Raw genomic sequence first — 57671 nt, 5'->3', positions numbered from 1 at the left:
TTTTTGGCGCATAAGCGTAAGGCCGGTAACAGGATTTTCCGAATTTGCTCCCATCTGAACAAACAACCGGACGGTTACGGAGGATGTAGCGGTGCAGTAACTTCAGGAAGTTTTTTCTGAGCCTTCTGCCGGCTTTCGGGTGGCGGTTGGTCTTTTTTTTGCAGCTGATGCCGTATCGCTTTAATGCTTTGTGTATGGCGGTATGGGAACAGCCAAAGCGTTGCGCTCTTTCACAGCAATAGGCATCAGGATAACGTCCGACATCTTCGAGCAGTGCCTGGGCGCTGGTTTTGCGGGTTTTCCGTTGCTTTGGAGGGGCTTGGGGAGCCGGAGGGCGTCTCCAAAGCGTGATGGTGGAGAATGGCGGTGCCGGATTCTTTTGCGGTTCTGCGAATCGTCCATCCTTGACGGAGTTTTTTGAGTACGGGTTGTTTGAAGTCTTCTGAATAGGCCATGGGGGAATTGTATCGGAGAATATGTTTATTTGCTATATTACCACTGTCAGCTCCGCCACCGACAGCGCACCTTCCTGATAGAAACCCTCCGTTTTCAGTGTACCGAAGAAACGCTCCATCGGCGCATTGTCCCGGCGTGCCTTTGCGCGACATACTTTGCACCATCCCTTTCTCAGCCAATTTCGTTCGATAAGCCTCGGTGCGGCAAAGCACACCTTGGCCGGAATGCAGCAGCGGCGTTTGGCCTTTCAGACGGCCGAATGCTTGGTCCAACATTTGCGCCACCATTTCACCGTTTGCTCTGCGGCCTAAAGAATAGGCCGCAATCTCCCGGTTAAACACATCGGAGACCTTTGCAAAACCGCCATCTGCAGCGCATTTCTGCGTTGTGCGCTGCCCGCTCGCCTGCCTATCGTGTGATATGTCTGCACCCGCTGCGCTGCTGCGCCTTGAACTGAATCCGCATCCGGCGGTTTTGCAAAGGCCTCATCCAATATCGGCGATAAGTACAGCTTCCCGTTTGTGCATTTGAACTCCGCCACATCGGTCAGCCATTTGCCTGCCGGTTTGCCGGCAGTAAACTCACGATTGAGAATACTGTCCGAAGCCTCTCCTATTGCTTGCGGACGGTAGGCTTTTTTACTGCGGACTTTGGCTTTCAGTCCCAACAAACCCATAATGCGCCGCACTTTCTTTTTGTTCCGCGACAATACGGCGGCAATCCGCCGATGACCGTAACGGCCTTTGTGCCGGCGACAGACTTCACCCACGGCGGTTTTGGCCGCTGCATCGGGACCGGCTTTGCCGATATGGTAATGAAAGCTGCTTTTGGGAATACCGGCACTGTGCGGCAGATATTTCAGCGGGTGTTCCGCCCCCAACGTTTGAACGGTTTCGCAGCTTTGGCGGCGTTCTTTTCGTTGAGGGCTTTCATGTGCTTTAGGTAGCCGTTCCCCGCCCTCATGTAACGCCACTCTTCAATCAGTTCCGCCCGGTTTTTTTTCGTGGCCGGGTTTCTCGGCGATAAACGGGTTTTTGCGTTTGGCCTGTCTGGTCTTCATAAACTCAGCCTGCGGGTTCTAGCCTTTAAATGGGTTAGTCATCTTACTAAAAAGAATTTACCTAATCCTTATTAAATTAAAACAACGGTTTTTTGTTACAAAAATCCTGATTTTTCGCTTACAATACGGCAATCTGTTCCAATCATTTCAAAGGGCTTTTCATTATGCAATATGCCAAAATTTTAGGCACCGGCAGCTATCTTCCCGCCAACCGCGTCAGCAACGATGACTTGGCAAAAAAAGTAGATACTTCCGACGAATGGATTACCACGCGCACCGGTATCAAATTTCGCCATATTGCAGCCGACAACGAAAAAACCAGTGATTTGGCCGTCCAAGCCGCACAACGCGCACTGGAATCAGCTAAGCTTAATGCCGACGATATTGATTTAATCGTTGTGGCCACCACCACACCCGACATGCAGTTCCCGTCGACCGCCACCATCGTGCAGCAAAAACTCGGCATCACCAATAGCTGCCCTGCTTTTGACGTACAGGCCGTGTGTGCGGGATTCATGTATGCTTTAACCACGGCCAACGCCTATATTAAAAGCGGCATGGCCAAAAACGTATTGGTGATTGGCGCCGAAATCTTCAGTCGCATTCTTGATTGGAATGACCGTACCACCTGCGTATTATTCGGCGACGGCGCCGGCGCGGTGGTATTGGGAGCCTCAGATAAACCGGGCATTATCCACAGCAAATTGAAAGCCGATGGCAACTATTTAGATTTACTCAAAGTGCCGGTGCAAATCGCTGATGGTCAAATATGCGGCACCCCCTATCTGAAAATGGATGGCCCGGGCGTATTCAAATTTGCTGTGAAGATGCTGTCGCAAGTAGCCGATGATGTCATCACCGAAGCCGGTTACGAGCAAGACCAAATAGACTGGTTGGTACCGCATCAGGCCAATAAACGCATCATCGACGCTACCGCCAAACACTTGGGGCTGAGTACTGATAAAGTCATTCTCACCGTACAAGATCACGGTAACACTTCCGCCGCCTCGATTCCGCTGGCTTTAGACCACGGTATTCGCAACGGACAAATCCAACGAGGCCAAAACCTGCTGCTCGAAGGCATCGGCGGCGGTTTCGCATGGGGCGCAGTATTGGTGAAATACTGATATTCGCTCGTTATCCCGAATAAAAATACCGCTTATTCTAATTTGCACCGCAGTGCAAGCAAATTAGAATAAGCGGTATTTTTATGCAATCAGAATACACATCATTATAATAAATCAGTATAATTAACCGCTTATTACTCTTTACATCCAATAACCAATTTTACTGATTTTAGATAATAAAAAATGACTCAAGAAAAATATTACGGGACAATTCTTCATTGGTTCAACGACATGCAACGCGGCACCATTATGGCCGAAACCGGACAACGCATCTTTGCAGACGGCCTGTCATTAGCCGCAGACTATCTCGCGCCACAAACAGGCGACCGCGTATGCTTCAATCTGGATCATAGCCAACACAAACCATCCGCCCAAAACATCACTCTCGCCGAACGCGTAGCACCAGCCGCACAAAAAACCACCATTACCATTGTCGACTGGGATTTTATGCAAAATGGCGGCTTTGGTAAGGAAGTAGGCAATCCGACACCTATTTTCATCTTAGGTCAATTTTTAGCCGACCAAAGCCGCGTTCCTGAAATCGGCGACCGATTTAAAGGAAACTTATTCCAACACGAAAATGGCCAATGGATGATGACTGATGCCACTTTTTTACCGCCACCGGAGGCAGAACCGCTGTTTCAAACAGCCTCAATCGAAACTGCAACAGATACAGCCACTTTACCCACCGAGCAACCGCGCATTATTGAAAGCATTTACAAACTTTATAAAGCGCCCGAACCCGAAACCTTGACCGAATTACCAGTGAATCAAGTATTAAGCGGTGAAGTTACTTCATGGGACGATGTTAAAGGCTACGGCTTTATCCGCTATGGCAGCGATGCCCAAACGGTGTTCTTCCACATCAGTAGCTTCCACTACGCCACCGCACGCCCGAAAATCGGCCAAAGTGTCAGCTTTTATTGCAAGCCGACGGTTAAAGAAGAACGCCAGAAAGCGGCAAAAGTGGTTTTGCGCGGAGATGAAGTTTCTCTGCATGATGACTTTCCTTCAGACTACAACCGCCCAAGACTTTCCACCGCCAATATGCCGAGATTTTTAATCAACATCCTGATTGCCACTGTATTTACCGTGTGCGTGGCCTCCGTTTCTAAGATATTGGCCGGACTGTATTTTGCCGTCAGCGTCGTGTCTTACCTGATGTATAAGTTTGACAAACAGATCGCCCGGAATCCGAAAAAGAAAAGTTACGAATACCAAGGCAGAATTCCGGAAAAAAACCTGCATATTCTTGATACTCTTGGCGGCTGGCCGGGCGCTTTGGTTTCGCGGGCGGTTTACAACCACAAAACCAGCAAAATCAGTTTTATCCGCCTTTTTTGGCTGACGGTGGCGATAAATATTGCCATAACCTATGCCCTACTGATACATTACGCAGATAATCCACTTCTCTCATTATTAAGAAATTAAAGATTAAGAAATTAAAGGAATATCATGTCTTTTGTATTTTTCTTTCCCGGTCAAGGCTCGCAAAGTTTAGGAATGATGAACGGGTTTAGCGAACAAGCCGTCGTGAAAGCCACTTTCGATGAAGCTTCTGCCGCATTGGGTCAAGACTTGTGGGCGATGATTAACGGTGAAGATGCCGAGCTGATCGGCCAAACTGTTAACACGCAACCCATTATGCTGTCTGCGGGCATGGCTACCTACCGCGCCTATTTAGAAGCCGGAGGTAAAACACCGGCCGTGGTTGCCGGCCACAGCTTGGGCGAATACACCGCATTGGTTGCCGCGGGTGCATTAGACTTTGCCGATGCCGTGAAACTGGTTCGCCTGCGTGCAGAATTAATGCAATCGGCCGTACCCCAAGGCGTGGGCGCCATGGCAGCGATTTTAGGTTTAGAAGACGAACAAGTCAAAGCCATCTGCACGGCTGCCGAACAAGGTGAAGTAGTCGAAGCAGCCAACTTCAATTCGCCCGGCCAAGTAGTCATTGCCGGCAATGCCGCTGCCATAGAACGCGCCATGACTGCCGCCAAAGAAGCCGGTGCCAAACGCGCCCTGCCGCTGCCTGTATCCGTACCTTCGCATTGCAGCCTGATGAAACCTGCCGCCGGGAAACTGGCCGAAGCCTTAAAAACAGTCGACATCAAACAACCGCAAATCCGCGTGATTCACAACGCCGACGTGGCTGCTTACGACAGTCCTGAAGCCATTAAAGATGCCTTGGTTCGCCAACTCTACAGCCCTGTACGCTGGACGGAAACCGTCAACGCCTTAGTCAGCGAAGGCATTACCGAATCCGCCGAATGCGGCCCGGGCAAAGTATTGGCAGGCTTGGCCAAACGCATCAACAAAGAAGCCGTATGCAGCGCATTGGTTTCCAGCGACAGCGTGAAGGCTTTTGTTGAAGCGCATTGATTTGATTTCATCTCATGGTATATGTTCAGACGGCCAGAAAGCAAGGCCGTCTGAAATGTCTATAAACTTTCAACATTATGACAAAAAGATGAACAATAAAACCATTATCTTAGCCATTCCACATATCTACGGATTTGATCAGTATTTGGAAAAAAATCTGCGTTTCCACGGCTTCGATGTGATTAATCTTTGTTATGATGATAGAGATTCTTATTATCCTAATCTGACCAGCCGAATTTACGGTACTTATCAAAAAGTCATCAAAAAGATCTTAACTACAAAAAACGAATGAAATACCTTCGCTACTCTGATGACATTCAAAAAAAATTATCTGCACTAAAGGGAAAAAAAGCTGATTACGCCTTGTGCATTCGTGCCAATATTTATCCTAAAGAAATTATCCACACCATCCGGCAACACAGTAACATCTGTATCAATTATCAATGGGATGGTATCGATCGTTTTCCGGATATTTTTGAATATTTGGATTATTTCGATCACTGCTGGGTTTTCGACCCCAACGACTCCGTCCGTTATCCGCAATACGGCTTTAAACCGACAACCAATTTCTTCTTTGATATGCCGGTTGAAACATGTCCACTGAATGACCGATTATATTTTTTGGGTGGCTATGAGTCACGTCGGGAAGAGCGTACCAAACTGTTCATCGAAGAAGCACGCCGTCATCACTTTCCTTTAGATTTCCATATCTATTGTAAAGATGATCGGGCCAGAACTGCTTTTGGTTCAGACGGCATCACTTATCTTAATCGTGATACTGTTCTCACGTTTGAACAAAATATGCATAATGCAGCTTGCTGTAAAGCCATTGTCGACTTTGCCCAGTTTGATTATTACGGTTTATCATTTCGGGTTTTTGATGCACTGCGTTTAGATAAAAAATTAATTACCACCAATCAAACCATCTTAAATGCCGATTTCTACCACGAAGACAATATTTTTGTTTGGGACAGCAATCATTTAAATGATTTAAATGACTTTTTAGTCCGTCCTTACCGCCCTATTCCTTCTGAAATCAAGCAGCAATATGCATTGAAAAACTGGCTTTACCGCATACTGGGAATTATGGAATCATGACCCAGAAGCCAACTATTTTACTCGGAATGCCAACCGATAATCTGATTTATCAAACCATAGAAATCGCATTAAAGCATCATGGTTTTGAGGTAATCAGCGCCATTCAGCCCGGGCAGGATTTCCATTATCCATCTGCTTTTCACCGCCTGAAAATAAAATTTCAACAAGTCATTCTGAGCGACAAATACGCTAAAGACAAATTAAAGTCTAAAATACTGCTCGACCATGTCGAAAAACAAATCGCTCAATATGGCCATGTAGATTATGCCTTATTTATTCGGGTGATATTTACACACAAGATTTTCTGCAAACCATCAAACATCACGTTCGTCATAAGATGGTTAATTACCAATGGGACGGATTGAGCCGCTTCTCAAAAATCCACCAATATATCAGATTATTTGATAAATTTTACGTTTTTGACCCCACAGATTTAAGTCATCAACCCAATCTATTACCGGCAACAAATTTCTATTTTGACCATATTCCGACAATCTCTGCTGACCTCAAGCATGATTTATATTTTGTCGGTTTACACTATCCTAACCGTGTTGAAGAAATCAGTACCTTCGCAAAGGCCGCTGAAAAATTAGGCTTAAGCTTAGATTTCCATATCGGCAGTTTGGATATTTCCTCTGACATTTTGTCTAAGCAATACCCTGATAACATTCAAACCTTTCAAGGAGTCAGAAGTTTTGCAGACAATCTTCAAGCCGCTCAAAGACAAGCTAAAGTTCTTGTCGACTTTAAAACCCCTGCCACAACGGCCTGTCCTTCCGACCATTCGAAGCTTTAGGCTACCGCAAGAAACTGATTACCACCAATACCGACATTACCCGATACGATTTTTATCATCCTGATAACATCTTCGTGTGGCGCGGCAACGATTTAGAGGGATTAAAAACATTCATGGATAAGCCTTATCATGAAATGCAGTCTGAAATTTATGAGAAATACAGCTTCGGCAACTGGATACGCTATATTTTAGATATTCATCCACATCAGCCGATTGACCTACCAAAATAAAAAATAAATGCTTTATCCTTTTAGACAGCATACAACCTTACAAAATTAGATTAAAAAGCCTATTTATGCTATAAAGGCCGTCTGAAACTTCATTTTACGCAACGAAAGGATTCTGGATGAGTAATCAAGATTTAAGTGGCAAAATCGCCTTAGTTACCGGCGCATCGCGCGGTATCGGCGCGGCGATTGCCGATACATTAGCTACTGCGGGCGCCACCGTGATTGGCACCGCCACCAGCGACAGCGGAGCAGCAGCAATCGGCGAGCGTTTGGCGCAATGGGGCGGTCAAGGCCGCGCGTTGAATTCTGCCGAACCTGAAAGCATCGAAACATTGATTGCCGAGATTAAAAAAGGATTCGGCAAACTGGACATCTTGGTCAACAATGCCGGCATTACGCGCGATAACTTATTAATGCGAATGAAGGAAGAGGAATGGGATGAGATTATGCAGGTCAACCTGAAATCGGTGTTCCGCGCTTCCAAAGCGGTGTTGCGCGGCATGATGAAACAGCGCAGCGGCCGCATCATCAACATCACTTCCGTTGTCGGTGTGATGGGCAATGCCGGTCAAACCAACTATGCTGCGGCCAAGGCGGGCTTAATCGGTTTTTCCAAATCGATGGCGCGCGAAGTAGGCAGCCGCGGGATTACCGTCAACTGCGTAGCACCGGGCTTTATCAATACCGATATGACCCGCGCTCTGCCGGAAGAAACCCGCAAAATGTTTGAAACACAAACGTCTTTAGGCAAATTCGGCGAAGCGCAAGACATTGCCGATGCGGTTTTGTTCTTGGCTTCCGACCAAGCCAAATACATTACCGGCCAAACGCTGCACGTCAACGGCGGCATGTTGATGCCTTAAGATTTATGCGAATGGAAAGGCCGTCTGAAAAATCATTTTCAGACGGCCTTTTGTCGATAAAACCCTGAATCTCCCTTATTTTTTGCTATAATTTATAGTTGTTTAAAATAGAAATAAGACAAGGCGACAGCGGCCGCCGTGTACAGGTGGTACATAAGGGAGCTGGCAGCGCTGTATTATTTCTATAATAAACGACTATCTTCCGCCGTTTGCATAAATCCCCGCCCTGTTTCGCTAAGATTTTTTCAGACGACCTTGCTTATTCTTCTGTCTATTCATAACTGGGCCGCCTTTTATGCATGAGTTTTCCCTTGCACATGTCGTCATCGTTCTGCTGGTTTCGGTCATCACCGTTATCTATTGCCGTAAGTTCAATATCCCTTCCATGCTCGGTTATCTGCTGGTCGGCTTCATCGCCGGCCCGGGCATGTTCAGCCTGATTCCCAAAAGTCATGCCACGGATTACTTGGGCGAAATCGGTATTGTGTTTTTAATGTTCAGCATTGGCTTGGAGTTTTCGCTGCCGAAACTCAAAGCGATGAGAAAATTGGTGTTCGGCCTGGGTGGCTTACAGGTGGTCATCAGTATGTTGGCGATTATGGGCATTTTGATGCTGATGGGCACACCGTTTAATTGGGCGTTTGCCGTCAGTGGCGCGTTAGCGATGTCCTCTACCGCGATTGTGAGCCGCATTTTGTCGGAGAAAACCGAATTGGGTCACCCGCACGGCCAAATGTCGATGGGTGTTTTGCTGATGCAGGATATTGCGGTGGTGCCGCTGATGATTCTGATTCCGGCGCTGGCGACCGGCAGCGAAGGTAATTTGTGGGCAGAACTGGGCTGGGCGGCACTGAAAATGGTGGTGACGCTCGGTGTATTGTTCTTTGTCGGCAATAAGCTGATGTCACCTTGGTTCCGCATGGTGGCCAAGCGCAAATCGTCTGAATTGTTCATGATAAATGTTTTACTGGTGACGCTGGGTGTGGCCTATCTGACCGAACTGGAAGGCTTGTCACTGGCTTTAGGCGCGTTTGTTGCCGGTATGCTGCTGTCGGAAACCGAATACCGCTTCCAAGTAGAAGACGACATTCGCCCATTCCGCGACATTTTGCTCGGCTTTTTCTTTATCACCGTCGGCATGAAGCTGGATATTCAAGCGCTAATTAATAATTGGCAGATGATTTTGGTGTTGCTGGCGATGTTGGTGGGGCTGAAAGCATTGATAGTATTCTTGATTACCTTCCGCATGAAACATCCTGTCGGCGACAGCATGAAGGCCGCATTGTATTTGGCGCAAGGCGGTGAGTTCGGCTTTGTCATGCTGGCAATTTCCAGCAAAATCAATATGGTTTCACCCGAATTAGAGCAAGCGGCTACCGCTGCCGTATTGTTGTCGATGATAATCGCACCGTTCCTGTTGGGTAGCAGCGATAAGCTCATCAACCGCTTTATCAAGTCTAATTGGGACATGAAAGCGCTGGATTTGCACAATATGCTGGTTGAAACCATGAGCAAATCCGATCACGTTTTGATTATCGGCTTTGGTCGCGGCGGTCAAACCGTCGGCCGTATTTTGTCGCAGGAAAACATCCCCTATTTCGCTCTGGATTTGGATGTCGAGCGCATTCAGGTTGCCCGCAGCGCAGGCGAACCGGTAGCATTTGGCGATGCCAAACGCCGCGAAGTATTGGAAGCAGCCGGCTTGGGGCGTGCCAAAATGGTGGTGCTGACGCTCAACAATATGGCTGAAGCTAAGCATGTGGTGAACAATATTATTTCCCTGCACCCGACCATGCCGATTTACGCGCGCGCAATTGACGACGATTACGTCAAAAGCCTGACTGAAATGGGAGTGGAAGAAGCCGTTTCCGATACCAAGGAAACCAGCCTGGCTCTGGCCAGCTATGCCATGTTGGCCAATGGTTCGCCCTACAACCATGTACATCAAACCATCATGAATATCCGCCGCAGCGGCTATAGCTTCTTAGAAGACTTATTCGTCGGCAGTGATGACGAAACCATTTTTTCCGAAGAACACAAACACATCTGTCGCCATGCCTTTGCGCTAACCGGTGAAGCCTACGCCATTGACCATCCTGTGCGTGATTTGCCTTTGGCCGATTTAGGCATCAAACTATTATTTGTACGCCGTAGTGCCAGCCGCATTGAAGATTTTGACTCGGATTTCACTTTATCTCCCGGTGACATCTTAGTCGTTGCGGGTCCACAAGACAAAATTATTTCTTTTGAAAACTGGAGCTTACAGGGTGAATCTTAATTATATAAAAATAAAACTTGCGCAAGATATCGTTTTTTGATTTAATAGCGGCTTCGCAGTTTTGCGTCAATGGGTGATTAGCTCAGTTGGTAGAGCGTCTGCCTTACAAGCAGAATGTCGGCGGTTCGACTCCGTCATCACCCACCAAGTTTCTGGCAGTTGTGGCAACACAATTGCTTGCGCGGTGGTAGCTCAGTTGGTTAGAGTACCGGCCTGTCACGCCGGGGGTCGCGGGTTCGAGCCCCGTCCGCCGCGCCAAACCTTTGCAAATATTGAAGTCATCAATATTATTTTTCTGGGTGATTAGCTCAGTTGGTAGAGCGTCTGCCTTACAAGCAGAATGTCGGCGGTTCGACTCCGTCATCACCCACCAAGTTTCTGGCAGTTGTGGCAACACAATTGCTTGCGCGGTGGTAGCTCAGTTGGTTAGAGTACCGGCCTGTCACGCCGGGGGTCGCGGGTTCGAGCCCCGTCCGCCGCGCCAAACCTTTGCAAATATTGAAGTCATCAATATTATTTTTCTGGGTGATTAGCTCAGTTGGTAGAGCGTCTGCCTTACAAGCAGAATGTCGGCGGTTCGACTCCGTCATCACCCACCAAATCAAAAAGCCTTATGCAATGCATAGGGCTTTTTTATCCTTATCGTTTCAGACGGCCTTTATCAGCCATTCACCGAACAAATAAAGACATTATCTTTGCTTTGTTAAAGAAACCTACCGGATAATCCCAAACATTCCACTCATCAAAAATGCCGTCTGAAACTTTTTCAGACGGCATTAAAATTTGCCTTCAAACCACCGATTTTATTCCAACACCACTTCCACACGGCGCGCTTCTGCATTGCTGCCGCTGCCTTCGGTGTCTGCCGGTTTGCGCAATTCAATTTGCTCTTCCGGCACACCAAAGCCCATCAAAGCATTTTTTACCGCCAAAGCACGATCTTTAGACAATTTCTCGTTAAACGCTTGATTACCGGTCGAATCATGAAAACCGGATACGACTGCTTTTTGACCACCTTTCACACCGGCCAATATATCTTTCAATGCCTCTTCCGCACCGGCAGCCAAATCAGATTTACCGGTCGCAAAGTAGAATTTTACAATACCGTTTTCCACAAATACCGCCGCCTCATCATCGGCAAGATTATGTGCAGCGGCAGCATGATCATGTGCGACCATTTCAGTTTGACCATAATTCGGTGAGCCTTCGATTTTACCGGTTTCCCAACCCCAAACAGAAAGAAACAGGGTTATTACCGTTGCCAACGCTGCGGCGCCGCCGGCAATCCATAAACCCAAGCGTTGTTCTTTGTGATCGTCATTATCCGACATATTCCGTTTCCTCTTTTAAGTTAAACCATTAAAAAGCCATTTAGCCGCCATTATACCTAAAAAGCCGTATTTGTAGCGCAACTTCCCTTATCTTAAATACTGCCGTCGCCGACAATCGCAATCATTATGCAAGGACGTCTGAAAAATCCGCAGATAACGACGGACAAAACTATTCAAAACCTCATCAAAACAGTAAAATAAGGCCTTTCGATTATCTGATAACAAAAGCCATGCTGACTTTCCAACAAATCATCTTCAAATTGCAAACATTCTGGGCTGATAAAGGCTGCACCTTAATCCAACCTTTCGACATGGAAGTCGGCGCAGGCACCAGCCATCCTGCCACTTGTCTGCGCGCACTCGGCCCCGAGCCTTGGTATGCCGCTTATGTGCAACCGAGCCGCCGCCCGAAAGACGGCCGCTACGGCAACAATCCCAACCGCCTGCAACACTATTACCAATTTCAGGTGGCCTTGAAGCCTGCGCCGGCCGATATTCAGGATTTATATCTGGATTCGCTGCGCGAATTGGGCATCGACCCCAAAGTGCACGACATCCGTTTTGTCGAAGACGACTGGGAAAACCCTACCCTCGGCGCATGGGGCCTGGGCTGGGAAGTATGGCTCAACGGCATGGAAGTCACCCAATTTACCTATTTCCAACAGGTCGGCGGCATTGACTGCTCACCGGTATTGGGCGAAATCACCTACGGTATTGAGCGTTTGGCCATGTATCTGCAAGGCGTGGAAAACGTGTATGACTTGGTTTGGTCACACACTCCTGATGGCCAAGCCGTCACTTATGGCGATGTGTATCACCAAAACGAAGTGGAACAATCCACTTACAACTTCGAATACAGCGATGCCGAATGGCTGCTGCGCCAGTTTAACGGCTACGAAGCCCAAGCCAAACGCCTGCTCGACATCGACGACACCAGCCTTGCCCTGCCGGCTTACGAATTGGTGTTGAAAGCCGGCCACACCTTTAACCTGCTTGATGCACGCGGAGCCATTTCCGTTACCGAGCGCGCCACCTATATCGGCCGCATCCGCACCTTAAGCCGCATTGTGGCACAAAAATTCGTGGAAAGCCGTGAACAACTAGGCTTTCCATTGATTAAAAACAAAGCAGCATAACAGTTTCAGACGGCCTTGACTCAATCACAAAGGCCGTCTGAAATTTAAATCCGGTATGTTTATTTGCCGAGCATACCAAATCAAGCCAAACCAGCTAGACTAAAGCAAGCCGCCTGAAACAATCACGCAGCCAAGCTTTACCCACTAAAAGTGCCTTATGATAGAAAAACTCACCTTCGGACTCTTCACTAAAGCCGACACGCACAATTTCATGCGTCTGCTCACCTATGTGAAGTCCTACAAAGCGCGTATTATTTGGGCATTGCTGGCCATTGTCGGCGTGGCCGCTACCGAAAGCTATCTGGCCGCCTTTATCGCACCATTGGTTAATCAAGGCTTTGCCGCGCCCAGCGCACCGCCGGAATTAAATACCGCCAGTGGCATTATGGCTACCGTGCAAAACTGGAAGGACCAGTTTAATCACATGATTTGGGGCACCGAAAACAAAGTTTGGACGGTTCCGCTGTTTTTAATTGTGATTGTATTGATTCGCGGCATCTGCCGCTTCGCCAGTACCTACCTAATGACTTGGGTGTCGGTAATGGCCGTCAGCCATATCCGCCGCGATATGTTCCAACACATGCTCACCCTTTCTTCAGATTACCATCAAAAAAACCCATCCGGCACTGTCTTGATGAGCATGGTTCAGATGGCCGAACAATCCATCAGCAACGCCAGCAACGTGTTCATCACCCTTACCCGCGATACCTTGATCGTCATTGGTTTGGTATGCGTATTGCTGTATCTCAACTGGCAGTTAAGCTTGGTAGTATTGCTGATGTTCCCGCTGTTGTCATTACTGTCACGCTATTACCGCAACCGCCTCAAAGGCATCATCTCCAGCGCGCAACTCAGTATCGGCACGCTGAATAACGTGGTTAACGAAGTACACCAAGGCCACCGCGTGGTAAAACTATTCGGCGGGCAAAAACAAGCTGCCAGCCGCTTTGCCGATGTCAACCACACCATCGTGCGCTTAGGTAAAAAAATTACCCAAGCTTCTGCCGCACGTTCACCCTTTAGCGAACTCATCGCTTCATTCGCCTTAGCCGTAGTCATTTTCATCGCCTTATGGCAAAGCCAACAGGGCTACACCACCATTGGCGAATTCATGGCCTTTATCGTCGCCATGCTGCAAATGCTCTCACCGATTAAAAATTTGGCCAACATCAGCATCCCCATGCAAACCATGTTTCTGGCTTCGGATGATGTCTGTAAGTTTTTGGATAATTTACCTGAGAATGACACTGGCACAAAAATCCTATCCAAGGTAAAAGGCCGTCTGAAATTTGATCATGTTGATGTACGCTACAATGAAGAAAGTTGCAAAGCGCTCGACAACTTCAATCTTGATATACTACCGGGCGAACGTATTGCCTTAGTTGGTCGCTCCGGCAGCGGTAAAACGACTGCTGTAAACCTGCTTCCACGCTTTATAGAGCCAAGCTCAGGTGCAATCTATCTCGACGGTACTAATATTGCCGATGTGCAATTGATCAATTTACGCAGTCAATTCGCACTCGTGTCGCAAGACGTTTTTCTATTTGACGATACATTATTGGAAAACGTCCGTTACAGCCGCCCAGAAGCCTCGGAAGCCGAAGTAATGGCTGCACTCGAAGCTGCCAATCTGAGAGATCTGGTAGAGAATTCTCCGTATGGTTTACACCAGCCGATTGGTGCCAACGGCAGCCAACTCTCCGGCGGACAACGCCAACGCGTTTCCATCGCACGCGCTATTCTCAAAGATGCTCCGATTCTGCTGCTGGACGAAGCCACCAGCGCACTGGATAACGAATCCGAACGCTTAGTTCAACAAGCCTTAGAAAATCTGATGCATGGACGTACAAGTATTATTGTTGCCCATCGTTTAAGTACAATTGAGAAGGTTGACCGTATTATCGTAATGGATGGAGGAAAAATTATTGAAGAAGGCAGCCATATAGAGCTTTTGGCAAAGCAGGGCTATTATGCTGCATTACATCACATACCGATAGCAAGTGAATAATATCTCAGTCTTCTTAATTTTACTTCAAAGATAAAAAATATCCTAAATTAGAGGGGAAAAAATGAAATTTTCGATTGTATCCATGGTAAAAAATGAATCAGATATTATTGAGTCATTCATTCGGCACAACTTGCAATTTGCAGATGAAATCTTTGTATTAGATAACGGTAGTGATGATAATACGTTGCTGATTTTACACAAACTTCAAGAAGAAGGATTGCCTATTCATTTATTTGAAGATACCGCTCTTGGCCATCAGCAACAACAAATTTCTGAAAAATTACTGTCGCTAGCAAAAAGCCAATCTGATGCCGATATTTTTATGTTGTTAGATGCAGACGAGTTTATCTGTCTACATCCTTGCTCTAATACATATGGACAAGAACAAGTCAAAGATTTCTTCCTTGACTATCTATTAAAAATAAAAAAACATGGCGTAGCCGCCTTACACTGGATAAATTTCTTACCAATAGAAATTGGCGTATCAAACGATTATATCAATCATTTTTGTGAATTTTCAGAATGTACAGATCCACCAATAGCGCATCAAAAAGCCATATACTCAAGAGAGATGTTGGAGCATGCTCAGACAGTTACCGGTAATCATCATTTAATAGATAGAGTAACAGGAAATCCCCTTGACCAAATAATACTAGAGGGTATTGCGTTAGCACATTTCCCAATTCGATCAAAAGCACAAGCAATTACTAAAATACTGACTAACGCCATCTCATTAAATAGCCGTTCGCTAGCAGAGGGAGAATCTTTTCACATTTTTGAAATTAAAAACGAAATAGTTTCCAACAACTACCAGCTTGATATAAAAAAATGTAGAGAAATTGCCTATTCTTACGGGGTTCCTCCCTTCTATACAAAAGAAATTAAACTTTCAAATGGAAAATTAAATTCTTTTTGTATTGAGCATAAGTACACAAATTTAAATAACCTAAGTGTACTCCGTAGCTTAGATACTATTGCTAATAGTTTCGCAAAAAACACTCAAGTACTTAAAGTAAAAATTGACTGTCTGGAACAGCAACAAGAAGAATCAGATAAAATTAATTATTCATTGCGAGAACAAATAATGTCTTTCGAACAACAAAATCAGGAACTTCAGACTACTCTGTCTAAAATTTTACAACAAACAGAAAAATACTCTGAGCAAGCTGATAGTTTGCAAAAGCAAATCGATTATCTTGTCCAACATCAAACAAAAATACAAGATACAGAACAGGAACTTCAGGCTGTTCAACAACAACTGAAATTGACGAGACAACATATTCAGAGTCAAGAGCAATATATACAAGATTTAAATTTAGAAATCAATAAGCTAACTGAAGACCGTGATGCACATGCTCAAAATGCGCTTACTCTTCATTCACATCAAGGATATTTAGAAGAACATTTGCAAGAAAGCCATTATCGCCTTGCAAAATACAAGAAACTATGGGTCATACGCTTAATCAAACCTTTAATTAAAATTGAACAAGCAATCAGCTCGGCTAATCGTTACCGGAAGTTATTCCGTACTTTAATTAACGAAAAAGGTAGTATCGGAAAAGCCTACCAAACTTGTCGTCGTACTTATAAAACTTCCGGCATCCGGGGAGTTAAGGCTTTGCTTCGACAGCAGAATTTAGATTTACAGATGGTTGAAGAACTATCTATTGAAACTGCAAAAGAAGGCGGCTTTGTTATTTTAACTACCAAGCACACTCACTATATTGCAAAATTATTTAGCCACGCGCTCGAAAAAGTAGGCATTAGTTCGTCAATTATTTTTGAGATGCCAAACAGCGGTTATTCAGACAAATGGCATATCGTCATTTGCCCACAAATGTTTGATTCTATGCCATCTCATTATTTAGCCTTCCAGATGGAACAATCTGTCTCTAGCAGATGGTTTAGCGAAAATTATTTTAATCGTTTACACAACGCTGCCCATATTTTTGACTATTCACTGACGAATATTGCTTTCCTTCAGGAGCATCAACTGTCATTTAAACAACTTCACTATATGCCTATAGGAATCTTACCATCTCAAGCAAAACCGAAAGATGTAGATTTTGAATATGATGTTGCTTTCTATGGAGATCCAAATTGTGAACGCAGGCAATTATTCCTTAAAAAATTAGAAGAAAAATTTAAGGTCAAAGTCATTTCCGAAGTATTTGGAGATGAGTTACATGCTTTATTGAAAAAAGCAAGAATTGTTGTAAACATTCATTATTATGAAAATGCTCTTTTAGAAACCACTAGAATTTATGAATGCCTATCATTAAATAAATTGGTTGTTTCTGAAAAAGGCAGCGACCAAAATGATCATACCGAATTAAACGGTATTGTTGACTTCATAGAAATTGATGATATTGACTCAATGGTTCAACAAATAAGTTTTTGGCTAAATTCACCAAAAGATTTTGAAAAACGTTTGCAAGATATCTATCATTTCCAGCAACAACCAGATAAATTCCAATTTTATCTCTATCGTTTCTTACTCTCTCAAGATTTGATTGATTTCGAAACCTTTTACCGTTTAAGCAGTAAATATGTTAAACCAAAAGGTAATTTTTGGTGTCTTAGCCTTCCTGAATCTGTTGCAAGAAGACGGGATTTTGACCACGACAATCACTACGGTATCTATGTTTTCCCGGGATTACGCCACAACATAGGATGGATAGGCTGCGGATTAAGTTATAAATTCATGATGCGTGTTGCAGAAGATTTTAAACTTCCTAATGTTACCATCTGCGAAGATGATGTGTTGTTTAATCCAGAATTTGAGCAACGCTATGAAGAAATAAAAAGCACTTTAGAAAATACACCTATACCTTGGGATATTTATTCAGGATTGATAGCTGATTTATCCGAAGAAACGAAAATTTCTCAATCAAACATAAAAGGGAATAAAGAAAATTTTTACAGTATTGATCGATTAGTCAGTATGGTTTTTAATATTTACAATCAATCTGCTTATTCAAAAATCCATACATGGGATGAACACGATCGTGTGTTTCATAACACCATAGACCGCTATATAGAGCAACATGGAGGGATGAAAGGTGTTATTACTTCGCCATTCCTGGTAGGACATAAAGAAGAGCTATTTTCGACTTTATGGGGTAAACAAAATACCATTTATCGTGAGATGATTGATAAAAGCCAAAATCTCCTAAATCAGAAAATTAATGCTCTTGAGATTAAGCCAAACGAGTAAAAAATGGCTAAGTACGGAGATATACTTCAGACAAAGACAGATATTATTGGCTAAGTAAAACCTATCCTCACTTATTGAAAAGCTTTCTGCTGTAAAAGCTGCCCAACTTAAAAGGGCGGCTTTTCGGCTTAATTTCCTTTTTAACTTTCTGTATAATCAAACCCATATTTTTGCTGGGTAAAACCTATTTTCAGACGGCCTGTTTGAAGAGCAGTCGTTCAATTATTGATTGAAAGCAAATAATGACCCAAACCCTCTTAATCGAACTCTTAACCGAAGAGCTGCCCCCCAAAGCCCTGAATAATCTGAGCAACCATTTTGCCGCTTCCATTGCCGAAGGCTTGGAAAAAGCGCAACTGATTGACGGTGAAACCGCCGTAACCGCTTATGCTTCGCCGCGCCGTTTGGCTGTGCAGGTGAAAAACGTGAAGCCTGTTCAGGCTGATCAGCAGATTGTGAAAAAAGGCCCTGCCGTAGCCAACGGCATGAAAGATGGCGCGCCGACCAAGGCTTTGGAAGGTTTTGCGCGCGGTGCGGGGCGAAGATTGAAGATTTGAAAGTGATTCACGACGGCAAGCAAGACGTGTTTGCCTATGAATTTACCCAAACCGGCCAGCCTTTGTCTGCCCTGCTCGACGACATCATCAATCAGGCTGTGAAAAAACTGCCGATTCCGAAAGTGATGCGTTGGGGCAGCAGCACCTTTACCTTTGTGCGTCCGGTGCACAGCCTGATCGTGCTGCACGGTGCCGATGTGGTGAACGCGAGCGTTTTGGGCTTACAAAGCGGCAACACCACTTTGGGCCACCGCTTCCTTTCAGACGGCGTGATCACCATTCAACAGGCCGACAGCTATGCCGAACAACTGCGTACCGAAGGCAAAGTGATTGCTTCGTTTGCCGAGCGTAAGGATGCAATTCAGACGGCCTTAAACCAACAGGCAGGCCGTCTGAACGCCACCGTAGCGGCCGACGACAGCTTATTGGATGAAGTCACCGCATTGGTGGAATGGCCGGTGGTATTGGAAGCCGGTTTTGAAGAACATTTCTTGTCCGTGCCGCAAGAATGTTTGATTCTCACCATGCAGCAAAACCAAAAATACTTCCCCCTGTTAGACACTTCGGGCAAGCTGATGAGCCGCTTCTTGCTGGTGTCCAACCTTGAAGCCGCTGATCCTTCGCACATTATTTCCGGTAACGAACGCGTGTTGCGTGCGCGCTTGGCCGATGCCGAGTTCTTCTATCAGCAAGACCAAAAAGCCACGCTGGAAAGCCGCCTGCCTAAGCTCTCGCAAGTGGTTTACCACAACAAACTGGGCAACCAAGCCGAGCGCATTGAGCGTTTGGCTGCCATCAGCCGTCACATCGCCGACAGTTTGGGCGCGGATGCCGCCGCTGCCGAGCGCGCAACCCGTTTGTCGAAAGCCGACTTGGTCACCGAAATGGTGGGCGAATTCCCTGAATTGCAAGGCACGATGGGCAAATACTATGCCCGCTTGGACAGCGAAAGCGAAGAAACCGCCAACGCCATCGAGCAGCATTACTGGCCGCGTTTTGCCGGCGACAAACTGCCTGAAGGCAAGATTGCCACCGCCGCGGCACTGGCAGACAAACTGGAAACGCTGGTCGGCATTTGGGGCATCGGCCTGATTCCGACCGGCGACAAAGACCCTTACGCCCTGCGCCGCTCGGCTTTGGGTATTTTGCGTATGGTGATGCAAAACGATTTGGACGTTAACGAGCTGGTTCAGACGGCCTTTGCCGCATTCCCGCAAGGTTTGCTCAATGCCAACACGCCGTCTGAAGTGGCCGGATTCATGCAGGCGCGCTTGGCGGTGTTGCTGCAAAATGATTATCCGCAAGACATCGTGGCCGCCGTATTGGCGAAAAATCCAAGCCGCCTGAACGATGTGGAAGCCAAACTTCAAGCCGTGGCCGCGTTTAAAGCATTGCCGGAAGCCGCTGCGCTGGCCGCTGCCAACAAACGTGTGCAAAATCTGCTGAAAAAAGCCGATGCCGAATTGGGCGCCGTCAACGAAAGCCTGTTGCAGCAAGACGAAGAAAAAGCCTTGTTTGCCGCCTCACGCGGTTTACAGCCTAAAATTGCCGCCGCTGTTGCCCAAGGTGATTTTCAGACGGCCTTAACCGAATTGGCCGCCATCAAACCACAAGTCGATGCCTTCTTCGACGGCGTGATGGTCATGGCCGACGATGCCGCCATCAAGCAAAACCGCTTGAATCTGCTGAACCAATTGGCCGGGCAAATGAATGCCGTGGCCGATATTGCTTTGTTGAGCGAATAAAGTTTGGATGATTTAAATTAAAGGCCGTCTGAAACCATAAGTTTCAGACGGCCTTTTCTATTATATTTCTCGCCTGAGACCTTTGCAAAACTCATCCGAATACCAGACATATACATAACCGCCGTCATTCCCGCGTAGGCGGGAATCCATCTGAGCACTTAAGAAACCTTTTTATTCAATAGGTTGCTTTGCTCGTAAATGGATTCCCGCCTACGCGGGAATGACGGCGGTTTTGACTTTTATTGGTAGCCAAGAAGTTTTGCAAAGATCCCAGCCTACACAAAATCGCCCCATAGCGTCTGCATAGCAGCAATAGCGGCCAGAGAAGCGGTTTCGGTACGCAATACGCGCGGGCCTAGAGTGACGGATTGAAAACCGGCGGCAAAGGCTTGCTGCTCTTCTTGCTCCGTCCAGCCGCCTTCGGGGCCGACCATAAAAATCAGGCCGTCTGAAGACGGTTGGATTTGGTTCAGCTTTTGCGCACGGTTTAAGCTCAATAATAATTTGGTTTTTTCAGACGGCATTTTCTGTAAAGCCTGACGATAAGACATCAGCGGCAACACATTCGGCACAATATTGCGGCCGCTTTGTTCGCAGGCGGAAATCACAATTTCCTGCCAACGCTCGACTTTCTTGTCGGCACGCCCGCCCTGCAGGCGCACGGTGGTGCGCTCGCTGATTACGGGCTGAATCTCGCTCACACCCAGTTCCACGCTTTTTTGCAGGGTAAAATCCATACGCTCGCCACTGGAAACGGATTGGATTAAGGTGATGTTCAGCGGGGATTCGTTGTCAGCAGGCTCTTCGCGCAATACTTCCGCGCGGGCGCGGCGCTTTTCCAAACCGAGCAACCGCGCAGGATAAACATGGCCGTTGCCGTTGAATAAAACAATCTCTTCTTCATGTTTCAAGCGCAATACATTCAAATGGCGCACAATATTATCAGGTAAGTCAAGGGTTTGGCCTGACTCAAGCGAATCGGTAAGATAAAAACGGGGCATAGTTTTCAGAATTATTAGCGTATATAATGTATCAGACAAACCGAAGCGGCCAAGCCGTATTCGGGCAAAGGCGATACCGGCACGAGCCATTCGGCCAACGCGGTAACGCTATTTTAAGCGACCTCTGCATGTTTAAGGACAAAAATTGTTACACCGATTGCAAAAACTGGTTCGTCACGTCGCCCAAACAGAAGTGATGCCGCGTTTTCTCAACACACCAGCCAGCCGCAAAACCGACGGCTCCATGCTCAGCGAAGCCGACTTGGCGGCGCAAACTGCGCTGGCCTCAGGTTTGCCGTTGATCATCGACAGGCCGATGATGGGGGAAGAAATGACCCTGCAAGAACAAATCCGTTTGTGGAACGCACACTCGGAAAGCGGCTTGTGGGTGGTTGACCCCATCGACGGCACCAATAATTTCGTCAACGGGCTGCCGCATTTTGCCATTTCCGTGGCCTACATTCAAAACGGTCGCACGCAATTGGGCGTGATTTACAATCCTGTCAGCGGCGAATGCTTTTATGCCGAACGCGGCAATGGCTCATTTTTAAACGGCACACGCCTTCCCTTGCGCCTGGTGGAAAAAAGCTTAAAAGAATCCATTGCCGGTGTAGAAATCAAATACCTGCGTTCAGGCAAACTCACCAGCCGCATGAGTACGCTCTCGCCGGTTGGCGCCAGCCGCAGCATGGGTGCAGCACAATGGATTGGTGCTATCTGGCTTGCGGCCGCTACGATGTATATGTACACGGCGGGCAGAAATTGTGGGATTATGCCGCCGGCGCGCTGATTTTTGAAGAAGCGGGCGGCTGTTTGGATACTTTGGAAGGCGATGCGTTTTGGAGTGGCGAACATGTCTTCAACCGCTCGGTTATCGCCGCACTTGAGCCCAATTTGTTCAACAAATGGCTTGCTTGGATACGCCAGAATCAATAAAGCCTTTTATCTGATTTTAATATTCGCTTAAAGCTGACAATTTACTAAAATTATTTCACTTCTTAACAGCATTTAATACTAAGAATAGTAGAATCGATTCTGCTGACAGACACTGCTCTTTTATCCCTTTTGGGCAGTGCAGCAAGTAAGACGTTTTCCCGCAATGTATTGGCCATTCATACTTCTCCCTTGGTATGAATGGTTTTTTTTGTCTGTTATTTCTCTATGCTGACGTGCCGCTTCTTAAAAATTTACCGACTTCAAATGATAAGTAATTGAAATCAATATAAACATGAAAATAAGTGTAAATACACTACGCTCTTATTTCTTATTACTGCTCGGCGCTATACTGAAAATGAAACAGATGATAACAATTACCCGCTGTCTGACAACAAAAAAGGAGACTGTATCATGTTACTCGAATACCGCAACGTTCTTGTCGCCGTCGATGGGTCACCTCAAGCAGAAAGAGCTTTCCACAAGGCCGTGGCCATTGCCCTGCGCAACCAATCGCGCTTGGTGATTGCGCACATTCTCGATCAATCGCTGATGCACATACCACGCTGCTGACGCAAAACATCTATAGAACAGCTCGAAACCGAAGCACAAACCATGTTAAACGATTATGCGAACACGCACATCAGCAAGGTGTCGGCGAAGTGGATTTAATTTTGCAATCCGGCAATCCGAAACAGCTTTTGTCGGAAGACATTCCGCAACGTGAAAACATCAACCTGATTGTTTTGGGCGCAACCGGTTTGAATGCTTTGGAACGTATGCTGGTTGGCTCATCATCTGAATATATTGTCCAACATGCCCAAACTGATGTATTAGTAGTGCGCAGTGGCGCATAATCGATTTCCATCACTTAAAGCCGTTTCAAACGGCCTGTCTCTCAAAATCAATTTTGCCGCAGAATCGGTCAAAATTTAGACTTAAATTAATGAAAGGCCGTCTGAATCTGAATTATGATAAAAAACAAACCCAAGAAAAACATCTTTATGACATTTTATCTTTTATATATTTACCAAAGATAACGTATGAACGAATATAAAAACATTTTGGCCGGTATCGATGGCCCCCGCAAGCAGAAGCAGCCTTGAAAAAAGCGACTGCCATCGCCCAACAAAACGGCACGCGCCTGACGATTGTGCATATTGTCGAAGAAATCAAATCATATCGTGCAGCGTCATTTCATGACGGCACACAAATCCAAATTCAGGATCAGGCACAAGAATTGATCAACGGCTGCGCCAAACGCTGTGTCGAATCGGGCTGTACCGATGTGATTTGCATCGTTGAGCAAGGCAACCCAAAAGCCTTGCTTGCCATTGATATTCCATCGCGTGAAAAAGTGGATTTAATTGTTACCGGCGCCACCGGCTTGAACGTATTCGAGCGTTTGATGATTGGCTCGTGCGCCAGCTACATTATTGAACACGCTGAAGCTGATGTGCTGGTGGTACGCAATTAATTAATAACACATCAGGCCGTCTGAACCATTTACCGAAGCAGCCCTTAGGTTAATGTATTTCAGACGGCCTTTTCTTATGCCTGAAAAACCCGCATTAATAACTTCCTGATATTTAGCAATTTACGAAATGTCACATACAATAGCTGAAATATTGATTTCACAAAAGGAGGATGTATGGCGCACGCGAACAAACAAACGGGCATTAACCGTTTTCTCAACATCGTCGAACGACTGGGCAATATTCTTCCCAATCCGGTGGTATTGTTTTTAGCCTTGATTATTGCACTGCTGATTTTGTCGGCAGTGGGGGCGTATTTTGACGTGAGCGTGATTGACCCACGCCCTGAAGGCACCAAAGGCCGCGCCGAAGACGGCATGATTCGCGTGATTAACCTGCTCAACGGCGAAGGCTTGGCCAAAATCGTCACCCATCTGGTGAGCAACTTCACCAGCTTCGCGCCTTTGGGTACGGCCTTGGTGGCCTTGCTCGGTGTGGGCATTGCTGAAAAATCCGGCTTGATTTCATCAGCCATGCGCGCCATCGTATTGAATGCACCGAAACGCTTGGTGACCTTAGCGGTGGTATTTGCGGGTGTGATGTCCAACATCGCGGCGGAACTGGGCTATGTGGTGATTATTCCTTTGGCTGCCATGGTGTTCTATTCGCTCGGCCGCCATCCTTTGGCCGGTATCGCCGCTGCGTTTTCCGGCGTTTCGGGCGGCTACAGCGCGAATTTATTAATCGGCACAGTGGATCCAATTTTGTCGGGCATTACCCAATCTTCTGCACAATTGATTGCACCGGATTATTTGGTCGGCGCACAAGCCAACTGGTATTTTATGGCGGCCAGCACCTTTTTGGTAGCCGGCCTCGGATTTTTGATTACCGATAAATTAATCGAGCCACGCTTGGGTGCATACGACAAATCCGAAGGTGACGGAAGCGCGGAAGGCATGAGCATTGAACAATTAAACGCGCAAGAGAAAAAAGGCTTGCGGGCGGCATTTGCCACAATTTTGGTGCTACTCGGCCTAATTGCCGCTGCCAGTCTGCCCGAAGGCGCGCCATTGCGCAATCCTGAAACGGGTGATTTGATGAATTCGCCGTTGATGTCGGGTATTGTGGCGTTGATTTTCGTGTTCTTCGCCCTCTCCGGCTTGGCTTACGGCAAAGTAGCGGGGACGCTGAAAACCAGTTCCGACGTAGTGGACGGCATGGTCAGTTCCATGCGCTCGATGGCGATTTACCTGACACTGATTTTCTTTGTGTCGCAATTCGTCGCCTACTTCGGCTGGAGCAACTTAGGCCCGATTCTGGCGGTGAAAGGTTCGGAATTTTTAAAAGAGATCGGCTTGAGCGGTGGCTTGTTGTTTGTATTCTTCGTCATCATCTGCGGCCTGATTAACCTGATGATTGCCTCATCTTCGGCGCAATGGGCAGTAACCGCACCGATTTTCGTGCCAATGCTGATGTTGGCCGGTTACGCACCGGAAATGATTCAGGCGGCCTACCGCATCGGCGATTCAGTCACCAATATTATCACACCGATGATGCCGTTCTTCAGCTTGACCTTGGCCATCGCCATCCGCTACAAAAAAGATGCGGGCGTAGGTACTTTGGTTTCTCTAATGCTGCCCTACTCAATTGTCTTTGCCATCGGCTGGACGATTTTGTTCTACGTGTGGGTATTCATATTGGGCTGGCCAGTCGGTCCGGGTTCGGCAACGTATTACCAGCCTTAAGGTTCGAGGTTTAATGACAAGGCCGTCTGAAAGAAAGATAAAGTGGCGCATTGGCTGCTTTAGTTTTCAGACGGCCTGAGGCCTTTGCAAAACTGCCTGAAAAGCCACTGCACAAAAAATCGACGTCCTTTCCGTGCAGGCGGGAATCCATTTTTGAACATGGCAAACTATTGAATAAAATAACTTACTTAAATGTTAAGATAGATTTCCGCCTGTGCGGGAATGACGGCCGTTTGAGCGTTTATTGATGGCTCATGAAGTTTTCAAAAGATCTCGACCTAACCTAATTAATATTCACGAAAATACAAAAAGGCCGTCTGAACCTTTTGCGTTCAGACGGCCTTTCCTTATCCCAATAATTTTTTATGTTGCCGAGATTATTTGCTGCCCCACACGTCATCAACAATACTGCGAATCAGCGCCAATTTTTTCCATTGGTCTTCTTCGGTCAATTCATTGCCTTCTTCGGTAGAAGCGAAACCGCATTGCGGGCTGAGGCACAATTGGTTGATGTCAACATATTGCGTGGCTTCTTTAATGCGCTCGATGATTTCTTCTTTGGCTTCCAACTCGCCTGATTTTGAGGTAATCAAACCCAACACGACTTGTTGGTCTTTAATGAAGCGCAACGGTTTGAAGTCGCCGGCGCGGTCGCTGTCGTATTCCAAGAAGAAGCCGTCAACGTTGCAGCCGCCGAACAAGATTTCCGCTACCGGCTCGTAACCGCCGCTGGAGAACCAAGTCGAACGGAAATTACCGCGGCAGATGTGCATGGTCACGACCATGTCTTGCGGCAAGGCGGCGCGGATGTCGTTCAGCATTTTTACATATTTACGCGCGATGTCGTCTAAATCCAAGCCTTGTGCTTGGTATTTGGCGCGTTTTTCTTCCGAACAGAATTCGCCCCAAGAGGTGTCGTCTAATTGCAAAATGCGGCAGCCCTCGGCATACAGCGCATTACCTGCGTCGATATAGGCTTGGGTGATGTCGGCAAACAACAATGCTTCGTTGTCTTGATAGCGCTCAATTAATTGCGGATTCGGTGTGCGCACGCAGGTAATCAGGTGCAGCATGCTTGGCGACGGAATAGTGAATTTCATCGGATAATCGCCCGCTTCGGCTTTCAGGGATTTGAAGTGATTGATAAACGGGTGTACTTTCGGAAATTCGATTTTGTCGGTGATTTTCAACGTAATCGGGCGCATGTGCGCTTGGAATTGGGTGCTGTATTCTTCGGCTTCCACCAATTCCACGCCCAATAATTCAAACAGGAAATCCAAGTGCCACCATGTGCGGCGGAATTCGCCGTCGGTCACGTTCGGCAGGCCGACTGCTTTTTCTTTGGCCACCAATTGGCTCACTTCAGCGTGTTCCACTTGGTGCAATTGTTCGGTCGAACACCCGCCGCACGCGCATTGGCTGCGGGCTTTTTTCAAAGCCTCAGGGCGCAAAAAACTGCCGACGATGTCGAAACGGAAAGGGGCGCGGTCGCGTAAAGTCGCGTTTGGGAAAAGTGTGCTCATGATGATCCTTTTTTCAGGTAACGGTTTTATAGTTAACGTTTGAGTATAACAGACTCTGCCGGTTTTCAGACGGCCTGCGAAATAAAGGCCATCTGAAAAATCAGCATGTTGGGATGAATCTTTTTCATACAAAATATCAAGGCCGAGATTTTTGCAAAGCTTCCGATAACACAAACAACACTAAACTGACGTCATTCCCGCGCAGGTGGAAATCCCTCTTCAAATTCGAGAAGCCTATTTTATCCAATAGTTTCTTATCATCGACAATGGATTTCCGGCTACAAGAAAATGCAGTGTTCAGCATTGATTGGCTACTGCCCGTTTTTTACAAAGGTTAAAAGGCCGTCTGAACAATAATCCTTTCAGACAGCCTTATCCCAATCCGACCTTAACCGGTATTACGCAAACCTTGCGCCACGCCGTTGATGGTCAAATGCACCATCAGCAAAGCATGACGGTTGTTCGGATCTTTACGCAAGCGCTTGAGCATGGCCACTTGCAAGCCGTTTAAGGCATTCAGATACGGAATGCGCAAGGCCAGCGAGCGCGCCAGGCTGCGGTTGTCACTCAACAGCTCGGTGGTTTGCAGGATATCCAGCAGGGCTTTACGGCTGCGCAGGTATTCGGCTTTAATCATTTGGAAAATGGCCGCGGCTTTTTCGGGCGTTTCGCTCAATCCGGCATAGTCTTCCGCCAAAGTGATGTCGGTTTTGGCCATCACCTGCTCCATGTTCGACAGCATGGCTTGGAAGAACGGATTGTTTTTCGCGTGGTCCTGCATCGCCGCCATGCTATCCGGATCTTGCCGGCACAAGGTTTCGACCGCGCTGCCGAAACCATACCAAGCCGGCAGCATCAGGCGGTTTTGCATCCATGAGAACACCCACGGAATCGCACGTAAATCCTGAATCCGCGCCAAAGTTTTACGACTGGCCGGACGGCTGCCCAAATTCAGCGTGGCGATTTCCTGAATCGGGCTGGTTTGCAGGAAGTAATCGATGAAATCTTCATGCGTAATCAGCTCGCGGTAATACTTGAAGGAAATGTCCGACAAGGCTTGCATGAGTTTCGGATCAGGATCTTTGCGGTCGGGCAGCAAAGTCGCTTCCAACGTGGCCGCCACCAAGGTTTCCAGATTGCGGCGGGCGTTGCTCGGGTCGGCATATTTGGCGGTAATCACTTCGCCCTGCTCGGTAATACGGATTTGCCCCGCTACCGAACCGGCGGGCTGCGCCAAAATCGCTTGGTAAGACGGACCGCCGCCGCGACCCACGCTGCCGCCACGGCCGTGGAACAGGCGCATGCGTACATCGTATTTCTTGAACAAATCCACCAAGCCCAACTCTGCCTGATACAGACACCATGAACTGGTCACATAGCCGCCGTCTTTGTTGGAATCGGAATAGCCCAGCATGATTTCTTGGAGGTTGTCGCGGCTCATCACCAGCTCGCGATACCATTTCAAGCTGAACATTCTGTCCATCACGGGACAGGAGTTTTCCAAGGCTTCGATGGTTTCAAACAACGGCACAATATTCATACGGCTCTTCGGTTTGCCATTTTCAATCAGCAACAGACCGCATTCCTGCAGCAGCAAGGCCAAGGCCAGCAAATCGCTCGGCTGCTCGCAGTTGGAAATGATACTTTGGGTAATCGCCTGTTCGCCGAATTCGTCTTTGATTTTGCGTGCTTCGGAAAAAATCGCCAGTTCTCGGCGGGCATGCTCACTATAAGTAATAAACGGGCTGTACAGCGGACGTTGGTGCTGCAATTCGCGCAGCAACACGGCTTGTTTTTCTTCTTCCGACAAATTGGCATAATCTTCCAAACCCGCATGCCGGAACAATTCCGCCACCACATCGCCGTGTTTTTCAGCGTGTTGGCGCAAATCCAACGGCATCATATTGAAACCGCACACCGATGCAATGCGGATTAAATCGGCCAAACGGCCTTCTGCCATCAAGGCGCTGCCGTTGTCGCGCAACGAGCGTTGCAGCTTTTGCAAGTCGGCAATAAATTCCTGCACATTGGCATACGGTTGGCCAAAACCGAAATGGCAGCCCATGCCCAAACCCAATGAACGCGCTTTGCCCATCACACGGGCCATGATGTAAGCAATGGCGCGGCGGTAAGGCTCTTCCAAACGGGCAATTTCTTCGTCAGGCGACTCATCCGACATTGCCATCACGTCGTCATTCACTTTCACTCGGCGGGTGGACAATGGCAACTCGTGATACAGCTCGTCCAATTCGCCGCGATAGCAGCGGAACACCGCATCGGCATGGCGGGTAAACGCATGGCGCAGGGTTTCGGCGGTCACAAACGGATTACCGTCGCGGTCGCCGCCGATCCAGCCGCCGATTTTCAGAATATCCGGCACTTCCACATCAGGATAGGCCGTCTGAAAATCACGTTCCATGCCACGGTAGAGTTTCGGCAGCGCCTCAAAAAAGCTCATCGGGAAAATGTTGACGCCGTTGTTGATTTCGTCGTTCACGCTCAACTTATATTGACGCGTTTCGCTGGTTTGCCACAAGCCCAGCAAAATGGTTTCGATGTCGCGGCGCAAATCGGCCAACGATTCGGCATTGGTGCAACGTTCGCGCTGCGGCAATAACGCACGGATGCGGCGGTTGAAGCGCAATACCGATTGGCGTTGTACTTCGGTCGGATGCGCGGTCAATACGGCAGTGACATTGGTTTCGTTTAATTGTTTTTGTACCGTTTTGCCGTCAACCTTATTGGCACGCAGTTTGCGCACGGTTTCGGCCAAGCTGCCGTCGGCAGTATTGTGGCCGGCATCTTCATGCACTTGACGGCGGCGCTCGTGGTGTACGTCTTCGGCAATGTTCAAAATCTGGGCGAATAAACCGCAAGCCAAGGTCAAATCATGTGCCTGCTGCTCATCAAGCTGCGGCAAAACCTTCTCAATCAGCGCACCGGTATCGTCAGATGTGGATAACTGCTTCACAATTTCCACCACCAACGGCGATGCTTCTTGGTGCAGCAGATTGAACAGGCATTGTTTCAAAAACTCGGCATCGGCGGCCAGCGCCGCGTCTTTCGGGTTATTCAGAATATGAAGCTGCATATTTTTCTCTCTTATTTCAAGCTTAGACGATTCCATTGTATAGCAGGATTGGGAAAACCGCTACAATGATAATAATGCCGTTTACAGCAAGCCATACGCCTGTTTCTTTTCACATAAGGCGGTTTTTGTTTCATTATTAATATCGCGATATGTTGCAGATTTTCAGACGGCCTGATGATTATCCAATCCGCGTAAACCCTATTCCCTAAGTCAAAAATAGCTTAAAATGCCACCATTCACGCATTGATAAACAAAACCGGCTTCGGCCGGCACATTTCAGGAAACGACGATGTTAGACTTGACCCACTTAAACGAAAACAACGAAGCCCACATGGTGGATATTTCCGGCAAGGCTTCCACCTCCCGCACCGCCCGTGCCAGCGGCGTGATCAACATGAGCCCGCAAGCCATCGGCATCTTAGCCGACAATGCCGCACAAAAAGGCGACGTATTGGGCGTGGCGCGCGTGGCCGCAATTCAGGCTACCAAGCAAACCGGCTTTTTGATTCCCTTATGCCACCCGATTTCACTCACCCACGTGCGCGTGGATTTTGATGTCGATGTCGAACTGGCGCGTGTAAAAGCCACCGTTACCGCCACCACCGAAGGCCAAACCGGCGTAGAAATGGAAGCGCTTACCGGCGTCAACATCGCGCTTCTGACCATTTACGACATGATGAAAGCCATCGACAAAAGCATGACCATCACCCAAATCCATTTGGAAGAGAAAACCGGCGGCAAAAGCGGTAATTTCCTGTTTAACAACGATTTTGAAAACATCGATTACTAAACTGCGCTAAATATCGGTTCCCCATTCTGCCAAGTCTGCACGGTTGCTTTATAATCGGTGCAGACTTTTTTCTTACTCAAAAGGCCGTCTGAAACATTTCAGACGGCCTCAAGCGATACCATGAACGATGCCCAACTCTTACGCTTCAGCCGCCATATTCTGCTAGACGAAATCGGTATTGAAGGCCAAGAAAAATTATTGCAATCCCATGCCGTGGTGGTCGGCTGCGGCGGACTCGGTGCTGCCGCGCTGCCCTATCTCGCCGCTGCCGGCATCGGCCGCCTGACCATCGCCGATTTTGACACCATCGACGACAGCAACCTGCAACGCCAAATCATGTTCACCGAAGCCGACATCGGCCGCAGCAAAGCCGAAGTGATGGCAGGCCGTCTGAACGCGATCAACAACGCGGCCGACATCACCGTCATCACCGAAGCGCTCGATGAAACACGCCTCACCGACTTGCTGCAACACGCCGACATCGTCTTGGATTGCTGCGACAATTTCGCCACCCGCCAAGCCGTCAACCGCGCCAGCGTCGCCACGCGCACGCCTTTGGTTTCCGGTGCGGCAGTGCGCTTTGAAGGCCAGCTTGCCGTATACCGCCCCGACTTGCCCGGCTCGCCCTGCTATGCCTGCCTGTTTGACGGCGATTCCGCCAGCGACGGTGCCTGCGCCTTATTCGGCGTATTCTCGCCTTTGGTCGGCATCATCGGCACCAGCCAAGCCGCCGAAGCCTTAAAAATCCTGATGGGCAGCGGCACCGCCCAACACGGCTGCCTGCGTGTGTATGACGGTTTATCGGGCGATTGGCAAAAATTCGACTTCGAGAAAAACCCTGATTGCCGTGTCTGCGGGAAACATTGATTTAAATATAAAATAGGCCGTCTGAAAAAGATTGAAACAACGCTTTTCAGACGGCCTATTTTTTTATAACAACCGACGAGAATCAATATTCCGCCGAATGCCAAAACGGCTGCCCCACGGTAGGCGTACTCGCCCTAGCCTGTTCGCGCGCTTGCACCGGTTCGGCTTCGAAAGCAGCTCGTCCGGCTTCGGTAGCCAGTGCAAACGCACGCGCCATGTTCACCGGATCGCCCGAGCGCGACACGGCGGTGTTGAGCAACACGCCGTCAAAGCCCCACTCCATCACCTGCGCCGCTTGCGACGGCAAACCCAAGCCGGCATCGATAATCAGCGGCGTATCGGGCAAGCGTTCGCGCAACACTTTCAGCGCATATTCATGCACCACGCCAAGCCCGTGCCAATCGGCGCCGCCCATGGCATCAGCACCTGGCAACCGGCATCAAGCAAACGGCGGCAGGCGATTAAATCTTCGGTGCAATACGGCAGCACTTTAAAGCCGTCATCAATCAGGATTTTGGCCGCCTCAACCAATTGGAACACATCCGGCTGCAAAGTATCGTCGTCGCCGATTAATTCCAATTTAATCCAATCGGTTTCAAACACTTCCCGCGCCATGTGCACCGTGGTCACGGCTTCTTGCACGCTTTGGCAGCCGGCGGTATTGGGCAAAACCGGCACCTTCATTTGCTGAAGCAAATCCCAAAAGCCCTGTCCGTGCGCCTCACCTGCCGATCCGGCGCGGCGCAGCGACACGGTAATCATGCCGGGTTTGGCCGCTTCGACCGATTGGCGCAATACCTCCGGCGTCGGATAAGCCGCGGTGCCGAGTAACAGGCACGAAGCAAACGATTCTTCATAAAGATTCAACATGATGTTCCTTTCCGCTTCAGCCGCCGACCACCGGCCGCACAATATCGACCGCATCGTTTTCATTTAATAGCGTTTGCCCATACACGCCTTTAGACACAAATTGCGTGTTCACCGCCACGGCAAACGGCTTCGCAGGCTCGACCGCCGCCACCAAATCGGACACGTTTTTTCCTGAAAATTCAAAATCTTCGCCGTTAAGTTTAATGTTCATGCCAACTTTCCTTCAGGCCGTCTGAAATGTTTCAGACGGCTTATTCATCCCACAAGGCCTGAAACGCTTTCACCGCTGCTTCCGGGTCTGCCGCTTCAGTGACCGCACGCACCACGGCCAACGAGGCCGCACCCGTTGCCAACACTTCGCGTGCGTTATCCAAATCAATGCCGCCAATGGCCACTACCGGCGTATCGCCTGCCTGCTGCACATATTGGCGCAGATTATCCAAGCCTTGCGGCGCAGTCGGCATTTGCTTGGTGGTGGTCGGGAAAATCGCCCCGCTGGCGGCATAGCTCGGGTTCACTGATAAGGCGCGGTCGAGCTCGCTCACCGAATGCGTGCTCAAACCTAAGCGTAATCCGGCGGCTTCGATGGCGGCCAAATCGGCGGTATCCATGTCTTCCTGCCCCAGATGCACGCCATACGCGCCCGCTTTCACCGCCATTTCCCAATGGTCGTTGATGAAAAGCTGGGTATCGCTGCCTCGGCAGGCGGCAACGCAGCGTTCGATTTCGCGGTATAAGGCATCGCCGCTCAATTCTTTATTGCGCAGCTGTACCGTATCCGCACCGGCTTTTACCATACGTCCGACCCAGTCGGCGGTCGGAACAACTGCATAAAATTTCAAAGGTTTAACTAATTTTGGGAACTGCATTTTGGGTTTCCTTATAGGGGTTTCAGACGGCCGCTAGGCGCACGTAATCCAAGCCGGTTCCGGCATCGGATTGGACAATCGCGCCGCCGCCGAACAAATTGACCGCCAAGCGCACTGCCGCGCCTGCCACCGCCGGTGAAATCATAAAACCATGGCGGAATAGGCCGTTTACTTCAATCAAACGCGATGCCTCATGATAACGGATTTCCGGATTATGGTGGTGTAAAGTCGGGCGCAGGCCGACAGCAATTTCGCGGATTTCAGCCTCGCCAAAAGCGGGGTGCACCGCATACAGTGCCGACAACAACTCCAAACCCGAACGCACGCTGGCCGGCGCATTGCTTTCGCTTTCCAACTGGGTCGCACCGATCACAAACAGATGATTTTCCTTCGGCGCAATATAGAGCGGATAACGCGGATGCAGCAGGCGTACCGGGCGGTTCAGGCTGACTTCGGGGCATAAACGCGTGCCACTTCGCCGCGCACACCGCGCAAACGGCTCGGTTCAGACGGCCTGTTCCAACGCGTTTTGGCACCATAACCGCGACAATCGATAATGCCGTCAAATCCTTGCAAATCAGCCACTTCACGCGATTCTTGCTAATGGCAATGCACACCGATGCCTTCCAGCGTATCGGCCAGCGACACCAGCACTTGGCGGTTGTCCAACTGGCCTTCTCCGGGCAAATACAGGCCGTCTGAAAAACGGCCGGCCAGTTGCGGCTCATGAGCGGCAATATCGGCGGCATACCAGCGTACAGTCGGGTTTTGCCCTTGATTGGCGCGGCTTAAGCGCTGCTGAAAATCACGCGACAAAGGCTTATCCTGCCCATGCCACACAATCAGGCTGCCGTTTTCCTGATGGAACACCGGCGTTTTCAAACGGCCTGTGATATCGCGCCACAAATCCATGCTTTGCCGCCCGAGCTCCACCACCAACGGTGTGGCTTCCACCGATTCGGCCAAAGGCGCGAGCATGGCCGCCGCCACATAAGCCGCCGCCTGCTCGCCCGTGCGCGTACCCTTATCAAACAGCGACACTTCAAAGCCTTGCTGCGCCAAACCCCATGCGGTGAAACGACCCGACAAGCCGCCGCCCAATACTGCGATGTGTTTCATCTTTTGCTCTTTTTTGATCGAAAAATGACTGTATGTCATTGTAAATAATTTAGTGATGCGGATAAAGGCCGTCTGAATGAATTTTGAAATGTATCAAGGGTTTAGTAAGATTGATTGAGCTATGATTGAAGATTGATGTTATTTTAAAGTTTGCGCTTCATGGCCGCGCTGCCACCTACTTTTCTTTGCTTCGCCAAAGAAAAGTAGGCAAAAGAAAGGCGGCCGCAGTTGCAGGTTCGCCCTTTGGGGCGAACTTCCCTCACTACGCAGGATTTTGGCAGCAGGCTCGAACTCGCTGCCTTTGGGCAGCTCAAACACCGAGCTTTTATCCTGCCAAAACCCTACTCCATTCGGCTGCGCCAGCGGATTGACTGTAGGCTCTAAAAGTTTCTGCCAGGCAAAATTTAATTATCTGAAATACTGAATTAATAACCCTAACCGCATTCTAGAAATTTCAACCTGTTAAACCCTTTCAGACGGCCTGTTTTCTTTGCTATGATAAACCTTTCCCTTCTCACTTACCCACCATCATGACCCTGCTTGACACCGCCCGCCGCTATTCTCCGTTTCTCGCCCGTAATTTGGATTCAGGCCGTCTGAACGCGGACGTTTTTCAGCCCATGCTGCACAAAGTTTTAAGCATGGAAGATTTCCAAGCCTTTGCCGATTGGGACAAAATCCGCGCCGATGAAAACGAAGAAGAGTTGGCCAAGCAATTGCGCGAGTTGCGCCGCTATGTGGTGTCGCAAATCATCGTGCGCGATGTGAATCGTTTGAGCGATTTGGACGAAGTCACGCGCACAATTACGCTGTTTGCCGATTTTGCCATCAATATGGCGCTGGATTTTTCCTATGCCTATTACCAAGACATGTACGGCACGCCCATCGGCCGCTACACGGGCGGGCCGCAGCATTTGAGCGTGGTGGCGATGGGTAAGGCCGGCGGTTACGAGTTGAACGTGTCTTCCGACATTGATTTGATTTTTGTGTATCCCGAATCGGGCTCAACCGACGGCAAGCGTGACCGCGACAATCAGGAATTTTTCACACGCGTGGGCAAGAAGCTGATTGCGCTGTTGAATGACGTCACCGCCGACGGCTGGGTATTCCGCGTCGACATGCGCTTGCGGCCTGATGGTGATTCGGGCGCATTGGTATTGAGCGAAACCGCCTTAGAACAATATTTGATTCAGCAAGGGCGCGAATGGGAGCGCTATGCGTGGTGCAAAGGCCGCGTGGTGACACCGTATCCCAATGATATTAAGGATTAATCCGTCCGTTTGTATTCCGCAAATATTTGGACTACAACGCCTACAGCGCCATGCGCAGCCTCCACCGCCAAATCCGCAACGAAGTCAGCAAAAAAGGCTTGGCGGATAATATAAAACTCGGTGCCGGCGGTATCCGCGAAGTCGAGTTTATCGCACAGATTTTCCAAATGATACGCGGCGGCCAAATGCGTGCGCTGCAATTAAAAGGCACACAGGAAACACTGCTGAAACTGGAAGAATTGGACATTATCCCGGGCGAACAAGTTGCCGTGCTGCTGGAAGCCTACCGCTTTTTGCGCGATGTGGAACACCGCCTGCAATATTGGGAAGACCAGCAAACGCAAACCCTGCCGACCACGCCCGAGCAGCAGCAATTGCTGGCCGAAAGCATGGGCTTTGCCGATTACGCCGCTTTTTCAGACGGCCTAAACGCCCACCGCAGCCGCGTGAATGCTTTGTTCAACGAAATTTTGAGCGATTCCGAAAGTGAAGTCACCGAAAGCAACCACGAATGGCTGTGGGCTTGGCAGGAAGCACCCGATGAAGATGAACGCGCCCACCGCTTAAACGAACACGGCTTCCATGCCGGCAGTGTAGCCGCACGCCTCGACCAATTGCGCGGCAGCCACAAATACCGCCATTTGTCGGCGCAAGCCCAGCCGCGCTTTGATGCGATTGTGCCCGCCTTTATGCAGGCCGCCGCCGCGCAACCCAATCCTACCGACACCTTTATACGTCTGATGGATTTTCTGGAAAACATCAGCCGCCGTTCGGCTTATCTCGCCTTTATCAACGAACACCCGCAAATCCTGCAGCAACTGGCCGAAATCATGAGCCAAAGCTCGTGGGTGGCCGCTTATCTCACACAATACCCGATTCTGCTCGATGAGCTGATCAGCACCCAACTGCTCGAAACCGATTTCGATTGGACTAAGCTGGCCGCCGAGCTTTCAGACGGCCTCAACAACTGCAAACACGACACCGAAGCGCAAATGGACATCCTGCGCCATTTCCAACACGCCCAGCTGTTCCGTTTGGCGGTGCAGGATTTGGCCGGCTTGCGGACGATTGAAGCCCTCTCCGACGAACTCTCCGCACTGGCCGACACCGTGATTGCCGCCGCGCTGCCGTTTGTGTGGGCAGATATGCCGAAAAAACACCGCGACACACCGCAATTTGCCGTCATCAGCTACGGCAAACTCGGCGGCAAAGAATTGGGCTATACCTCGGATTTAGACTTGGTTTACCTGTTTGACGACAACGATCCCGAGGCGCAAGACGTGTATATCCGCTTTGCCCGCCGCCTGACCAACTGGCTTTCCACCCCTACTGGTGCGGGTACGCTCTACGATGTCGATGTGCGCCTGCGCTCCAACGGCGACAGCGGTTTTCTCGCCCAAAGCGTGGCCGCGTTTGAAAAATACCAACGCGAAAACGCTTGGACATGGGAACACCAAGCCCTTACCCGCGCCCGCTTTATCTGCGGCATGCCCGAAATTCAGACGGCATTCGACCGCATCCGCACCGATATTCTCACCACCGAGCGCGACACTGCCAAACTGGCACGCGAAATCATCGGCATGCGCGAAAAAATGTTCCCCAGCCATCCGCCCGTCGACAGCAACGTCAAATACGCGCGCGGCGGCGTGGTCGATGTCGAATTCATCGTGCAATTCCTGATTTTGGCACACGCCCGCCAACACCCCGAATTGCTCGACAACTACGGCAACATCGCCCTTTTGAACATCGCCGCCGACTGCGGTTTGATCAACAAACAACTGGCCGGACAAAGCCGCACCGCCTACCGCTTCTACCGCCAACAGCAGCACAACACCAAGCTGCGCGATGTCGGCAAAGTGGAAGTGAATGATGTGTTGCTGGGGCATTATGACAGCGTTCGGAAGCTGTGGCTGGCGGTGTTTGGGGAAGAGGCGAAAACGTGTTACGCAGCCTGAGACCTTTGCAAAATCTCATGAACCATCAAGAAAAACCAAAACAGCCGTCATTTCCGTAAAGGCGGGAATCCATTTTAAAATTTCAGAAACTTATTTTATTCAATGGCTTGCCAGGCTCAAAAATGGATTCCCGCCTGCGCGGGAATGACGTCGATTCTTGGTGCCGTGGCTTTTCAGGGAGTTTTGCAAAGGTCTCAGCCTAAATAAAAGCCGCCGGAAAATTATTTTCAGGCGGCCTTCTTACATCATTCAGCTTAGAAAAAGGTTTTCAATGATACCCATCGACTTTAATTTAGCATTTGGTACCATAGGAAATTCTTCCTTAATCAGATTATGAACTTTATCTAACCATTGATAATTTTCACTGGTCTGACTGATTAAATACCACAACACCAACATTCTCGGGTATAAACGTTTTCTGCTTTCTTCCGATAAATTCCATTGATTAAAAAATACGTTGTCCAATATTTCAATCGGGTTACCTTTTCGGTTCCATACCCGGGAATGATGCGCAGACTGATTCCGCACAATGTTGATTTCATTTAACCAGTTAATCAATACAGCTGTATTATCCACATTAAACCGCTTAGCGGTTTCATTCTGATGCCGTCTTTTCAGCATAGAAAAATACTTGGAAAGCATGCCGAAATCCCATGTCTCCACCACTGCCCAAAATGGTAAAGGTTTGTTCTCTTTCTTATGCCATAACACAAAATCATCCCGACTGCTGTTGATTTTTTCTTTCAGCTTTTGCTGCCATTGGGCATAGCGGTCTTCAAATTTAGGATTGATTACCTGCTTATCCAGATATGCTAAAGGATTTGTCCTACTCATTTCATGAGCAAGAACTGTACGGAAATGGACTTCAAATCTTTCAATAATATCCAGCAAAAGCAAACGTAATTTTTTATCAAAAATATACAGACGATAAATTTGAATAAAATCACAATCAGACAGGAATTTCCCGGAAAGCTGCGGATTATCCTTTGATGGCTCTCTTGCAATATAGCCAGAATCCCGACAACCGGTAATAGCCTACCTGTGTCAATTTCTTTTTCGCATATCCCTCATCAGAAATCATCATTTCACGCTGTCGCAGCAATGAAATCAATTCATCATATTCTTTAAAGGGTTTTGTTGTCATGGGTAAACTCAGATAAGACAAGGGGCTAGTGTAGCCGGCCGATAAAGTTTCCTTTAACGCCGACCATTGACTAGCCCACGATTGCTGTGAATTATATAAGAATTTGTTTAACGGAACAAGGCTGTCTGAAAAATACCTTTTCAGACAGCCTCTCTCTTTCCTTCAACCCCGCTTACGCATTCAGCAAGCTTTCGTCCAAAGTCAAATCTTCATTTTTATTCACGGCCACTTTGCGCACCAACACGTTTTGGGCAATGTCTTGCGCTTCGGTGAGCGAGTGCATTTGATAAGTGCCGCATTGGTATTCGTTCAATTCGGGAATTTTGCTTTGGTCTTGCACGTTCAACACACCGTTCATCGAAGCCAGCCATGCGTCGGCCACTTGGCTTTCAGACGGCGCGCCGATGAGGCTCATGTAAAAACCGGTGCGGCAGCCCATCGGCGAAATGTCGATGATTTCCACATCGTCGCCGTTCAAATGGTCGCGCATGAAACCGGCAAACAAATGCTCCAGCGTGTGAATGCCTTTTTCCGGCAAAATTTCTTCGTTCGGAATGCAGAAGCGCAGGTCGAACACGGTAATGGTGTCGCCTTTCGGGTGGTCATGGTTTTGGCCACGCGCACGGCAGGGGCGTGCATGCGTGTGTGGTCAACTTTGAAGCTGTCTAATAAAGGCATGGTTTTTCCTTACTTAAATGTCGGTATTTGAAATGATTGGGGCACTCGGTTTATAACGCCGCCACGGCAACGTCTTCGCCCGAAGCCGCGCTCAAGGCCTCGTTTAATACGGTGAAAAATTCGCTGTTGTCGCGGGTGGACAACCATTGGCCGTTTTTTTCGGTGAAGTGATAACCGCCGCTTTTGGCTGCAATCCACAATTCCTGATTGGGCGTATGGCGGTTGACGATAATCTGCGTACCGTCGCCGGCTTCGATGGTCAATACGTTTCCGGCAAATTGGCAGTCGAAATCCCAGCCGTTTTCATCGATTTGGTCTTCGATGTGGCTGAACAATTCTTCCGTGTGGCGGATAAATTCACTCTCGGTCATCATGGCTTTTTGTGTGTTTTTTGTTTAAGATACTCAATCTTGCCACATTCACGCTCAACACGAAAGTTTTCCCATGAAATCCTGCGTATTTTTATCGGTTGCGGCGGCGGTTTTACTGTCGGGCTGCGGTTACAAAGGCGATTTGTATCTGCCCAAAGAAGGCGACAAAGCGCGTTTCGGCGTGATTCAGACCGGCCTCGAATTTAACCGCAACGCCAAAGAACCCACCTCCCAATCACCAGATTAAACGATTATGACACTTTACTGCGAACAAGTCCCCCACACTCATTTGGCCGAAGAATTCGGCACACCGCTGTATGTTTACAGCCAAGCCGCGCTGACTGAAGCATTTGCCGCCTACACTTGCGCCTTTTCCGCGCTCGACCCGCTGATTTGCTATGCGGTCAAAGCCAACGGCAATTTAAGCATCATCAAACACTTTGCTGCTCTGGGCAGCGGCTTCGACATCGTATCCGGCGGCGAACTGGCACGCGTGTTGGCAGCCGGCGGCGATGCCGCGAAAGTGATTTTTTCCGGTGTCGGCAAAAGCGAAGCCGAAATCGAATTTGCGCTCAATGCCGGTGTGAAATGCTTCAATATGGAAAGCATTCCCGAAATCGACCGCATTCAAAAAGTAGCCGCCAAACTCGGCATCACCGCGCCGGTTTCCCTGCGCGTTAACCCCGATGTCGATCCGAAAACCCACCCGTATATCTCCACCGGCCTGAAAGCCAACAAATTCGGCATTGCCTACGCCGATGCCTTGGCGGCCTACCAACACGCCGCCAAACAGCCGAATCTTAAAATCGTCGGCATCGACTGCCACATCGGCTCACAGCTCACCGATTTAAGCCCGTTGGTCGAAGCCTGCGAGCGCATTTTGCTGCTGGCCGATACCTTGGCCGAACACGGTATTGTCTTGGAACACTTAGACTTAGGCGGCGGCGTGGGCATTGTTTATAAAGATGAAAACGTGCCGGATTTGGCTGCCTATGCCGCCGAAATCCAACAACGCTTGGCCGGCCGCAACTTGAAGCTGATTCTCGAACCCGGCCGCAGCTTGGTCGGCAATGCCGGCACCTTACTCACGCGCGTGGAATTTGTTAAAACCGGCGAAGAGAAAAACTTCGTGATGGTCGATGCCGCCATGAACGACCTCATGCGCCCTGCCCTTTACGACGCTTACCACCACATTGAAAACGTCGAGCAAAAAGACATTCCCCCGTTTACCGCCGACATCGTCGGCCCGATTTGCGAAACCGGCGACTTCCTCGGCAAAAACCGCCCAATCGCCTGTGAAGCCGGTGATTTACTGGCTGTACGCAGCGCAGGTGCATACGGCGCCAGCATGGCCAGCAACTACAACACCCGCAACCGCGCAGCGGAAGTGCTGGTCAACGGCAGCGAAGCCAAACTCATCCGCCAACGCGAAACCTCGGAACAGCAAATGGCCAACGAATTGGCTTGTTTGTAAGGGTTTGATGTTTACAACGAAAAGGCCGTCTGAAAGTAGCATTCCACTTTCAGACGGCCTTTTCATGAGTTTCAAAACATCAATTTAATAATGTGGCGGAATCTCATCGCGCAAACTGTATGCCTCGCGCTCGCCATTCGCCCCCTTATCCTGCATTTTCTGATACAGCACCCGCATTTGCGCCTGCTGCAAATCCAGCGTTTGCTGCATTTTGGCGATGGTATCGCTCAAGCTGGCCATCAGATCGTCTTGCAAGGCAGTCTGAATTTCCAGCTCGATGATACGGTTTTCCAAATCTTCCATCACAACACCATGGCAGCAATCCAGCCGGCAATCATCAGCGGGATATTGTAGTGGATAAAGGTTGGCACCACAGAATCACGGATATGGTCATGTTGCCCGTCTACATTTAAGCCCATGGTCGGGCCGAGTGTGGAATCCGACGCAGGCGAACCGGCATCGCCCAGCGCACCGGCGGTACCAATCAAGGCAATGGTAGCCAGCGGCGAAAAACCCAAGCTCATGCACAGGGGCACATAAATCGCGGTAATAATCGGCAGGGTTGAAAACGATGAACCGATACCCATTGTGACCAGCAAGCCGACCAAGAGCATGGTGAATGCGGCCATGCCTTTGCTGCCGCCGAACGCGGTCATGCTGCCGTCGACCAGCGGCTGAATGTCGCCGGTTGCTTTCATCACGGCAGCAAATCCTTGTGCGGCAATCATCACAAAGCCGATCATCGCCATCATTTTAATACCCGCGCCGAACACATCATTGGCATCGCTGCGTTTTACCACGCCCAAGGTCATGAATACAGCAAAGCCCAGCATCGCGCCCAACAGCAAGGCATCGTCATAAATCAACTGAATGGCGAAACACACGGCAATCGCCACGGCAGCTACCAAGCTGCGGTAAGACGACGGCTCAGGCTGTTTGGTGCTGGCATCGTTGTTATCGGTGTCGATTTGGCTGTTTTGATATACGCGCGGTTTGCGGTAGTGGACAAACGCCAATACCAAGCCGCTGACCATGCCCAATGCCGGAATCGCCATCGCCTGCATCACGTTCAAACCGTCGGTGTTCAAGCCGGCAGATTTAATATTGCTCAGCAGAATTTCGTTCAAGAAAATCGCGCCGAAACCATACGGCAGGAACATATACGTCGTGACCAAACCGAACGTCAATACGCAGGCCAGCAGACGACGGTCAAGCTGCAGGCGGTTGAACACCAAAAGCAGCGGCGGCACAATCATCGGGATAAACGCAATATGAATCGGCACCACGTTCTGACTCATAATCCCCATCACCAGCAATACTAGCAGCAATGCCCATTTAACCGGGTTGCCGCTGCGGTTGACCTGATCCGGCACACCGCCGTTATTCAACTTACGCACCACGGCACCGGCCAATTGCTGCGGCAGACCCGAATGGGTAATCGCCATCGCAAAAGCGCCCAGCATGGCATACGACAGCGCAATTTTCGCACCGCCGGCCAAACCGTTTTGGAACACGGTAATAATACCCTCTTGCGACACCGCACCGGCGGCATCTTTCAAATCAGCCAACGGCATACCGGCAAGCAAACCACCGGTAAAAGCGCCAATCACCAAACTCAGTACCACGTGCACCCTGGCCAGCGACAAGGCCAGCATCACCACTACTGCAATTACAACGGCATTCATGCCTTTTCTCCGTTTTTGTCGTAAAGAAACAGCTTCTTGATGGAACATCAAAAAGGAAATGTTATCATAACATAAATTTACATCGGCATAACAGATAAGGCAATAAAATGCCAAGATAACAAAGGCCGTCTGAAATTTCAGACGGCCTTTGTTTGGCAATTGATGTTCGGTTTATTAACACCGTATCAATTGTCCGATCATTAATCCCAATCGCGGTGATGGCGGCGGTATTTGGCATATTTTTTGTGTTTCTTGTATTTCTTATCCGACACTTTGTAATGGCGGTAGCCGCGGCTTTCTTTCTGTTCCATTTTTTTGTTGTGGTAGGCATAAGCGTTACCGGCCAAGCCTCCTGCTGCTGCGCCGAGCAACATACTTTGGCCGTCGCCGCCCAAGGCTCCGGTCAACACCGCACCGGCCGCTGCACCGACAATAGTGGCTTTGGTTTGATTCGACGTACCGCGCGCGTGTACGGCGGTACTCGGCAACACCAATGCCGCCGACATCAGTGCTACGGCACAATATTTTTTGTATGAAGTCATGTCAGGCCTCCTTCTGCTCGGTCATTTTTCATCACACATACTACAGTGAATGTATGCCTATTATGCCCATTCTTGACCGATTCGTTCTTATAGATTGGGCAAAAGCAGGTAAGTCTCGGTAAACCGTGCCAACTGGAAATATTTACTTGATGTGACTTTCAGACGGCCTGTCTTGATTTCATGCCGTCTGAAATCAGGCAGACCATTGGCCTGAAGTAATGCGGTCAAGTCCGGCCAAATCTTGTAAAGTATTTATTTTCACAAATCCGTTCGCCTTCAAAATTTCCCGTGCCGCCCGGCCTTGATTATAGCCGTGTTCCAACAGCAACCAGCCGCCGTTTTTCAAATACTGCGGCGCACCGGCCGCCAATTCGCGGATACAGCTTAGTCCGTCTGAAAAATCGGTCAGCGCTGCCGGCGGCTCGAAACGCAAATCGCCTTGCTGCAAATGTTCGTCTTCTGCTTCGATGTAAGGCGGGTTCGACACAATCACATCATAGCTATACGGTTCAGACGGCCTGTCCACGTCAAACCACGAGCCTAACGAAAACTCTACCGCTGCCTCCAAATACTGTGCATTACTTTGTGCGGTTTGCAATGCGCCGCTACTGATGTCGGAAGCGCGCACCTCTGCATCCGGCCGCTCAAGTGCGATGGTGACGGCAATCGCGCCGCTACCGGTGCCCAAGTCCCACACCTTGCCGCCTTGCGGCAAATGTGCCATTACCGCTTCGACCAAATGTTCGGTCTCGTGGCGCGGAATCAACACATGCGGATTAACCATAAACATGCGCCCGTAAAATTCGCGTTCACCCAAAATATAGGCCATCGGCTCGCCGTCCAGACGACGTTGTGCCACTGCCTCCAATTTTGCTGCGGTTTCAGACGGCATTTCGGCATCGCCCTGCGTAACCAACTGCACGCGCGAGTAGCCCGTGATGTATTGCAGCAACATGCGCGCTTCGTTTTTCGGCAGCGCAGATTGGCGCAACCATTGTTCTAAAGTCATTTCAGACGGCCTTTTCATTCAACTGCTGCCATTATATCAGTGTTAAAAATTTGATAAACGGTATTAAATATCAGATATACGGTTTACTGACGCAATAAACCGTGATTTAATATCGTCATAAAATTTAAATTATTACGGGAAAGAAAACATGAACCAACTGGTATTCATCAGTGATAAGGCTGATGTGGCTGCCGCTTTTTCAGATTTGCAGAATTTCGACAAGGTCAGCCAAATCTTAACCGAACAATTCGGCTTCAAAATCCGCAAAGACCGCCACGGCATTTTCGATTTTTTCTACCATTGCGATTTCAAAGAAAACATTATGGAATACGGTGGTGGCGAATTACGCGTGAAAAATCCGAGCGATGCCTTTTTAGAACGCATGATTGAAATCGCACAAGCGTTTCCATCGGCCAAAGTAGTCGGCGATGACGGCGGCTGGTATGTCGGCAGTAACGATGTGCGCTACCCTGAAATTGCGGTGGAAGACGACATCGAGGCAGCCATCACCGATGAAGCCGTATCACGTACTTGGTCGTTTTTAAAAGTCGGCATGGCGGTTTCCGCACTGTTTTGCCTGGCGGCGGTGTTGAATAAATTTGTGTTTTAAGTGTTGGTTTCAAAGGCCGTCTGAAACTATGAACTGCCCCAATTCTTGGACAAGTTAAAAATCTTTCTCAAACAGCCTTTTCAAGCTGGATTCTGTAAGCCACAGGACTCAGCTTTTTTAAGTTTAAACTAATCCGTTCATGATTGTAGTACCGATAACGCCTCTTCCTGATAGAAGCTCTCTTCTTTTAATGTACCGAAGAAACGCTCCATCGGCGCATTGTCCCAACGTGCCTTTGCGCGACATACTTTGCACAATCCCTTTCTCAGCCGGTTTCGCCCGATAAGCCTCGGTGCGGTAAAGCACACCTTGGTCGGGACGTTGAAATGCTCTGCGGTGCGCTGTCAGCTGTGCACTTGGTGATAATGGAGTACGGCTCGGTATTTGAAGTGTAGGATTATATTTGGACATAAGAAAACTGCACCTTTTAAAGTTGGCGGGGTGTCCGACTTTTGGGGTGCAGTTCATAGTTTCAGACGGCCTTTTCGCTTCATATCCGCTATAATCAATCTTTTTTTTCAGACGGCCTTTTGCCCCAACTACCCACCATGAACATCATCCAAATCCTCGCTCAAGAACTCTCCGCCACCGCCGCCCAAATCACCGCCACCGCCGCCATGCTCGACGAAGGCGCCACCGTGCCGTTTATCGCGCGTTACCGCAAAGAAGCGACCGGCGGCTTGGACGACACGCAATTGCGCACGCTGGCCGAGCGTCTGCAATACCTGCGCGAACTCGAAGCGCGTAAAGAAACCGTGTTAAAAAGTATTGAAGAACAAGGCAAACTTTCAGACGGCCTGCGCGGGCAAATCGAGGCCTGCGACAACAAAACCGCGCTGGAAGATTTATACCTACCCTACAAACCCAAACGCCGCACCAAAGCGCAAACCGCCCGCGGGCAAGGTTTGCAACCGCTGGCCGATTTATTGTTGAACGAACAGCCGCAAGACGTGGAAGCCGCCGCCGCGCCATTTGTCAAAGACGACATCGCCGACACCAAAGCCGCGCTCGACGGCACACGCGCGATTTTGATGGAACAATTCGCCGAAGATGCCGAACTCATCGGCCGTTTGCGTGAAAAATTGTGGAATGAAGCCGAAATCCACGCCCAAGTGATGGACGGCAAAGAAAGCGAAGGCGAAAAATTCAAAGATTATTTCGACCACCGCGAAGCCGTGCGCACCATGCCGAGCCACCGCGCGCTGGCCGTTTTACGCGGCCGCAACGAAGGCGTGTTGTCCATCGCGCTGAAATACCAGCCCGATGACACGCCGATTACCCAAGCCTCTGAATACGAAACATTAATCGCCCAACATTTCCACGTTTCAGACGGCCACAAATGGCTGCGCGACACCGTGCGCCTGACTTGGCGCGCCAAAATCTTCCTGTCGCTCGAATTAGAAGCCTTAGGCCGTCTGAAAGAAAACGCCGACACCGACGCCATCACCGTGTTCGCCCGCAACCTCAAAGACCTGCTGCTGGCCGCCCCCGCCGGCCGTCTGACCACCTTGGGGCTGGATCCCGGCTACCGCAACGGTGTGAAATGCGCGGTGGTGAGCGATACGGGCAAACTATTGGACACGGTGATTGTGTATTTGCACCAAGAAAACAATATGTTGGCCACGCTTGCCGGTTTGATTAAAAAACACGGCGTGAAGCTGATTGCCATCGGCAACGGCACCGCCAGCCGCGAAACCGACAAGCTGGCGGGCGATTTGGTGAAAGCCATGCCGGAAATGGGTTTGCATAAAATCGTCGTCTCCGAAGCCGGCGCGTCGATTTATTCCGCCAGCGAGTTGGCCGCCAAAGAATTCCCCGAACTCGACGTTTCCCTGCGCGGCGCCGTATCCATCGCCCGCCGCCTGCAAGACCCGCTGGCCGAGTTGGTGAAAATCGACCCCAAATCCATCGGCGTCGGCCAATACCAGCACGACGTCAACCAATCGCAACTGGCCAAATCGCTCGATGCCGTGGTGGAAGACTGCGTCAACGCCGTGGGGTGGATGTGAATACCGCCTCCGCGCCGCTGTTGGCACGAATTTCCGGCCTCAACCAAACGCTGGCGCACAATATCGTCGCCTACCGCGACGAACACGGCGCGTTCGACAGCCGCAAAAAACTCTTAAAAGTACCACGCTTGGGCGAAAAAACCTTCGAGCAAGCCGCAGGCTTTTTGCGCATCAACGGCGGCAAAGAACCGCTGGACGCCAGTGCCGTGCACCCCGAAGCCTATCCCGTCGTCGCCAAAATGCTCGACGACCTGCACATCAGCGCCGTCGACCTCATCGGCAACCGCGACAAAATCCGCCAAATCAAACCCGCCGCCTACACCACCGACCAATTCGGCCTGCCCACCATCATGGACATCCTCGCCGAACTGGAAAAACCCGGCCGCGACCCGCGCGGCGAATTTCAGACGGCCTCCTTTGCCGAAGGCATCAACGAAATCAGCGATTTACAGACAGGCATGATACTGGAAGGCGTCGTCTCCAACGTCGCCAACTTCGGCGCATTCGTGGACATCGGCGTCCACCAGGACGGACTCGTGCACATCTCCGCGCTCGCCGATCGTTTCGTACAAGATCCGCGCGAAGTCGTCAAAGCCGGCGACGTGGTCAAAGTCAAAGTGCTGGAAGTGGACGCCGCGAGAAAACGCATCGCGCTGACCATGCGTTTGGATGACGAACCCGGCACGCAGGCCAAACACAGCGACAGGCCGTCTGAAAACCAATCGGGCAGCGGTAAGGCGCGTTCCAACGGCAATCCACGCAATCCGCGTGAAAAAGTTGTGGGCAATACCGCGATGGCGGATGCGTTTGCGCGGTTGAAACGGTAGAATAGAGCCCGTGTAAGAGTAATTATTTATTAAGGAGATCTGTAATGTCATCAATTTGTAAAAAAGAACATCGCTATGCCTAATCTTTTAAGAATCTTCCAGAAAGCCAAAGTCCTGAGCAAGGAAGACATCTTTGTGCAGCTTGTGCTTATGAAGAAGGTTTTTCTGACGGATTGGATCATAAAAAGCGCTCTTTAGAGTCGTTAAATTTACCTTATAGTCAGGCAGGAACAGTAAGGCATAAATCTGCACAAGCAGCATACGATCTTGGCTGGAGAGAAGGAAATCAGAAATTTTCAAATGGACACTAACAAACCTTTCCTCAAGTGGGCAGGTGGTAAGTTCAAACTTGCCCCATTTATTGCAGCTAATTTACCGAGCCAATCTCGTAAACGTTTGATTGAACCGTTTGCGGGATCGGCTGCGCTGTCATTGGCCTTGGAGTTTGACGCGTATTTGCTCAACGATACCAATACCGATTTAATCGGTCTCTATCAAACTCTAAAAAAGAAAAACAAGGATTCATTGATTATGCCAAATCATTTTTTATTCCTGAAAATAATCAGGAAGTCCTTTTTTACGAATTGCGAGAACGGTTTAATGCCAGGAAACGTTTGAACGTGCTGCCTTATTTATCTATTTAAACCGACATGCATTCAACGGCTTATGTCGTTACAATAGCAAAGGGGCATTTAATGTACCATTTGGCCGCTATGCTGTACCGTACTTTCCTGAATCGGAAATGCAGGGTTTTATTACGAAATCCGACCGTATTGAATTGATATGTGGAGATTTTCAGACGGCCTTAACATTAGCAAGTAATGATGACGTGGTGTATTGCGATCCGCCTTATGTGCCGCTAAGTGAAACTGCTTCATTTACTTCCTACGCAAAAGGTAGCTTTGGTTTGGATAATCAAAACCGTTTGGCAGAAAGAGCCAAACAGGTTTCAGAACAATCAAAAGGTGTGTTGATTTCCAATCATGACACGGTTTTTACCCGTAAATTGTATAAAGAAGCACGCTTAGAGACTGTTCAAGTTCAGCGCAATATTGCAGCGAAAGGCAGCAGTAGACAAAAAGTGGGCGAATTGTTGGCAATCTATGGTGAATGATTTTAATGTCTTAAAAGAAGAAGCAGCGGTTTACCATGTCTCTATGAAAAAACAGGCTTCAGATGGCATGGTTATTTACAATGAAAACGCATTGACTGTGATGCGCCGTATTTTGGATAAACATCCTAATGGCTGTTTTGATATGATTTTTGCCGATCCACCATATTTTCTTTCTAATGACGGCTTTACTTGTCAAAACGGCAAAATGGTTTCTGTAAATAAAGGTGGTTGGGATAAATCGAAAGGATTGGCTGGCGATTTAGAGTTTTACGAAGAATGGTTGCGGTTGTGTTATGCACTACTGAAACCAAACGGCACCATTTGGGTTTGCGGCACGTATCACAATATTTATTTGATCGGCTATTTAATGCAAACAATCGGCTATCATATTTTGAATAACATTACATGGGAAAAGCCCAATCCGCCGCCCAATTTGTCGTGCCGTTTTTTTACTCACTCCACCGAAACGCTGTTGTGGGCAAAGAAAAACAAGAAGCCAAGCATACGTTTAATTATGCAACGATGAAAACGCAAAATAGCGGCAAGCAGATGAAAAACGTTTGGCAGATTGCTCCACCGAGTAAAGAAGAAAAACGCTTTGGCAAACACCCGACGCAAAAACTGCTGGCTTTATTGGAAAGGTGTATTCAGGCAGCCTCTAATATCGGCGATTTGGTTTTTGACCCATTTATGGGTAGTGGCACAACAGGCGTAGCTGCTTTGCAAAACAAACGGAAATTTTGCGGCTGCGAGATGGAAAAAGAGTTTTTTGAATTGGCGCAAAAAAGGATGGAAAATATATGATTAAAGGCGGCATCGGTGGTGGAAATACTATTACAGGATTACATTTTGAAACTCGAACCGATTTGAGGCAAACTTTTTGAAGCAATAGAAGGCTATGAATTAAGAGATACAGGAATAGAGCGTTACGGCTATCAGATTTTATTCAATGGTGAATTGTTAGCATATTGTTTTAAGAAGAGAGAGCTATATAGGTTTCTGTCTAAGGAGCCATATAACATTGACTGGAGAAATCATCTTTCCAAACAACTAGAACCTGATAACGCATTATTTATCATTATTCGAGATACTTTATTTATCATTGAGGTTAAGTTTCAACATGTTCCCGGTTCTGATGATGAAAAATTGCAAACCTGTGATTTTAAACGCAAGCAATATACAAAACTAGTTCATCAATTAGGTTGGAAAGTTGAATATGTTTATGTATTGAACGATTGGTTTAAGTCACCTTCTTATAAGGATACACTGGACTATATTCACTCTATGAACTGCCATTACTTATTTAATGAAATACCCTTAAAATGGTTGGGATTGCCACACGAATAATCATTTCTGCCAGATATGAAAGCTACCGAAACCCACCCCTTGCCCCGTTTACCCCGCCCCATGCCAAGCTGGTGATGCTCGGCTCTTTCCCACCGCCGCGTACGCGTTGGAAAATGGATTTTTATTATCCGAATTTTCAAAATGATATGTGGCGGATTTTCGGGCTGGTGTTTTTTGATGATGCGGATTACTTCATCGATGCAGGCGCAGATGGGAAGCGGTTTAAAGAAACATTGATTCGTTCGTTTTTGGAAAACAAGGGAATTGCGGTTTACGATACGGCGTATCGGGTGCGGCGTTTGCAGGAGAATGCGTCGGATAAGTTTTTGCAGGTCGTTGAGCCGGTGGATTTGGCGGCTTTGCTTGAACGCATGCCTCTGTGCGATACCATCATGACCACGGGCGAATTGGCGACGGATACTTTGTTGTCTTTGATGCCGTCTGAAACGCCAAAGCCGAAAATCGGGGCGTGTGTGGAAACGTGTTTTGCAAAACGCGCGCTGCGGTTGTATCGTCTGCCTTCGTCTTCGCGGGCTTATCCGTTGGCGCTGGAAAAGAAAGCGGCGGCTTATCGGGCGTTTTTTATGGAGCTGGGTTTGCTGTCGGATTGAACAGCAATCATGTTGTGGCAAGAAAAGGCCGTCTGAAACAATATTGTTTCAGACGGCCTTTTGATTTTAATCGGTTTTATAAACACTCTTCATTCATGCGCCCTTACTGCCGAATTCGGATAAGGCATCCAGCCCGCGAACGTCATTGGATTGCAAAGCATAATGATGCAGGTTGACTTGACTGAAATCGCGGCGGATTTGCTGCAAGATGTCTTGCTGCCGCTGATAGCGCTGCTGCCAAAAATCATTGTCGGCTTGAGATTGCGGCATGATTTGGTTGACGATGATGTGGCTGCACGGCAGTTTGAAATGATGCAGTTGCGCCAATGCGCGGCGGGTTTCGGCCAGTGGCAGCATTTCAGGGATCATCACCAAAATGATGGACGTATAAGCAGGATCGGCGAGCAATTGCCCGGCATCGGCAAACAATTGGCGGCGCTTTTCCAAGGTTTCTAGGGCTTTGTCCCAGCGTTGGTTGCGCGATTCACTCAGCAGGGTATTTTCCCGCCGGGTTTTCTGCCAAAACGGTAAAGCGGCATCGCGCAGTTTCTGCTGCCGCCCTTGTTGTGACAGCAAAGCATCCGTCCATGCGGCCATCATTTGCGGCAATTCGAGCAAACGCAGGGTGTGGCCGGTGGGGGCAGTGTCGAACACGACGTGTTCATAGCCCATGATTTTGTGATGGGTGATGTATTTGCACAAGGCTTCGAGTATCGCGGCTTCTTCCGCGCCGGGCGAACTTTTGGCCGCTTCGATATGCTGGCGCATTTTCTCGACCAGCTCGGGCTTGGTGTAGCCCGCCAACAATTCGCTGACTTGGGCGTAATGTTTGTCGGCGATTTGGTGCGGATTGAATTCCAACGCGGCCAAGTTGTCCGTCAATGGGCGGATGGTGCCCGAGAGTGTGTATTGCAGCACATCGCCCAAACTATGCGCCGGATCGGTGGAAACCAGCAGCACTTTTTTGCCGATTTTCGCCAAGCGTGTGGCCAAGGCGGCGGCATGGGTGGTTTTACCAACCCCGCCTTTACCGCCGACAAATAAAAGCGGCGTTGCCGCCGCTTGTTGCAATAATGTATCCATTAACAGCATCCGAATCGATCTAAAGGTGAATGCGGCATGCCCATGCGCAAGTGCCAATCGTGGAATTCTTCCAACAGCAGGGGCTGCAGCTCGAGCGTGTAAAACGTCATCGGATTGGGTATGCCCAGGCTTTCTGCAAAAATCATCAGCATAAACAAATCCTGTTCGTCACGATACGCCCGAGTGAGCGTTTGCCGGTAAGGCGCATGGTAAAACTCCTGCAACCCCTCGGCAAACGCCTGCCATTTTTCATGCCAGTTCATTATGCACCTTTGCGCTTAGGCCATTCGCGTTTGAGCACGGAAACGCACTCCAGCGACACCAAAATCGAGCAAATCAGAATCACCACATCCAATACGACCAGCAGCCAGTTGGATTGATCGTAGAAGGTTTTCAGCTGCAACACCAAGGCCAAAATACTCATAATCAGCAAGAAGACCATCGGAATCAGTGTAAACCACACTTTGCGGCCGGCTTTCATCAACACCACAGTCACCACCAGCAAGGTCAAACCGGCCATCAATTGGTTGGTGGTACCGAACAAAGGCCAAATCAGCATACCGCCGTCGCCTTTCAAACCACCCGCACCAAATGACAACAGCGCACAAGTACCGACAGCCAATAATGTTGCCACCCAGCCTTTGCGGAAGGATTGGATTTGGTAAATGTCGCCCCACTCTTGGAAAATATAGCGCTGCAAGCGAACGCCTGTATCCATGGTGGTGCCGGCAAACAGAGCCGCCATTACGGTCAACATGGTGGCAGACAACTCAGGCGATAAACCAACGCCTTCGTGCATAATCGCTGCGCCACCGTCGATAAACGCGCCAATACCGCCCGCACCGAATTTGGTATACACCGCTTCCCAGTCACCCAAAGTGGCAAAACCGGCGGTAGCGGCCAAAATTGCGGCTAAGGCCAACATACCTTCGCCCATCGCACCGAAGTAGCCGACAAAGCGCACATCCGGTTCGCGATTGATTTGTTTAGAGGTCGTACCACTCGATACCAAACCATGAAAGCCTGAAATCGCGCCACATGCAATGGTCACAAACAAAAGCGGCATAATCGGCGGAGTGCCGGCCGGTACGTTTTCATTCAAAGCAGGTGCGACCACATCCGGGCTCACTAAGAAAATGGCGGCATACATCACAAACAAACCGACAAACAATTGCAGGCCGTTGATGTAGTCACGCGGTTGCAACAGCATCCATACCGGCAGCAACGACGCAATCGCTGCGTAAACAAACAGCAAAATAATCCATACCGCATTGGCCGGCAAGCCGAACATGGTTTCCGGCAACACAATCGGGAATATTGGGCCTAAGTAAATCAAGGCGTACAAGGCCACTACCCCGATAACTGATACCCACAACAGGTTCATTTTAAAGCGGTAGATACATTGTCCGATAACAAAAGCCACCACCAGTGCACCCCATACCGGCAACACAGAAGACGGTGTTTTAATCATCATGCCCGCGATCACCACGGCAAACACGGCATTCACCATCAGCAACAGCAGGAAAATCACAATCATAAACAGGCTGCGGGTACGCGCGTTCACCGCCGAGCCGGCAATGGTGCCGATTGACTGGCCTTTATTGCGTACACTCGCCCACACCGCCGCCATATCGTGCACACCGGCCATAAAGATGGTGCCCAACACCACCCACACAAATGCCGGCAGCCATCCCCAAAACACGGCAATCGCAGGGCCTACAATCGGTGCCGCCCCTGCTACCGACGTAAAATGGTGACCCCATAAAACATATTTGTTGGTCGGCACATAGTCTACACCGTCGTTAATTTCATGCGCCGGAGTAACGAAGTTGTCATCCAGCTTGAAGATCTTTTGTGAAATGAATTTCGAATAGAAAAAATAACCGCAGGCCATTAAAGCCAAGCCTATGATCAAGAGTAAAGATGCACTCATGCGTTGCTCCTTATTGATTTGTAATTGCATGTAACCCATAGACTATATATCACAAACCTTAATAGCCTGCATACATAAACTTACCTAACGGCAGTGGTTTGGAACGTTTTTAGAACATGTGAAACACTTTTTTCATTCACTTAAATTGTCATAGCGGTTCATCGTATACCTCCCATTCCGGCACAGCAACCAAGTTGATTGATGAATCATCCAAACCCCCTGACTCTTCATTTCTAAGCCATGTCGTTTTAATATTTTTTTCAGACGGCCTTATCAATATTCATTAACACTCAAAATGTAAATATACGATTAAAATAGGCTTTGCTCTTTGACAAACTTTAACGAATCCCATAATATCGTCAATCATCTTTCATAACCCCTTTTTTTATAGCGAGAAACTATTATGGAATGGGCATTTAACAGCTATTACACGCTGATTGCGGCAACCTTGGTGCTGCTTTTGGGTAAACTTTTAGTGAAAAAAATCCGCATTCTGCGCGATTTCAACATCCCTGAGCCGGTTGCCGGTGGCTTGATTGCCGCTTTGGTATTATTTATTTTGCACCAAATGTACGGCGTCAGCTTCAAATTTGAAAAACCTTTGCAAGATGCCTTCATGCTGATTTTCTTTGCCTCTATCGGCCTGAGTGCAGATTTCTCACGTTTGAAAGCCGGTGGTTTGCTATTGGTGATTTTTACTTTGGTCGTAGGCTTTTTATTGTGGTACAAAACGCTGTGGGTGTCGGTTTGGCCACCATATTAGGCTTGGATCCGCTGATCGGCCTGATGACCGGCTCGGTAACCTTGACCGGTGGTCACGGTACCGCAGGTGCTTGGGGACCGACTTTTGAGAAAGAATATGGTGTAATGGGCGCAACCACTTTGGGTATGGCTGCCGCTACATTTGGCTTGGTATTCGGTGGTTTGATTGGTGGCCCGGTAGCCCGCCGCCTGATTAACCGCCAAGGCCGCAAACCGATTTCCCCTGAAGAAATCTCAAACGAAAACACCAACGACAACAACGATGACATCTTTGAAAAAGCGCACCGCCAACGTCTGATTACCGCAGACAATGCTGTGGAAACACTGGCAATGTTTGCCGCGTGCCTGGCTTTCGCTGAAATCATGGACAGCTACGACAAACAATATTTGATTGATTTGCCGAAATTTGTATGGTGTTTGTTCTTCGGCGTGATTCTGCGTAATGTCTTGACCAGTGCATTCAAAATCAACATGTTTGACCGTGCGATTGACGTATTCGGTAATGCCTCGCTGTCGTTATTCTTGGCCATGGCGTTGTTGAACTTGAAACTGTGGGAATTGACCGGTATGGCCGGCCCGGTGGCGATTATTTTGGCCGTTCAAGTGGTGGTGATGATTCTGTATGCAACCTTCGTAACCTACATGGTAATGGGTCGCGACTACGATGCGGCCGTATTGTCTGCCGGCCACTGCGGTTTCGGCTTGGGGGCAACGCCGACTGCGGTTGCCAATATGCAATCGATTACCCAAACCTTTGGTTCGTCACACAAAGCATTCTTGATTGTACCGATGGTCGGCGCATTTTTTGTCGATATCATCAATGTGATTATTTTGTCGGGCTTCTTAAACTTCCTCAAATAATCAGTTAATGAACGAAAAAGCACTTGCAACATCTTACTTGTTACAAGTGCTTTTGTTATGATGCCGTCTGAAACATCAAAAATGCGTATTGCCGTCTTTACTTCAATACGGCAACACCGTTAAGGAGAACATTATGTATCGAAGACTGCTGGCTTTAACGCTCGCCACCGGTTTGTTAGCTGCTTGCGGCGATGAGTCAAACAAGCAGAATACCACCACCGAATTAGCCTGTAGCGACCCTACCGTGGTGCAAAACATCCGTAACAATATCCAAGACATCATCAAACAAGAAGCGCGTGCGTTTGCCCGCAATGACAGCCGGCAATTTGTTGATGCCGATAAAATCATTGCCGCAGGCTCCCTACTCGATATCACCTTAGAAGATGCCCAAACCGTGCGTGAAGGCAATAAAACCCTCTGTAGCGCCGGTTTGCGTATCATCATCCCAACCGATATTGCCAACAGCGCCGCCACCAACAGCCCGTTGATTTACGGCAGCAGCAGCGTAGGCGAAATCATCAAGCAAAAAATCATGGGCAGTAATCTGAGCTATTCAGGCAACAGCTTCACCACCACCATCCGCTACACACCGAGCAAAACCGACGGGTGAGCTTGGAAGACAATGTCGTGACCTCAACTGCGCAAACCTTATCCGCCGCCCTATTGCCATACGGCGTAAAAAGCATTGTCATGATTGACGGTCAAGCAGTGACTAAAGAAGAAGCCATTCGCCTGAGTACGACCCAAGCCTTCAATGAACCGCCAGAAGCCGATCCAGAAGATATTTTGGAAAACAATGCCGCCAGCCAGTCAGACGGCATACCGCAAGATTTAATCGGTTTGGATTCACATACTGAGATCATCAGTCCGAATTCAGACTTATCTTCTCAAAATTCATCATTCTCGATGAGTGACTTAGAGAGTGCACGCGCGCAAAACCGTCAAGCAGAAGCCGAAATCAACGGCGTATGGAACAATATGGAACGCAGCGTACAGCAAGGTATTTTGGATGAACAACGCAGCTGGATTCAAAGCAAATCACAAAATTGCCTACAAGCCGCTACCCCTGCTGATAATCCGGCTCAAGCCGAGTATCTGCAACTGCAATGTGACACCCGTATGACCCGTGAGCGGACCCAATATCTGCGTGGCTTTACCATTCACTAAATTCTAAAATCAAAACAGGGGTTACTTTTTCGAGAAGCCTGTTTTTAATTTACTCAACAAAATTGAAGGCCGTCTGAAATATTCAGACGGCCTTCAATTCAAATAACATCATACCGAAGCATTATAATATTGATAAGCTTCATCCATATTATCAAATTGGTACAACTTCCCCGCTTCCAATACCATGGCATTATCACAATACTGTTTCATCGCGCTGTGACTGTGCGACACCAAAATAATCGAACGGTCTTGGCGTTTTTCAAACAGCTCATATTTACATTTAGCTGCAAAACGTGAGTCGCCCACCGCAATCACTTCGTCAATCAGGTAACAGTCAAACTCCACCGCCAACGACAGCGCAAAAGCCAAACGCGCTTTCATACCTGAAGAATAGCGTTTCACCGGCTCATACAAATATTGCCCCAGCTCCGAAAATTCTTCCGTAAACACTTTCACATAATCGATATCGACATTATAAATCCGGCAGATAAAACGCAGATTATCCATCCCGGTCAGGCTTCCTTGGAAGGCACCGGAAAACGCCAGCGGCCAAGAAATGCTCATGGTTCGCTTGATTTCGCCCGAAGTTGGCGGCTCGACACCGCTAATCAAACGGATCAGAGTCGATTTGCCGGCACCGTTTCGGCCCAA

The 57671-nt window shown here is 48.8% G+C and carries 42 protein-coding genes, 5 tRNA genes and 14 pseudogenes (2 of these 61 only partly in view); 38 read left to right on the top strand and 23 right to left on the bottom strand.

All coding sequences use genetic code 11. The features are described from left to right. Positions 1 to 274, bottom strand: partial view of a transposase gene (locus CGZ65_RS13130; protein ID WP_415906972.1) — the 5' portion only. Its footprint begins 377 nt before the window's first position; the window shows 274 of its 651 coding nt (coding positions 1-274); the start codon lies at positions 272 to 274; its stop codon lies beyond the left edge, outside the window. Next, positions 246 to 797 carry a hypothetical protein gene (locus tag CGZ65_RS01815; protein ID WP_157742681.1) on the bottom strand — a complete coding sequence of 184 codons (552 nt, stop codon included), beginning with the start codon at positions 795 to 797 and terminating at the stop codon, positions 246 to 248. The genes CGZ65_RS13130 and CGZ65_RS01815 overlap by 29 nt, the downstream gene beginning before the upstream one ends. A gap of 11 nt (positions 798 to 808) precedes the next feature. Between CGZ65_RS01815 and CGZ65_RS13655 the strand changes: the two are divergent. After that, a pseudogene (locus CGZ65_RS13655) lies at positions 809 to 987 on the top strand (lipoprotein signal peptidase). A 115-nt stretch (positions 988 to 1102) separates the two neighbouring features. Here CGZ65_RS13655 and CGZ65_RS14535 read toward each other — a convergent pair. Beyond that, positions 1103 to 1225, bottom strand: a pseudogene (locus CGZ65_RS14535) (IS3 family transposase); the annotation flags it as partial. Positions 1226 to 1680: 455 nt separating this feature from the next. On the opposite strand from CGZ65_RS14535, the gene CGZ65_RS01800 reads away from it, so the two are divergent. The 14 genes from CGZ65_RS01800 (at position 1681) to CGZ65_RS01745 (ending at position 10889) form a co-directional block, all read left to right on the top strand. Beyond that, positions 1681 to 2643, top strand: a complete 963-nt coding sequence (locus CGZ65_RS01800; RefSeq protein WP_096294592.1) for a beta-ketoacyl-ACP synthase III — start codon at positions 1681 to 1683, stop codon at positions 2641 to 2643. 183 nt (positions 2644 to 2826) lie between these two features. Further along, entirely contained in the window at positions 2827 to 4074 is a 1248-nt protein-coding gene (locus CGZ65_RS01795) for a DUF1294 domain-containing protein (protein ID WP_096294591.1), read from the top strand. A 24-nt stretch (positions 4075 to 4098) separates the two neighbouring features. Beyond that, positions 4099 to 5025, top strand: coding sequence for an ACP S-malonyltransferase (fabD, locus tag CGZ65_RS01790; RefSeq protein ID WP_096294590.1), 927 nt, complete (start codon positions 4099 to 4101; stop codon positions 5023 to 5025). Further along, positions 5012 to 5317, top strand: a complete 306-nt coding sequence (locus tag CGZ65_RS13645) for a hypothetical protein (protein ID WP_232507485.1) — start codon at positions 5012 to 5014, stop codon at positions 5315 to 5317. Before fabD ends, CGZ65_RS13645 begins: the two co-directional genes overlap by 14 nt. Next, positions 5314 to 6123 carry a WaaS/CpsH family glycosyltransferase gene (locus CGZ65_RS01785; protein ID WP_232507484.1) on the top strand — a complete coding sequence of 270 codons (810 nt, stop codon included), beginning with the start codon at positions 5314 to 5316 and terminating at the stop codon, positions 6121 to 6123. Before CGZ65_RS13645 ends, CGZ65_RS01785 begins: the two co-directional genes overlap by 4 nt. Next, positions 6120 to 6488: a hypothetical protein gene (locus tag CGZ65_RS13640; protein WP_232507483.1), complete on the top strand. Its 369-nt coding sequence runs from the start codon at positions 6120 to 6122 to the stop codon at positions 6486 to 6488. Before CGZ65_RS01785 ends, CGZ65_RS13640 begins: the two co-directional genes overlap by 4 nt. Continuing rightward, positions 6485 to 6919, top strand: coding sequence for a WaaS/CpsH family glycosyltransferase (locus CGZ65_RS13635; protein ID WP_232507482.1), 435 nt, complete (start codon positions 6485 to 6487; stop codon positions 6917 to 6919). Before CGZ65_RS13640 ends, CGZ65_RS13635 begins: the two co-directional genes overlap by 4 nt. Positions 6920 to 7265: 346 nt before the next feature. Further along, a complete protein-coding gene (gene fabG / locus CGZ65_RS01775) occupies positions 7266 to 8012 on the top strand; it encodes a 3-oxoacyl-ACP reductase FabG (protein WP_096294589.1) in 747 nt (248 codons plus the stop codon). 295 nt (positions 8013 to 8307) lie between these two features. Next, entirely contained in the window at positions 8308 to 10290 is a 1983-nt protein-coding gene (locus CGZ65_RS01770) for a monovalent cation:proton antiporter family protein (protein ID WP_096294588.1), read from the top strand. A 71-nt stretch (positions 10291 to 10361) separates the two neighbouring features. Continuing rightward, positions 10362 to 10437 (top strand) — tRNA-Val (locus tag CGZ65_RS01765). Positions 10438 to 10471: 34 nt separating this feature from the next. Further along, a tRNA-Asp gene (locus tag CGZ65_RS01760) sits at positions 10472 to 10548 on the top strand. Between the two features lie 39 nt (positions 10549 to 10587). Continuing rightward, a tRNA-Val gene (locus CGZ65_RS01755) sits at positions 10588 to 10663 on the top strand. Between the two features lie 34 nt (positions 10664 to 10697). Beyond that, positions 10698 to 10774: transfer RNA gene (locus CGZ65_RS01750), tRNA-Asp, on the top strand. Between the two features lie 39 nt (positions 10775 to 10813). Further along, positions 10814 to 10889 (top strand) — tRNA-Val (locus tag CGZ65_RS01745). A gap of 204 nt (positions 10890 to 11093) precedes the next feature. Here CGZ65_RS01745 and CGZ65_RS01740 read toward each other — a convergent pair. Next, positions 11094 to 11621 carry an OmpA family protein gene (locus CGZ65_RS01740; protein WP_096294587.1) on the bottom strand — a complete coding sequence of 176 codons (528 nt, stop codon included), beginning with the start codon at positions 11619 to 11621 and terminating at the stop codon, positions 11094 to 11096. 230 nt (positions 11622 to 11851) lie between these two features. Here CGZ65_RS01740 and glyQ point away from each other — a divergent pair, with 230 nt between their 5' ends. From glyQ to glyS, 4 genes and pseudogenes are all read left to right on the top strand, one after another. Next, the gene (glyQ, locus tag CGZ65_RS01735) at positions 11852 to 12757 is read left to right on the top strand and encodes a glycine--tRNA ligase subunit alpha (protein WP_096294586.1); all 906 of its coding nucleotides are present in this window, start codon (positions 11852 to 11854) and stop codon (positions 12755 to 12757) included. A 157-nt stretch (positions 12758 to 12914) separates the two neighbouring features. Next, positions 12915 to 14765, top strand: a complete 1851-nt coding sequence (msbA, locus tag CGZ65_RS01730) for a lipid A export permease/ATP-binding protein MsbA (protein WP_096294585.1) — start codon at positions 12915 to 12917, stop codon at positions 14763 to 14765. 61 nt (positions 14766 to 14826) lie between these two features. After that, positions 14827 to 17982: a glycosyltransferase family 2 protein gene (locus CGZ65_RS01725; protein ID WP_096294584.1), complete on the top strand. Its 3156-nt coding sequence runs from the start codon at positions 14827 to 14829 to the stop codon at positions 17980 to 17982. Between the two features lie 239 nt (positions 17983 to 18221). Next, positions 18222 to 20284: pseudogene (gene glyS / locus CGZ65_RS01720) on the top strand (glycine--tRNA ligase subunit beta). A gap of 275 nt (positions 20285 to 20559) precedes the next feature. Here glyS and CGZ65_RS01715 read toward each other — a convergent pair. Next, a complete protein-coding gene (locus CGZ65_RS01715; protein WP_096294583.1) occupies positions 20560 to 21285 on the bottom strand; it encodes a 16S rRNA (uracil(1498)-N(3))-methyltransferase in 726 nt (241 codons plus the stop codon). A gap of 145 nt (positions 21286 to 21430) precedes the next feature. Here CGZ65_RS01715 and CGZ65_RS01710 point away from each other — a divergent pair. The 5 genes and pseudogenes from CGZ65_RS01710 to CGZ65_RS01695 all read left to right on the top strand — a co-directional run bounded on the left by CGZ65_RS01710 (position 21431) and on the right by CGZ65_RS01695 (position 25438). After that, positions 21431 to 22221: pseudogene (locus CGZ65_RS01710) on the top strand (inositol monophosphatase family protein). Between the two features lie 411 nt (positions 22222 to 22632). Further along, positions 22633 to 22791, top strand: a complete 159-nt coding sequence (locus CGZ65_RS14530; RefSeq protein ID WP_198345321.1) for a universal stress protein — start codon at positions 22633 to 22635, stop codon at positions 22789 to 22791. Next, positions 22731 to 23075: a universal stress protein gene (locus CGZ65_RS14525; protein ID WP_332457941.1), complete on the top strand. Its 345-nt coding sequence runs from the start codon at positions 22731 to 22733 to the stop codon at positions 23073 to 23075. The genes CGZ65_RS14530 and CGZ65_RS14525 overlap by 61 nt, the downstream gene beginning before the upstream one ends. Before the next feature lie 239 nt (positions 23076 to 23314). Continuing rightward, positions 23315 to 23695, top strand: a pseudogene (locus CGZ65_RS01700) (universal stress protein); the annotation flags it as partial. A gap of 174 nt (positions 23696 to 23869) precedes the next feature. Continuing rightward, complete coding sequence (locus CGZ65_RS01695; RefSeq protein ID WP_096294581.1) at positions 23870 to 25438, top strand: AbgT family transporter; 1569 nt, start codon at positions 23870 to 23872, stop codon at positions 25436 to 25438. 377 nt (positions 25439 to 25815) lie between these two features. On the opposite strand, the gene CGZ65_RS01690 is transcribed toward CGZ65_RS01695, so the two are convergent. Both CGZ65_RS01690 and ppc read right to left on the bottom strand, forming a co-directional pair. After that, positions 25816 to 26961 (bottom strand): 5-methyltetrahydropteroyltriglutamate--homocysteine S-methyltransferase, encoded by a 1146-nt coding sequence (locus CGZ65_RS01690; protein WP_096294580.1) that lies wholly within the window; start codon positions 26959 to 26961, stop codon positions 25816 to 25818. 388 nt (positions 26962 to 27349) lie between these two features. Beyond that, positions 27350 to 30052: a phosphoenolpyruvate carboxylase gene (ppc, locus tag CGZ65_RS01680; protein ID WP_096294578.1), complete on the bottom strand. Its 2703-nt coding sequence runs from the start codon at positions 30050 to 30052 to the stop codon at positions 27350 to 27352. 289 nt (positions 30053 to 30341) lie between these two features. On the opposite strand from ppc, the gene moaC reads away from it, so the two are divergent. Both moaC and CGZ65_RS01670 read left to right on the top strand, forming a co-directional pair. Further along, entirely contained in the window at positions 30342 to 30842 is a 501-nt protein-coding gene (moaC, locus tag CGZ65_RS01675; RefSeq protein ID WP_096294577.1) for a cyclic pyranopterin monophosphate synthase MoaC, read from the top strand. Positions 30843 to 30962: 120 nt separating this feature from the next. After that, a complete protein-coding gene (locus CGZ65_RS01670; RefSeq protein ID WP_096294576.1) occupies positions 30963 to 31709 on the top strand; it encodes a HesA/MoeB/ThiF family protein in 747 nt (248 codons plus the stop codon). A gap of 82 nt (positions 31710 to 31791) precedes the next feature. Here the strand turns inward: CGZ65_RS01670 and CGZ65_RS01665 are convergent. The 4 genes and pseudogenes from CGZ65_RS01665 to CGZ65_RS01650 form a co-directional block, all read right to left on the bottom strand. Further along, a pseudogene (locus tag CGZ65_RS01665) lies at positions 31792 to 32579 on the bottom strand (thiazole synthase). 16 nt (positions 32580 to 32595) lie between these two features. After that, positions 32596 to 32790 (bottom strand): sulfur carrier protein ThiS, encoded by a 195-nt coding sequence (thiS, locus tag CGZ65_RS01660; RefSeq protein WP_096294575.1) that lies wholly within the window; start codon positions 32788 to 32790, stop codon positions 32596 to 32598. 40 nt (positions 32791 to 32830) lie between these two features. Beyond that, entirely contained in the window at positions 32831 to 33448 is a 618-nt protein-coding gene (gene thiE / locus CGZ65_RS01655; protein ID WP_096294574.1) for a thiamine phosphate synthase, read from the bottom strand. A 22-nt stretch (positions 33449 to 33470) separates the two neighbouring features. Then, positions 33471 to 34567: pseudogene (locus CGZ65_RS01650) on the bottom strand (FAD-dependent oxidoreductase). Between the two features lie 530 nt (positions 34568 to 35097). Between CGZ65_RS01650 and glnE the strand changes: the two are divergent. Further along, positions 35098 to 37793, top strand: a pseudogene (gene glnE / locus CGZ65_RS01645) (bifunctional [glutamate--ammonia ligase]-adenylyl-L-tyrosine phosphorylase/[glutamate--ammonia-ligase] adenylyltransferase). A 249-nt stretch (positions 37794 to 38042) separates the two neighbouring features. On the opposite strand, the gene CGZ65_RS01640 reads toward glnE, so the two are convergent. The 3 genes and pseudogenes from CGZ65_RS01640 to cyaY all read right to left on the bottom strand — a co-directional run bounded on the left by CGZ65_RS01640 (position 38043) and on the right by cyaY (position 39989). After that, positions 38043 to 38798: an Abi family protein gene (locus CGZ65_RS01640; protein WP_269768637.1), complete on the bottom strand. Its 756-nt coding sequence runs from the start codon at positions 38796 to 38798 to the stop codon at positions 38043 to 38045. Positions 38799 to 39109: 311 nt separating this feature from the next. Beyond that, positions 39110 to 39615, bottom strand: a pseudogene (luxS, locus tag CGZ65_RS01635) (S-ribosylhomocysteine lyase). A gap of 50 nt (positions 39616 to 39665) precedes the next feature. After that, positions 39666 to 39989 (bottom strand): iron donor protein CyaY, encoded by a 324-nt coding sequence (gene cyaY / locus CGZ65_RS01630; protein WP_096294573.1) that lies wholly within the window; start codon positions 39987 to 39989, stop codon positions 39666 to 39668. Positions 39990 to 40059: 70 nt separating this feature from the next. Between cyaY and lptM the strand changes: the two genes are divergently transcribed. Next, on the top strand, positions 40060 to 40233 hold the full coding sequence (gene lptM / locus CGZ65_RS01625; RefSeq protein WP_096294572.1) for an LPS translocon maturation chaperone LptM: 174 nt from the start codon (positions 40060 to 40062) through the stop codon (positions 40231 to 40233). A gap of 6 nt (positions 40234 to 40239) precedes the next feature. After that, complete coding sequence (gene lysA / locus CGZ65_RS01620; RefSeq protein ID WP_096294571.1) at positions 40240 to 41460, top strand: diaminopimelate decarboxylase; 1221 nt, start codon at positions 40240 to 40242, stop codon at positions 41458 to 41460. Between the two features lie 84 nt (positions 41461 to 41544). On the opposite strand, the gene CGZ65_RS01615 is transcribed toward lysA, so the two are convergent. The 4 genes from CGZ65_RS01615 to prmC form a co-directional block, all read right to left on the bottom strand. Then, the gene (locus CGZ65_RS01615) at positions 41545 to 41763 is read right to left on the bottom strand and encodes a SlyX family protein (RefSeq protein ID WP_096294570.1); all 219 of its coding nucleotides are present in this window, start codon (positions 41761 to 41763) and stop codon (positions 41545 to 41547) included. Then, the gene (locus CGZ65_RS01610; protein ID WP_096296060.1) at positions 41763 to 43145 is read right to left on the bottom strand and encodes a Na+/H+ antiporter family protein; all 1383 of its coding nucleotides are present in this window, start codon (positions 43143 to 43145) and stop codon (positions 41763 to 41765) included. Before CGZ65_RS01610 ends, CGZ65_RS01615 begins: the two co-directional genes overlap by 1 nt. Positions 43146 to 43345: 200 nt before the next feature. Beyond that, on the bottom strand, positions 43346 to 43687 hold the full coding sequence (locus CGZ65_RS01605) for a glycine zipper domain-containing protein (RefSeq protein ID WP_096294569.1): 342 nt from the start codon (positions 43685 to 43687) through the stop codon (positions 43346 to 43348). 193 nt (positions 43688 to 43880) lie between these two features. Continuing rightward, the gene (prmC, locus tag CGZ65_RS01600; protein ID WP_096294568.1) at positions 43881 to 44696 is read right to left on the bottom strand and encodes a peptide chain release factor N(5)-glutamine methyltransferase; all 816 of its coding nucleotides are present in this window, start codon (positions 44694 to 44696) and stop codon (positions 43881 to 43883) included. A 148-nt stretch (positions 44697 to 44844) separates the two neighbouring features. Here prmC and CGZ65_RS01595 point away from each other — a divergent pair, with 148 nt between their 5' ends. Continuing rightward, positions 44845 to 45306, top strand: coding sequence for a hypothetical protein (locus tag CGZ65_RS01595; protein WP_096294567.1), 462 nt, complete (start codon positions 44845 to 44847; stop codon positions 45304 to 45306). A gap of 67 nt (positions 45307 to 45373) precedes the next feature. Here CGZ65_RS01595 and CGZ65_RS15015 read toward each other — a convergent pair whose 3' ends face one another. Continuing rightward, a complete protein-coding gene (locus CGZ65_RS15015) occupies positions 45374 to 45439 on the bottom strand; it encodes a hypothetical protein (RefSeq protein WP_415906971.1) in 66 nt (21 codons plus the stop codon). Positions 45440 to 45854: 415 nt separating this feature from the next. Between CGZ65_RS15015 and CGZ65_RS01590 the strand changes: the two are divergent. The 5 genes and pseudogenes from CGZ65_RS01590 to CGZ65_RS01565 all read left to right on the top strand — a co-directional run bounded on the left by CGZ65_RS01590 (position 45855) and on the right by CGZ65_RS01565 (position 51214). Further along, a pseudogene (locus CGZ65_RS01590) lies at positions 45855 to 48142 on the top strand (Tex family protein). 300 nt (positions 48143 to 48442) lie between these two features. Next, positions 48443 to 49256: pseudogene (locus CGZ65_RS01580) on the top strand (Dam family site-specific DNA-(adenine-N6)-methyltransferase). Continuing rightward, a pseudogene (locus tag CGZ65_RS01575) lies at positions 49246 to 50060 on the top strand (DNA-methyltransferase). The pseudogenes CGZ65_RS01580 and CGZ65_RS01575 overlap by 11 nt, the downstream one beginning before the upstream one ends. After that, positions 50057 to 50603 (top strand): annotated as a pseudogene (locus CGZ65_RS14840) (hypothetical protein). Before CGZ65_RS01575 ends, CGZ65_RS14840 begins: the two co-directional pseudogenes overlap by 4 nt. Next, positions 50579 to 51214: a uracil-DNA glycosylase family protein gene (locus CGZ65_RS01565; protein ID WP_096294566.1), complete on the top strand. Its 636-nt coding sequence runs from the start codon at positions 50579 to 50581 to the stop codon at positions 51212 to 51214. Before CGZ65_RS14840 ends, CGZ65_RS01565 begins: the two are co-directional and overlap by 25 nt. A 93-nt stretch (positions 51215 to 51307) precedes the next feature. Here CGZ65_RS01565 and CGZ65_RS01560 read toward each other — a convergent pair whose 3' ends face one another. The 3 genes from CGZ65_RS01560 to CGZ65_RS01550 are packed head-to-tail and all read right to left on the bottom strand — an operon-like array spanning position 51308 to position 54230. After that, complete coding sequence (locus tag CGZ65_RS01560) at positions 51308 to 52297, bottom strand: ArsA family ATPase (RefSeq protein ID WP_232507481.1); 990 nt, start codon at positions 52295 to 52297, stop codon at positions 51308 to 51310. Beyond that, positions 52297 to 52560 (bottom strand): cory-CC-star protein, encoded by a 264-nt coding sequence (locus tag CGZ65_RS01555; RefSeq protein ID WP_096294564.1) that lies wholly within the window; start codon positions 52558 to 52560, stop codon positions 52297 to 52299. The genes CGZ65_RS01560 and CGZ65_RS01555 overlap by 1 nt, the downstream gene beginning before the upstream one ends. After that, positions 52560 to 54230 (bottom strand): carbon starvation CstA family protein, encoded by a 1671-nt coding sequence (locus CGZ65_RS01550; protein ID WP_096294563.1) that lies wholly within the window; start codon positions 54228 to 54230, stop codon positions 52560 to 52562. Before CGZ65_RS01550 ends, CGZ65_RS01555 begins: the two co-directional genes overlap by 1 nt. Positions 54231 to 54633: 403 nt before the next feature. Between CGZ65_RS01550 and gltS the strand changes: the two are divergent. From gltS to CGZ65_RS13615, 3 genes and pseudogenes are all read left to right on the top strand, one after another. Then, positions 54634 to 55853 (top strand): annotated as a pseudogene (gltS, locus tag CGZ65_RS01545) (sodium/glutamate symporter). Between the two features lie 133 nt (positions 55854 to 55986). After that, positions 55987 to 56463 (top strand): hypothetical protein, encoded by a 477-nt coding sequence (locus CGZ65_RS13620; protein WP_232507480.1) that lies wholly within the window; start codon positions 55987 to 55989, stop codon positions 56461 to 56463. Then, the gene (locus CGZ65_RS13615; RefSeq protein ID WP_232507479.1) at positions 56460 to 57020 is read left to right on the top strand and encodes a lysozyme inhibitor LprI family protein; all 561 of its coding nucleotides are present in this window, start codon (positions 56460 to 56462) and stop codon (positions 57018 to 57020) included. The genes CGZ65_RS13620 and CGZ65_RS13615 overlap by 4 nt, the downstream gene beginning before the upstream one ends. 108 nt (positions 57021 to 57128) lie before the next feature. On the opposite strand, the gene CGZ65_RS01535 is transcribed toward CGZ65_RS13615, so the two are convergent. Further along, a protein-coding gene (locus CGZ65_RS01535) for an ABC transporter ATP-binding protein (RefSeq protein ID WP_096294562.1) crosses the window boundary here: on the bottom strand, positions 57129 to 57671 show its 3' portion. 108 nt of this gene lie beyond the right edge of the window; only the last 543 of its 651 coding nucleotides appear in the window; its start codon lies off the right edge, out of view; it ends in the stop codon at positions 57129 to 57131.

The sequence above is a fragment of the Neisseria weixii genome, assembly GCF_002327085.1.
Classification (GTDB): Bacteria; Pseudomonadota; Gammaproteobacteria; order Burkholderiales; family Neisseriaceae; genus Neisseria; species Neisseria weixii.
The sequence above is the reverse complement of the archived record's forward strand: the minus strand, read 5'-3'. Positions and strand labels throughout refer to the sequence as shown.

Coding starts and splice junctions, on each gene's coding strand:
- CGZ65_RS01800 (WP_096294592.1), top strand. CDS start 1,681: ATGCAATATGCCAAAATTTTAGGCACCGGCAGCTATCTTCCCGCCAAC.
- CGZ65_RS01795 (WP_096294591.1), top strand. CDS start 2,827: ATGACTCAAGAAAAATATTACGGGACAATTCTTCATTGGTTCAACGAC.
- fabD (WP_096294590.1), top strand. CDS start 4,099: ATGTCTTTTGTATTTTTCTTTCCCGGTCAAGGCTCGCAAAGTTTAGGA.
- CGZ65_RS01785 (WP_232507484.1), top strand. CDS start 5,314: ATGAAATACCTTCGCTACTCTGATGACATTCAAAAAAAATTATCTGCA.
- CGZ65_RS13640 (WP_232507483.1), top strand. CDS start 6,120: ATGACCCAGAAGCCAACTATTTTACTCGGAATGCCAACCGATAATCTG.
- fabG (WP_096294589.1), top strand. CDS start 7,266: ATGAGTAATCAAGATTTAAGTGGCAAAATCGCCTTAGTTACCGGCGCA.
- CGZ65_RS01770 (WP_096294588.1), top strand. CDS start 8,308: ATGCATGAGTTTTCCCTTGCACATGTCGTCATCGTTCTGCTGGTTTCG.
- CGZ65_RS01740 (WP_096294587.1), bottom strand. CDS start 11,621: ATGTCGGATAATGACGATCACAAAGAACAACGCTTGGGTTTATGGATT.
- glyQ (WP_096294586.1), top strand. CDS start 11,852: ATGCTGACTTTCCAACAAATCATCTTCAAATTGCAAACATTCTGGGCT.
- msbA (WP_096294585.1), top strand. CDS start 12,915: ATGATAGAAAAACTCACCTTCGGACTCTTCACTAAAGCCGACACGCAC.
- CGZ65_RS01725 (WP_096294584.1), top strand. CDS start 14,827: ATGAAATTTTCGATTGTATCCATGGTAAAAAATGAATCAGATATTATT.
- CGZ65_RS01715 (WP_096294583.1), bottom strand. CDS start 21,285: ATGCCCCGTTTTTATCTTACCGATTCGCTTGAGTCAGGCCAAACCCTT.
- CGZ65_RS14530 (WP_198345321.1), top strand. CDS start 22,633: ATGTTACTCGAATACCGCAACGTTCTTGTCGCCGTCGATGGGTCACCT.
- CGZ65_RS01695 (WP_096294581.1), top strand. CDS start 23,870: ATGGCGCACGCGAACAAACAAACGGGCATTAACCGTTTTCTCAACATC.
- CGZ65_RS01690 (WP_096294580.1), bottom strand. CDS start 26,961: ATGAGCACACTTTTCCCAAACGCGACTTTACGCGACCGCGCCCCTTTC.
- ppc (WP_096294578.1), bottom strand. CDS start 30,052: ATGCAGCTTCATATTCTGAATAACCCGAAAGACGCGGCGCTGGCCGCC.
- moaC (WP_096294577.1), top strand. CDS start 30,342: ATGTTAGACTTGACCCACTTAAACGAAAACAACGAAGCCCACATGGTG.
- CGZ65_RS01670 (WP_096294576.1), top strand. CDS start 30,963: ATGAACGATGCCCAACTCTTACGCTTCAGCCGCCATATTCTGCTAGAC.
- thiS (WP_096294575.1), bottom strand. CDS start 32,790: ATGAACATTAAACTTAACGGCGAAGATTTTGAATTTTCAGGAAAAAAC.
- thiE (WP_096294574.1), bottom strand. CDS start 33,448: ATGCAGTTCCCAAAATTAGTTAAACCTTTGAAATTTTATGCAGTTGTT.
- cyaY (WP_096294573.1), bottom strand. CDS start 39,989: ATGATGACCGAGAGTGAATTTATCCGCCACACGGAAGAATTGTTCAGC.
- lptM (WP_096294572.1), top strand. CDS start 40,060: ATGAAATCCTGCGTATTTTTATCGGTTGCGGCGGCGGTTTTACTGTCG.
- lysA (WP_096294571.1), top strand. CDS start 40,240: ATGACACTTTACTGCGAACAAGTCCCCCACACTCATTTGGCCGAAGAA.
- CGZ65_RS01615 (WP_096294570.1), bottom strand. CDS start 41,763: ATGGAAGATTTGGAAAACCGTATCATCGAGCTGGAAATTCAGACTGCC.
- CGZ65_RS01610 (WP_096296060.1), bottom strand. CDS start 43,145: ATGAATGCCGTTGTAATTGCAGTAGTGGTGATGCTGGCCTTGTCGCTG.
- CGZ65_RS01605 (WP_096294569.1), bottom strand. CDS start 43,687: ATGACTTCATACAAAAAATATTGTGCCGTAGCACTGATGTCGGCGGCA.
- prmC (WP_096294568.1), bottom strand. CDS start 44,696: ATGACTTTAGAACAATGGTTGCGCCAATCTGCGCTGCCGAAAAACGAA.
- CGZ65_RS01595 (WP_096294567.1), top strand. CDS start 44,845: ATGAACCAACTGGTATTCATCAGTGATAAGGCTGATGTGGCTGCCGCT.
- CGZ65_RS01565 (WP_096294566.1), top strand. CDS start 50,579: ATGGTTGGGATTGCCACACGAATAATCATTTCTGCCAGATATGAAAGC.
- CGZ65_RS01560 (WP_232507481.1), bottom strand. CDS start 52,297: ATGGATACATTATTGCAACAAGCGGCGGCAACGCCGCTTTTATTTGTC.
- CGZ65_RS01555 (WP_096294564.1), bottom strand. CDS start 52,560: ATGAACTGGCATGAAAAATGGCAGGCGTTTGCCGAGGGGTTGCAGGAG.
- CGZ65_RS01550 (WP_096294563.1), bottom strand. CDS start 54,230: ATGAGTGCATCTTTACTCTTGATCATAGGCTTGGCTTTAATGGCCTGC.
- CGZ65_RS13620 (WP_232507480.1), top strand. CDS start 55,987: ATGTATCGAAGACTGCTGGCTTTAACGCTCGCCACCGGTTTGTTAGCT.